Source organism: Vibrio chemaguriensis, from assembly GCF_012275705.1.
Lineage (GTDB): Bacteria > Pseudomonadota > Gammaproteobacteria > Enterobacterales > Vibrionaceae > Vibrio > Vibrio diabolicus.
The window spans coordinates 1-57,671 of record NZ_SHOE01000021.1 but is presented as its reverse complement, the minus strand read 5'-3'; the positions used below and the strand labels follow the sequence as shown (position 1 = coordinate 57,671).

Genomic DNA, 57,671 nt, shown 5'->3' with positions numbered 1-57,671 from the left:
GTGATACTTCCCACCTGGACCAAACTTAGGCGTCGCTTTCTCAAAGTAATGTTTAAGGCTCATAACGCTCCTCCTTTATCTAAAAGATGGTACGCACATGTGTAAAAAGCGATCGTTTTTTAATCTCTTCGTCTTCCTTCTTCGTATTTCACCTTGTTCGCCACTCTTCTGTCTCCTCTTTAAATCCGGCGAACAGTTTTATTCAACGAAAAAGGGACCGCTCATGGACACACTCGCCATTGACCTAGCTAGATTCCAATTTGCCTTTACTGTCTCTTTCCACATTATTTTTCCAGCTTTTACGATTGGTTTGGCAAGTTATCTCGCTGTATTAGAGGGCTTGTACTTAAAAACGGGCAACAAACAGTACATGCAAATCTATAAGTACTGGCTCAAAATCTTTGCCATCAGTTTTGGTATGGGTGTGGTGAGTGGCATCGTGTTGAGCTATCAATTCGGTACTAACTGGAGCGTGTTTGCCGACAAAACAGGCCCAATCCTAGGCCCGCTAATGGGTTATGAAGTTTTTACTGCGTTTTTCCTCGAAGCTGGTTTTTTAGGCGTGATGCTTTTCGGTATGGATAAGGTGGGTAAGAAGCTTCACTTCGCCGCGACTTGTATTGTTGCATTCGGGACGTTTTTGTCTGCGTTTTGGATACTTTCGGTTAATAGTTGGATGCAAACACCAGCAGGCTACAGCATCAACGAAGCCGGACAGTTTGTCCCAGAAGACTGGTGGGCGATTGTCTTCAACCCTTCCTTCCCTTACCGGCTCGTTCATATGTTGCTCGCCGCTTACCTTACTACTGCTTTTGTTGTAGCCGGCGTTGCCGCTTATCACTTGCTAAAAGCAAACCATAACCCTCTAGCCAGAATTATGTTCTCGATGGCAATGTGGATGGCTGCCATCGTGACACCTATTCAAATCGTTGCTGGAGACATGCATGGATTAAACACCCTTGAACATCAACCCGCCAAAGTCGCCGCGATGGAAGGGCACTATGAGTCTCACCAAGGCGCGCCATTGATCCTCTTCGGTATCCCTAACGATGAAGAAAAACGTATGGAATACGCACTGGAAATCCCCAAACTCGGTAGTTTGATCTTAACTCATGACCTCAACGGTGAAGTGAAGGGATTAGATGCTTTTCAAGAGGAGGAACACCCTCCTGTATCTATCGTTTTCTGGTCTTTCCGAGTAATGGTCGCGCTTGGTTTTGGCATGCTTGTTATTGGTTTGTGGAGCCTTTGGCTAAGAAAACGTCGCAAACTTTTTGATTCAAGGGCACTTCAACGTATTTGTGTCCTGTTTGCCCCAGCGGGGTTCATTGCAGTTTTAGCAGGCTGGATAACCACCGAAGTCGGTCGCCAGCCTTACACCGTATACGGTCTTTTAACCACAGCCAATTCGGCATCGCCTATTGATGCCGCCGCGGTGAGCGTATCCCTGACGGCGTTCATCGTGGTTTACTTTGTGGTTTTTGGAGCAGGCTTCTTCTATCTACTGCGTTTGATGCGCAAATCTCCAACTCGTTATGAAGAAGGCTTAGACAGCCGACTTCCTGATGGCACGAAAACCGATGCCATCACACATTCTAACCATCTAACCTAGGAGCTAACTCATGGATTACGCATTAATTTGGTACGCTTTGATTGGGCTCGCCGTTCTGATTTATGTCGTGTTAGATGGCTTTGATCTCGGTATTGGTATCCTCTTCCTCAGCGCGAATGACGATGAAGAGCGCGACATGATGATGAACAGCATCGCTCCTGTTTGGGATGGGAATGAAACTTGGCTAGTTCTTGGCGGTGGTGGGCTTTTTGCCGTGTTCCCCCTCGCCTACGCGGTCATTATGCCAGCACTCTATGCTCCCCTGATTTTAATGCTGCTCGGGCTAATTCTGCGCGGGGTTTCTTTTGAGTATCGCTTCCGAACACAACGCGGAAAGTTTTTATGGGATAGCGCTTTTTTCATTGGTTCACTCACCGCGGCATTGATGCAAGGCATTATGCTTGGAACCCTGCTCCAAGGTATAGAGGTTAGTGAACGAGCATACGCAGGTGGATGGTTTGATTGGCTTTCGCCGCTTAGCATATTTTGTGGCTTGGCGCTTGTTTGTGCTTATATTCTGCTCGGTTCATGCTGGTTATTAATCAAGCTTCCAGAAGAGCTGATGGGGCGCTATTACGTGGTCGCGCGACGATGGGGACTAGCGATGGTAGCCTGTATATTCATCGCCAGTTTGTGGCTGCCATTGAGCCAAAATATCGTATTTGAACGTTGGTTCTCATTACCAAACTCGCTGCTGTTTTTCATCTTACCAATTATTGCAGCGGCACTCATTTGGCAGCTATTCAAAGCCTTACTCGACCACAAAGCTGTTCGTGCCTATGTACTTGCCATCGGCCTGTTTCTTGTTTCCGCGATGGGTTTCGGTGTCAGTACATTTCCTTACTTGGTCCCATTCGCACTCACTTATCAAGACGTCGCCGCGCCAGATAAAAGTTTGGCATTTTTACTTGCCGGTGCGGTGGTATTACTTCCTCTGATCATAGCCTACACGGCTTATTCGTATTGGGTTTTCCGCGGTAAGATGAAACGTGGAGAGGGATATCACTAATGAAACTAAAACCCATTTTGTGGTTCATTGGCATTTGGCTGGCAAGCGTGGTCGCCTTGTTTATCGTCAGTTCGCTGATACGAGCTGCGATATTGTAGGCCAAGAGTCTACTGCACCACATCTGAAGCCATTGAGGTCTATACTCAAGCAAGGGTAAAGCAACGGAGTGTTTTTATGACCTTAAAGCAGATTCTGGCAACTTTGATTCCTTTGACAGGTCTACTGTTTTCACCAAATGCATTGTCCGTAGACAAGCAGATGTCATCCGCCATGAAAAGTAAAATGCGGTCTATTTGCTCCACAACAGACGATCAGGGCCATTGGCAAGTTGCTCAAGCTACTCCTGACGCTAGACGCTCACTCAACATGGTGCTTTATCAAATGAATGCCGATGATAAATTGAAAGCGATTCATGAAGTGAGAACGAAAATGGTCGGCGGAACCCATTATGCATTTGAGTTCGAGTTGCAAGATGGCCAAGTCTGGAACGCGATAGTCCTGCACAGTGCCCGAGGCGATTACATGATCGAAAGACACGCTAAGAAAGGCGAACTCTGCCCTAAAGAAGGCGAGTCATAAAACCTCGCTTCAAATATAGCAAAGGCGACAGTTACGTCGCCTTTGTTTTATACCGTTTTCGCCTCTATCTTCTCATTCACTTTATCGCAAATGTATTCCCCAATTGGCATCGCAGATGTCGCTGCGGGAGAGGGTGCGTTGCAAACGTGCAGGCTTCTTGCGCTCTCGGCAAACAAGAAGTCATGAACCAAAGTGCCATCAGATAACACCGCTTGCGCACGAATACCCACAGGATATGGTTTGAGATCTTCCACCTTGATGCTTGGGCAGTATTTGTTGACCAACTTAAGATAGCCCGGCTTCCACCACGAGTTCTTAAACTCATCCAATCCGGTTTTTAGATGCTTTTGTGTCACCTTCCAGAAACCGGAGAAGCTGAGCATTTGCATGGTATCTTGCAAGCTGAAGTTAACCTTGTCGTACCCTTCTCGCTTCCAGCCTTGAACCGCATTTGGACCAACAGTCACACTACCATCAATCATGCGAGTCAGGTGGACGCCCAAGAATGGCAAATCAGGGTCTGGAATTGGATAAATAAGATGATTCACCACTCGGTCGTGTTTGCTATCTAAGCGGTAGTATTCACCACGATAAGGGATGATTTGGAAATCGGTCGGAATAGACATCATCTTAGTCATGCGATCCGCCATCAAACCGCTACAAGTAACCAAGAACTTGGTATTAAGTTGCATGGTTTGCCCGTCTGAAATGCAGGTCAGTTGAACTTCTTCATCCTTCTCTTCGGCAGCCACCACTTTGGTTCTCAGACTGATTTGACCGCCGAGCTTTTTAAACTCTTCCGCCATCTGCTCTGTGACCAAACGATAATCGACAATACTGGTGGTTTTGACATAAATCGCACCCAAGCCTGTGATGTTTGGCTCAGCCAGCTTGAGTTGGACTTCATCGAGTAGCTTTACGTCGATGCCGTTGACATGGCAGCGCTCATAGAGGGCATTCATGCGTTCGACTTCTTGCTCGTTGGTCGCAACCAGTAACTTGCCACAGTTCTCCACCGGAATATCGTGCTCGGCGCAGAACGAAATGGTTCGCTCTACCCCGCGCTTACAAAAGTCCGCCTTTAAGCTGCCCGGCGCGTAGTACACCCCGGCATGAATCACGCCGCTATTGTGTCCGGTTTGATGCTTAGCAAAGCCGGACTCTTTCTCAACCAATAAAATGGATTTGTCTGGGTGACGTTGCTGCAGTTGCCATGCCGTCGACACACCAACGATACCGCCACCAACAATGATGTAGTCATAGACTGATTTCATACGACCTCTTATAAAACCGATAGTTGAGATTGTTGCAATTTGAACTTGCGACCACTGTAAATGAACACCGCGACAAATACCGCGCAGCTTGCCACACGAACCAACATTGGGATGTCGTACCAAACCAGCAATGTACCCACCACTACCAACAAGAGACGCGTCAGAATGTTTAGAGGACCTTCCAAGTAGCCTTCAATCGCACCAATCAATGCATAGGTACCGATGATGGCAAAGAAGCCCACGGTAATTACCGACGTCACATCCCAACTGACTAAGCCTGTGTAAGCAATCAACAGCGGGACAAGATACAAACCTTTGGCGATTTTCCACGCCATCAAACCGGTACGCATTGGCGGTGTTTTAGCAATGGTTGCCGCAGCGAATGCGGTCAAACACACTGGAGGCGTAACGTTACTGTCTTGCGATAACCAGAAGATGATGAGGTGAGCAGCCAGCAATGCCAAGCCTACCGCTTCCATACCCAAACTTTGCTCTAGTAGGGTTTCCATAAAGTCCGCAGGTACTAGCGCCACCATTTCTTTCGCGGTTTCCAACGCCATTGGCGCATTAAGCAGTTCCAGCTTTTCTGGCGCCGCCAACATAAAGATGGCTTTTGCTTGTTCAGGCAATTGACCTGACACCATCAATTCAAGCAATTGGTTTTCCGCAATCAACTTGTAAAGCGCAGGGGCAGACAGTGTGCCCAACACAATATACGCCGCTGTCACGGGTAAACCCATACCCAAAACAAGAGAAGCGAGTGCAATCAGAACGATCATGATGAACAAGTCACCATTCGCCCAACCATCGATCATCAATGAGAACGTGTTGCCGATGCCCGTTGTACTGATTACGTTGATCACCAATCCAATACCCACCAGCAATACAGCGGTTGTCGCCATGTTTTTCGCGCCTTGCGAAAGTGCTTCGATGATCGCTTTTGGTCCCATCTTATGATCTTTCGAAAACCAAGAAGCCACCACCACTGAAATGATCGATAGGCCAGCAGCGTAAGTTGGCGTAAAGCCTTGAACCAACAAAGTAACCAACACCGCTAGCGGGATAAGGTTGTGCCAACCGCTGATCAACACTTTCAATAGAGATTCATCGCTGGTCGTGATTTTTTGAACGCCGCTGCGTTTGGCTTCAATACGCACAAAGAACGCAACAGACAAGAAATAGATAAGAGCAGGAATGAAAGACACCGCGATGATATCGACATAAGGAATTTGCGTGTAAGACGCCATGATGAAAGCACCCGCCCCCATCACTGGTGGCATCAACTGACCACCTGTTGACGCCGCAGCTTCAACCCCCGCTGCAAAGCGCGAAGGGAAACCCGCTTTTTGCATTAAAGGAATACTGATAACACCGGTGGAAACCGTATTTGCCACACTAGAGCCCGATACTGAGCCCATCAAACCGGATCCAATCACCGCAATAAAACCCGGACCGCCGATGATTTTGCCAGCCGCAGCACGTGCCACATTGATGATGTAATCGCCGACACCAGAGCGCACAAGAAACGCACCAAACAGAATGAACATGAATACGAAAGTCCAACTGATGCGCGAAATAGAGCCAAACATGCCCTCAGAAGAATAGAAGCTACGGTAGAGCAAGGTTTCCATGCTCAAACCCGGAAAGTGGAAAATACCTGTTGCCCACTTACCCCAAAGCACAACGTAACTGAGACACACCACAATCAGCACTGGAATAAACCAGCCCATGGTGCGTCGAATCAGCTCAATAACAATCAGAATTGCCATGATGGCGAAGAACCAATCGCTGGTCACGAACTTCACGCCACGTTCATACAGCGCATCTTCGGCATAGGGAATGTAGAGTAAACATGCGACCGCGCCCATAGCAATTAACACATCAATGCCGAGCGCAACCTTACTCTGCTTGAGAGAGATATGAGCCGGATACCAAAGCGCACAAATCACCGCAAAACCAGCAAAGTGGGTCGCGGAAATCCATAACTCCGGTAACGTCGATAAGGTATTAAACCAAATGTGCAAAGCAGACAACACCACGCCAAACACTGTGATTGTGGTGGTTACCCACGGAAAATCTGTGCGCGTGGGCAGCTCAAATTTCTGCAATTCCTTTTCTATTGAGTCGCTCATCTCATACTCCAAGCTCTGGCGGCTTTTTCCATCTTAGATATCGGTAGGGATAAAATGCCCCGAGCCGAAACTCAGGGCGAAGTTGGCGTTATTTCGCCATTAGGTCTGATGGGATTTCGATGCCCATTTCTTTGTAGTAACGCGCCGCACCTGGGTGAAGAGGCACTGGCAAGCCAGCAATCGCTTTCTCAATCGCCATTGCTTTTGTTGCTTTGTGGATGCCTTGTAGGAAAGGCAGGTTTTCGTAGATCGCTTTGGTTAGCTGGTAAACGTCTTCTTCCGAGATATCTTCACGAACTGCCAAGAAGTTTGGCTGTGCAATGGTGGTGATCGGCTTATCTAGACCCGGATACGTGTTCGCTGGGATCTCGTACTTCGTCCATAGGTTGTAGTTGCCGTTCGCCTTTTTGATTTGCTCGTCAGTAAACGAAAGAATCGAAATGTCTTTACCCAACGCAGCAAATGCCTGAGTGACCGCACCAACAGGTACACCTGCAGGCGTGTTCATGCCGTCAATGGTGCCGTTTTGAAGTGCGCTCGCACTGCCGCCGTAGCCCATGTAAGCAAGATTGAATTTATCAGGGTCGACCTTCAGACCTTTCATGATTTGACGACCAGAGTTCTCAGTACCAGAGTTCTTCTTACCGATAGAGAACTTCTTGCCATCTAGGTTGTTCAGGTCAGTCACTGTGCCAGTTTTTGCTAGGTCAGAGCGAACAATAAAGTGCTCAACGTTTTGCCACAGCATAGAGACTGAGCGCAGTTGTTCTTGACGACCGCTCTTCTCATAAGGACCTTCACCAGACCAAGCCCATGCACCGTAAAGACCTTGTAGAATCGCGAACTGTGCTTCGTTTTCGTTCAGCAGTTTGACGTTTTCACCAGAGCCCGCAGAGCTGATTGCAGAAAGGGAGAAGTGGTGCTTTGGTGCCAATTTCACTTTGCTTAACGTCGCCAACGCTACGCCCACAGGGTAGTAAGTACCACCTGTCGATGCCGTTGCAAGAATGTAGCTACGGTCCTCTGCGGCAGCGTTAGCAGCAATACCAAAAGAAGTCACAGCGACAGCCAAAGCTTTTACCAGCTTATTCATTTTCATTATTACTCTCCGTGTAGTCGTTTCACGATTGGGGATTTACATCATGTTAAATCTTTATTAACAACAAATTCCCTAGAGCAATTGAAATGCCAACTTTTAAGTCATTGTATTTGTTGACCTAAGCACAGAAAGACATCAAAAATGAGCAAAATTCTGCTGATTTGATAGCAAAGCGATGAGCAAGATCTTGCTTATTCAAGAGAAGAAGGTTGCACGCCTAGATCGCAAAAGGTTAATAAAATGTGATCAAGACAAAATAAATGGACGATTCGCTGATAAGCAATATTTTGCCGACGTGATTTTAGGTTGAACCGCAACTAATGAGCGTCTTAACAATAAGAAGAAAAAGCGCATCATTCTAAACTGCTCACTTTATCAGCGGAGGTTTATAGCCTAAACGACTACAAATAGCACAAAAATACAGCAAAACAAGCCATGTTACAGAATTGATAAGTCATTTATTCTAACTTTGAATTAAAAAAGCAGTTCGATCCACCAGTTAAGAAACAAACATTGACCGTATCAACTTATTTTCTACTTCGGGGTTGTGCCAATAGTCTCATGTTCGTTAGGGTAACAACACGCCAAGGCAAACCTATTCCTTGGTATTTTTTCGTCATTAAGGATCACCCATGTCAGCAACTGCGCAATTACAATTCGCTTTAAAACGCCCATCTGGCGTTGCTGCTGCGATCCTCCTGCTCTCTCTGAAACTGATTCAGAGCTGACAGGCTATATCTAAACTTTCTGTCAGCTTGAGAAGAAGCTGACGGGAACACCACATACTCCTCCCATTCCTTTCAGTTTCTTCCAAGCGAAACATAAGAGGAATAACAATGTTAAGCGCACGCAATATCGCCGCTTTGGGCTTCATGACTTTCGCCATGTACTTAGGCGCGGGTAACCTGATCTTCCCTCCATTTTTGGGTTACCAAGCAGGTGAAAACTTTCTGAGCGGGATGTCTGGCTTCCTCTTAACGGGCGTAGGTCTGCCTGCAATGGCACTGGTGATGGTCGCTATCGTAAACGGTTCAGATAAATTAACCGCTGCCCTACCTAAACCTTTGGCGACCAGTTTTTGGGTAATGGTATTTATCGTGATTGGTCCTGCATTCGTAATACCACGCGCGATTACCGTGGCTTACCAATTTAGCTTTGCACCAATGTTTGGTGATGCCGCTTTGGTGCCTTTCACAATTGCTTTCTGTGTTATCACCATTTTGTTTGCGCTATACCCGGGCAAATTGGTCGACAACCTAGGCAAGATCTTAACCCCTGCATTGATGGCTATTTTAGTGATCATGTCTGTGACCGCTCTGATTTACCCAACCGGCGAGCTAACTGCCGCAACGGGACCATACGTATCTGGCGCATTTGCTGAAGGCTTGACGCAAGGCTACATGACCATGGATGCGTTAGGTTCTATCGGTTTTGGTTGGATCATCTTCCGAGCGATTCGCAGCATGGGGGTGGATTGTCCGAAAGCCACCGCAAAATACACGCTAATCGCAGCTTTGATGTACGCCGTTGCCATGGCATTTGTTTACATCTCATTGGCTTACATTGGCTCGACGAGCTCATACTTGGGTTCTGAGTTCAGTAATGGTGGCGACATCTTAACGGCGTTCACCTTCAGCCACTTCGGTGCATTTGGCTCACTATTATTAGGTGCCGTGATGGTATTGGCGTGTTTGACTACTGCTATCGGCGTAACCACAGCAGGCAGTGAGTTTTACGACAACACTTTCAGCAAAGTGAACTACAAAGGCTGTGTGATCACGACCATGGTATTGGCAGGTTTGATCGCTAACGTAGGTCTAGAACAACTATTGGCTATCACATTACCAGCGGTTGTGGCGCTTCACCCAGTAGCGATTGCATTGATGATCATGGCACCGGTGCGCAACAAGATGTCGCAAATCATGGTGGTTGTGACCGCATTCACTGCTCTAACGTTTGGTTGTGTTGATGCGCTGCACATCCTAGGTTACATGCCAGATTCCACCGATGAGTGGATGGGTAATTACATGCCTCTGTACAATGACTTTGCTAGCTGGATTATGCCTAGCGTATTTATGATGATTGTTGGTCTGCTGTTTACGACGAAAACCAACCAAACCGAACAATTCGAGCTGGTAAATGAATAGCCGTTTAACATAAGACATCACTCAATAAGTAAGTTAATATGTAGTTCGCTTATTGATATCAGGCAAAGGAGTTGCCTGAACTATGGATTGATGTGGAGCGCTTATGGACAATCAGTATTTAGACATCAGAACGCTCAACTTTATCGTTATTCTGTTCTCTTGCATTTACTCAATCAGTCTACTTTGTTACCAATACACACAGAAAAAAATCAAAGGCTTAAAGACTTTTTCTCTCTCGCTGTTATTTATTGGCTTTGGGCCTTTTTTACTGGGATTTAGAGGCTCCGCACCAGATTGGCTTACCATCGTCATAGCTAATACGCTCATATTAATCGGCTTCTTGCTTACGCTTTACAGCGTGAGCATTTTTCGTCAATTCCCTCTAAAACTGGCCCACTCACTCGCTTTTTTAACGCCCATTTTCAGCGGTTCGTTTTATTATTTCACCTTCCATGACCATTCAATTAAAAGCCGTATCATTTACTTAAGTGTTTATATCTGCATCGTTACGTTTTTTAGTGGGATCGCCATGCTGAAAGGCACCAAGCAAGACCAAAAACTCCCAATCATAGTGATGGCGTGCTCCTTCTTTTGCTTCAGTATTTTTATGGGCTTCAGAGCACTTTGGAGCGCTTTCGCCAATGAAGTGCCAAATTTTATGACCGCAGGTTTTATCCACCAGATGACGTTTTTACTTAGCATCTGTCTGATTGTCGCTATGAGCTTTAGCATGTTGTGGCTAATTAATGGCCGCTTGATACAGTCAATCAATGATCTCTCACATTTAGACGCCCTCACAGGGCTTCATAATCGTCGCGCGATGGAAGAAATTGTTCCAAACCTTGTTAATCAAGCGCACAAACGGAAGCAATCAATAAGCATCATCATGACCGACATGGACGAGTTCAAAGCGATTAATGATCACTACGGCCATACGGTAGGAGATTCCGTCATGGCTACGATTGCCGCTATCTTTAAGAAACACCTCCCAGAGTCAGCTTGCACAGTACGATTTGGTGGTGATGAGTTCATGATTGTTTTACTTGAAAAAGCACAACGCGCCAAAATTGTTGCCGAGCAAATTCGCCTGGCGGTGGAAACTGAAGCCTCATTGCAGTCATTCGAGAATGAGATCACCATGAGCTTTGGAATCAGTGAGTTATCTGAGGGACAATCGCTTCACGAGGTCGTTGCTGAAGCAGACGAAGCGCTGTATAGCTCTAAACATACGGGCAGAAACCAAGTCACCTTGTTTGGAGAAGGGAAAGGCCTAACTTATAAGTTTGTCCCAACTCCCTCAAAGAGCGCATAATCATATTTGTGACGCCCATAGCGGTAAGTCAGCTTAAAAATTGCGTTAAGTATAATCAGAGCGATTTAAACCAAACTTTTGCATCTTTTGATTCAAAGTTCGACGAGGTAAATCCAACTCCTGCATCACCTCGTTAATGCGTCCGTGATGCCTGACCAATGAATCATGCAGCACCTTACGCTCAAAATTATGTAATTGAATAACCAGAGGAACACCCACTTGCGTCTCCTCCGTGGTTGACGAAGGACGGCTAGAGAGAATTTCCATCACAGATACCGTTTCATCCAAAGCAAAACGCATAGCCACGTTTCGCAGCTCTCGAACATTCCCAGGCCAAGCATAGGAAAGCACTGCGTTTCTGTCGGCATCACTCAATGGTCGGGTTTCAGGGTTAGTTTGCAAGGTGAAGTGCTCAAACAAAATCAGTGAATCTTCTTCTCGCTCACGTAATGGTGGCAAATAGATCTGCGCCACATTGAGTCGATAATACAAATCTTGACGAAACTCATCATGATCATTGAGATCTTCTTTCGCCGCCGCGATCACTCGTAAATCAACGCCGATCTGCAGATTCCCCCCCACTCTTTCAACGGTATGCTCTTGAAGCGCCCGCAGCACTTTCACCTGCATCGACAACGGCATGCTTTCTATCTCGTCAAAAAACAACGTGCCTTTATCGGCGTATTCCAACTTGCCGATGCGTCGTTTGTTTGCACCAGTGAACGCTCCAGCTTCGTGACCAAACAACTCACTCTCGAAAAGGTGTTCTGGAATCGCACCACAGTTTATCGGCACAAAGTGATGAGGTTTTCTTTGGCTTTCATTATGTAAACTGGTCGCCACCAGCTCTTTACCACAACCCGTTTCACCGTAGATGATCACGTTAGTATCGATTTTCGCCAATTTCGCAACTTGCTCGCGTAATTGCTGCATCACTCGACTTTGACCAATGAGCACCTCTTCTAAACCACTCACGCTAGCTAGATACTCTTGGCGGTGAAGCGTCGATGTTTGCGCGCGATGGCTCTCGACCGCATCTGTGACGCGTTGAGACAAACGCTCCGGCTGGAAAGGTTTTTCAATAAAATCAAACGCGCCGTTTTGTAGCGCATTCACCGCCATATCCACATCACCATGACCAGTAATTAGTATCATTGGTGTTGGAATGTGATTCGCAATAAGGCTCTCTAAAATCGAAATTCCATCAGTATCTGGCAAACGAACATCACTAACTATCGCATCAAACTCTTGGTTCAGAATGGCGGTTTTGCCTTCCTCCCCCGAGCTAAAAGCTATGACGTCAAACCCCGCCAATTGCAGCCATTGGCTTGTTGCTTGACGAACGATGTCATCATCTTCAATTAGGGCGATACGCGGAATGTCGTCAAAAGTCATGAGTTACTGCCTGATCGGTGATAGAAGTCTTTGCTAAAGTTAGCAAAAACCATGCTATAGAAAAGGAGCTAGATCCCACTTCTTAATCACAATTCTTTAACATCCAATCAGTTAAGCGCACTCTTTCACTACCAACTACGATAACTATGTTCAGCCAAACGGAGCTCGTATGCAGCGCACTAAGAATGGGAAAATGTGGCTAACCGCCGTATTGATCAGTGCGCTGGTGATCTTTTTCTACGGTGCTAGCCGAGAGGTGGCCCATCAATGGCTGAGCGTCCAAACTCAACAAGAAGCACAACAGAAACTCCTCGACTACATTGGTGAAGTCCGCCGAGCATTAAAGCGTTTCTATCACCTTCCCTATCTCGTCACGAATAACCCAGAAACAATTGCGTTTGTGAAAGGCAATTTAAACTACTATGAGCCACTTCAAGCACAACTGACACAGCTCGATAAAGCCGCGAATACAGAGGGTTGGTTGATTCTTTCAACCTCGGGAGAAGTGTTGGTATCGAGTCTTATCGATGAACGGTTCAGCCGCTCTGACCGCCGTGCGATTGTCGAACAAATACAACGTCAGGGAGAAGGCGTCTCACTGGTGAATAAAACAAAAGGTTCTAGTCCGCTTTACTACCTCTCGGCACCAATTTTTGATGGTTTGGAGATAGCGGGCATCGTTGTTGTTCAAATCAACCTGAGTTTGCTAACGGAGCAGACCATCACCAGCCAAGACATCATCACGCTACAAAATCGCCATCAACGCTTCTTCCTCTCCAGCAGCACAAACTATAACGCCGACTGGTTTAATGAACCGAATAACCAAGTCAAAGTCGAAACTCAAACGCTGTATGACAATACGGTGATTCATTTCTGGACTCTCAATCAGCAGCGCTACTTTGCACACACAGTAAAGCTGGACGACTTAAACTGGTTTGTCAGTTACCTTATTCCGACCAAACCTGTTCAGCAAACGATTAGTGTCATTGGATGGAGCATCGCAGCGCTCCTCCTGCTCCTTATCCTGTTGGTCATCATTGGTTTACAGCGTCGACAAAAACATCTCAATCAGCAGCGTATTCAAGCCTTACTAGAAGAATCGCAACGCCGACTTAAACAGATGATCAATAAAACACATGTTGGTTTGTTGTTGATTGACGAACAAGGTCTATTGTTCGACCTCAACCCAATGGCAAAACGCCTTTTTTGTCTTCCTGAAAGTGTGAATCGTCATACCTTCGCTTGGGAGTTATTTGATGCAGGTAATTCAAATTCGACCACACTCACTTTGCTTAGAGATCTGCCAAAGCATAAGGAACTAGCAGAGATTAGCGCTGTAGAAACCATGGCGAGACGCAGTGATGGCAGCGTATTTCCTGTACTCTTTTCACTCACTAGCTTCCCATGGCACGGTGAGCAGTATTTCCTTGCTACCATAATCGACATTAGCAAACGTAAAAAAGCGGAACAATCGCTGCAGCTGATTAACCAAGAGCTCGCTCAAAGGGTGGAAGAGCGAACTCAAGCTTTAAAACAAGCCCAAGAGCAATTGATTGAATCAAGCAAAATGGCAGCATTGGGCAGAATGTCGAGCGCGATTACCCACGAGTTAAACCAACCATTGACTGGCCTGCGTACCCTTTTAACCACCAACGAGTTGCTAGCAGAACGTGGACAAACAGACATGATGAAAGCCAATAACAAGTTGATTCAAAAGTTGATTGACCGCATGGCAAGCATGACCAGTCAGCTAAAAACGTTTGCCTACAATAAACCAGAAACACTGCACGAAATATCGCTGACAAACGCTTTAGAAGAGACGCTACGCGTCTATCAATCTCAACTCGCGAAGGTAGACGTTCGGGTACGCATTCCCAACGACTTACCCAATATCATTGGCGAAGAGCAACGCCTACAACAAGTGCTCGGCAACCTAATTTCTAACGCATTAGATGCGATGAAAGAGACCCAAGATCCACAGTTAATGATTGCCGTTACACCCACTACCGATAATGTTGAGGTCGTGGTAAGTGATAATGGGTGTGGGGTACCTTCGGACCAACTCGATACCATGTTCGAACCTTTCCAAACCAGTAAAAAAATTGGTGATGGACTGGGGTTAGGACTTTCCATCACCGCCAACAATATGCGAGATATGCAAGGGAAAGTCAGTGCGCAGCTCAACGCTGATAAAGGCATGTCCTTCACCTTAATGTTTGAGCTCGCTCCTCATCGTAGCTAACCCAATACCATCCACCTCTTCAGCTTTTCTCCACACAATTAAAGAGCAATAAATCTTGATCAACTTTATAAAGCGAGTTGCCTAACCTACGCTTAACTTGATGAATCGCCACATGCTATTCATCAGCGCAATTTTTGGTGGTTGACACCAAGTTTTAGCTCCCACCATCTAATTTATTGATAAGTAATTATTTAAAGTAAGAATGGATGCGTTATGAGAAAACTAACTTTAGCAGCAACAGGGGCGCTTTTTATTTTATCACCTCACGCTTTTGCAGCACCTTACGCAGCAGACGCTCGAAGTCACGGAATGGGAAATACAGGCGTCGTTTCCGCTGACTATTTAACCGCTCCTCTACACAACCCAGCCCTAGGCGCTCTCTATCGAGAAAATGACGATATCGGCCTACTCATTCCTGCTCTCGGCGTCAATATTCACGATGAGGATGAAGCTTTATCAGCCGTTGATGATGTTCAAGACCTTTACGATAGTATTCAGGGCATTCCCACACCTGCGAACGAAGCCGAACTTAATCGACTACTCGATCAATTAGATAAGAGTGCTCCAGTCGTCATTAACGGAGGTCTGAGCCTCGCGATTGCGATTCCGACACGCTACATGTCGGTAAACCTTTTTAGCGCTGGTTATGTGGAGATACTTGCGGCACCCGATATCTCAGATTCAACAAACACCGCAGATCGATACCTCAATTCTGCCGTCGACCTAGCGGCTTTCGGTAGTGCGGAATATGGCGTTGCCTTGGCTCGCGCTTACACGATAGGTGGGCAGCAATTCGCATTTGGTATTACGCCCAAATACCAACAGCTTAAAACCTATACGCAGCGTACAACACTAGATGACTTTGATATCGAGGATTACGACAAAAGTGAAGTATCAAAGAACACGTTCAATATGGATCTTGGGGTCGCTTGGTATCACAACGCATTTAGAGCTGGTCTCTCGTTAAAAGACGTCTTCGAACAAGATATAGAAACAAAACTAGGCAACTATACCTACGAACTCACGCCACAAGCGACCCTTGGTATCGGCTATGTCGGGGACTATGTCGCTCTGAGCCTAGACGCCGATCTCACCAAACAAAAGCGCTTTAAAGAGCTCGACGATGACACCCAGTTTATTCGAGTTGGTATCGAGGGGAATGCTTGGGGATGGGCGCAACTCCGCGCTGGTTATGAAGTTGACCTAGAAAATAACCTCGATAACTCGGTGACAGGTGGCATTGGCATCAGTCCTTTTGATGTAATCAGTGTAGACCTAGCAGGGTCTTACGCTGGCGATAACCAGTTTGGCGCGGCGGCGAATTTAGCATTTACGTTTTGAATACGAATGCCAACCTAAATTCACTTAGGTTGGCATTGTTAACAACCATCCTATATCTCAATGTTTATCATTACTGACGTTTGGTGATGAACTGATAAAAACACGATCTCGCTACAAGTATCGAGATGTCTCCTACACTATTCTCAAGCAATAAATCCACAAACATTTCCTAGATATAAAGAGTGAGAAACATGATTAAGTTTCCAGATAATTTCCTTTGGGGTGGTGCCATTGCGGCAAACCAGGTAGAGGGGGCATACAACCTTGGGGGGAAAGGTTTATCAACATCAGATATGTTGCCAAACGGCATTCTAAGCCCGCATCAAACGTGTGAAGAACGAACGCCTGGCATCAAAGATCTTGCGATCGATTTCTACAATCGCTATCCAGAAGATATTGCCCTGTTTAAAGAGATGGGATTCACCTGCCTGCGCTTGTCCATCGCTTGGAGTCGTATTTTTCCTAATGGCGATGAGCTTGAGCCAAACGAAGAAGGACTGGCGTTTTACGACAAAATTTTTGATGAGCTGGCCAAACACGATATGCAACCATTTGTAACGCTTTCTCATTACGAGATGCCTTACGCCTTGGTTGAGAATTATGGTGGTTGGGGCGATCGTCGAGTGATCGAGCTTTTCGAGCGTTACGCTAAAACCGTGTTAGAACGCTACAAAGATAAGGTCAAACTGTGGCTTACCTTTAACGAAATCAACATGTCACTGCATGCGCCTTTTACGGGAGTGGGCTTGCAAGAAGACGCCAGTGAACAAGACATTTATCAAGCGATTCACCACCAGCTTGTAGCAAACGCGAAAGCGGTAAAACTGTGTCAGCAAATCGTACCAAACGGCAAGATTGGTAACATGCTGCTTGGCGCAATCAACTACCCATATACTTGTAACCCTGATGATGTGTTAGCCGCCATGCATGAAAACAACAAGTGGTTGTTCTTCGGTGATGTACAAACACGTGGTCAGTACCCTGGCTACATGAAGCGTTACTTCCGTGAAAATGGCATTGAAATTCAGATGGAAGAAGGCGACTTAGAAGAGATCGCATCGGCAAGTGTCGATTTCATCTCATTCAGCTACTACGCAAGTGGCTGTGCAAGTGCGGACCCGAAACAGAAGGAAGTGGGTAACATCGTCGATAGCGTACCAAACCCATATCTTGAGAAGAGCCAATGGGGCTGGTTGATCGATCCAAAAGGCCTGCGCGTTTTGCTTAACTTCCTTCACGATCGTTACCAAAAACCGCTATTTATCGTCGAGAATGGCTTAGGCGCTCGTGATGAATTCGATGAAAACGGGGAAATCCAAGACGATTATCGAATTTCATACCTTAATGATCATTTGGTTCAAGCACACGAAGCGATTCTTGATGGCGTTGAGTTGATGGGCTTCACCAGCTGGGGGCCTATCGACTTGGTGGCTAACTCAACAGCCGAAATGAGCAAGCGTTACGGTTATATTTATGTCGATCGTCATGATGATGGGCAAGGAACGCTAGAGCGTAAACGCAAGAAGAGCTTCTACTGGTATCAAGACGTGATTCGTACTTCAGGCGGTTCATTGAAAAGCTAAGTCTGTTGTCTGGATATAAAGTGCGACTAGGCATTCGCCTAAACCATCAAGCCCTGCATTTGCAGGGCTTGAATTTTAAGGTGTTAATGCATTTAGAGATTAAACTGCAATCTCTCCACCGTCTTCACGTCGAATGACAACCGTCGCCGCTCGTGGGCGCACAGAAACACCAGCAGGCGTTTCTTCGGCGGCATCTTCACTGTATGGCCAGTTGCCTGGGTGCTGAATATTCACAAACAATGATTTGTAATCAGGGCTGATAGTAAAGCCCGTCACTTCACAACCATTTGGTCCGACAAAGAAACGTTTAAGCTCTGCTTGGTTATCCGCACCAATCACTGCTTGGTCACCATTCTCATCTGTTAGCTTAGATGGCACAACGGCCAACATTTGATCATTAGTGTAAGACGTAACTTCATCTGCGCCGTTATCGGTCTGAATCCACAAAATACCACGGCCATCAAACGCTAATCCGTCAGGGCTAGCAAACTGGTTTAGCTCATTCAGGCCAGAACGGTTGGTATCTGCATCACCATTTGCTGGCGAACCAAAGACAAAAATATCCCAAGTAAAGTCTGTAGCTGAAGCCCCTTCATCCCAACGAATAACGTGACCAAACTTATTATTCAAACGTGGGTTCGCAGGATTGGTTTCATCTGTACGGCGCGTATTGTTCGTCAATGTTAAGTAAACCGAACCTGTGAATGGATCAACCGTACACCACTCTGGGCGATCCATTGGGGTTGCCCCAACGAGGTCAGCCGCGCCTGCCGTATTAATGATAATTTCAGCCAATGAGTTAAAGTGCTCCGCTAACGTACCACCAGATTTTGTTACGCTATCAAGCGTCAACGGCAACCAAGTACCTGTACTGTCTTCATTGAAACGCGCAACATACAGTGTGCCTTCGTCCATGTACTTATCGCCTGCCGCTAGGCGGTTTTCCGAGTTTGCATCTGCTGGATCCCACGCTGCCGCAGATTCAAATTTGTATAGGTACTCAAAGCGAGAGTCGTGACCAGAGTAGAATACCACTGGTTTGCCTTCTTCAAGCTTACCAAAAGTACAGCCTTCGTGACGGAAACGACCTAGTGCAGTACGCTTCTTCGCACGCGAGTTTTGCGTGTAAGGGTCAATTTCGACGATGTAACCGTGACCATTGGCTTCATTACGGTAATCATCCATTGCACTTGCTCCTGTTGGAGCCACATTAAAGCGAGAGAACTCATCAAGACGCTCTTCTGCATTTCCTGCAAGTGTTTCCCACAAGTAGCGTGTGCTTTGGTCATCAACACCAATGCGATCTTGTTCTTCTGTACGAGTCCCGGCGTTAACAAAGTAACCTGGCCAGTTCTCTTCACAAGTTAAGTAAGTGCCCCATGGCGTGTAGCCGTTGCCACAGTTGTTTAACGTACCACGTGCTTGGCTGCCATCTGGCGAGAAACGAGTGACGGTTAGTGACGTGTGCGCGACTGGGCCAGATAAGTCCATTGCTGTCGCACCAGTGTAACGGCGGTTTAGTGGATCGGTATCAACCAACTTCCACATGTTGTCTTCCAGTTGAATGCGAACCACTGACACACCGTGCGCATTAATCTCTTTACGCACTTCATCTACAATGGTACGTACGCCATTTTCAACCGTCGGACCGTTTGGATGCAGTGCTGATGTATCAATGTACTCGTGGTTAATACATAGCAAGCCATCTGTGGTGCTATCGTTCAATGGGAAAAAATGCATGCCGTCATGGTGCATGCCTAGCGCATTTAACTGATCGGTACTGGTGTTGGTACCATCATTTTGCCATGCGCTGCCTTGTGCATTAAGTGGTGTTCCCCAAGGTACCAATACTTGTGCGGTGTAGCCTTGTGGAATTGAAACGGCGTCAGTGAGTGAGCCAGGGATAGATTCAAAGTTAAGAACGGCTTTAGATACGCCCGAGCCACTGCTTACTGTACTCCCTGAGTCCGATGAATTACAACCAGCCAACCCGAAAGCACCAAACGCTGTCATCGCACTGATGCCTAAACCACCTTTCAGAATGCTGCGTCGAGATAGGCTCGCTTCTAATACTTCTTCAAATGGTTTGTTTTCACTTTGGTTATAACGCGTCGCGTCAAAGGTTTCCTTGCTCATTTTTACTTTCCCGATCTTATAGTTTAATTAATAAATAAGTGATTAGTTGAACGGCAAGAAGTTTGGAGAAGAAAAATGACAAAAGTGCTTAAAACATATGAAACTTGTGTTTCAGCAGTTCAGCAAACTCAGCAGCGTTACCAATTGAGCAATTAAGTTTTGGTCACATAATCACCAACTGTATCGCTTCATTCTGATTTTACTTGGGCTAAAGTGTGATAGAAGGTATAAGGTGTACGAATTCAAATCATCTACGAGAGATAATCATGAAATTAGACAAGATCGATAACAAGAGCCGTCGTATCCGTAAAAAGCTGTTCTTAGGTGAGTTCGCAATCCTAGGTTTCGAGATCAGCTGTGAAACAGACATCAACGACTTCGACCGTTACGATGCATTCGTTGATGACTTTATCGACTATATTGATGGGCTTGGCCTTTGCTTCGGCGGCGGTGGTCTAGAACTGTTTGAAGGCTTCCTATGCTCTACAGACCGTTACGGCAGTGCTACTGAAGAGCAAAAAGCACAAGTCATTGCATGGTTAGAAGCGCGTCCAGAAGTGAAAAGCGCAAAAGCTGGCGACTTGGTTGACGCAAACTACCTGTAAGTTACAGAGTCATACTGACAATAATAAAAAGCTGGTCTCCGGACTGGCTTTTTTACTTTTGGAAGTGTGTGATAGTAAAAGTAGAGTGCTGGGAGGTTGTGCGGAGTGAATGTAATTGTGGCGTTTTTGAGCTGGCAATCAGCGGGAAACGGCGTTCCACTGCCAGCTCGTGCCTTTAGGTATCATTAACTATGATTTTTTAGCTGGTGCGTCTTTCGTGTCTTTCCAGTATTGAATACGCACACGATGTAGCTGAGCTCTTCTAGTCTTTTTCATAGTAAAATCCCTCATCTTATATAAGTAACGCTCCTTATGGAGCTTATTGTCTAAGGTCGAATCCCCTTCAATCTATAAGGGAACCAATTATTTAACCGTGACCAATTTCACAACATAATGATAATTACCGATTTCTTGCAGTCATCTTTGGCTAGTAAACGGCGTATTATCTCTCTGACACGGTTAACTTACTCACCAGATATGACAGAAAAATGGCAATCAAGTTCCCTATATTATCTGTCTCTGAATCTTAATAATGATTCCTGAAAAATTTTGCAAGTAAGATATCAATTGCCCTTCACTTTCAGCCGAGTAACTCTTTTCGCGTTCGTGATCGCAGTTGTGTGCAACCCAATTACGGCTGGATTCGCTGCTGATATTGCTGGCGGTACTCGCGTGGCGTAAGCCCTTTATACGTTTTGAAGTGACGATTAAACAGGGCTTGGTTTCGATACCCTACTCTCTCAAACACAATTCCAATCGGCAAAGGCGTTGATTGCAGCAAATCTGCGGCATGATTGATCCGCAATTTCATTAGGCGTTGGCTAAACGGCTCTTTAAAGTGCTTTTGAAACAATCTTGTGACCGCACTGTCACTCAGTGATAAATGGTTCGCCAAGTTCGCGAGCGTCACTTTGCTAGCAAAGTGCTGTTCGAGATACGCGTTAATACTTGCCACTCGCTCTCTTTCCTGTAATTCGTGTTCACTCATCGATAAATAAGAGTGAGTCATCAGTGTTTTCGCCCCTTCATCGTGAGCAATCAGAGACAAAACATGGAGGAATCTAGAGAGTTGCTCCATTGCAGGAAACGTCATGAGCTCATGCAGAAGATCCACAACGTACTGAGCTGTCCGCTCAGAAAACAGCACACCTTTGTTGGCCGCCTTTAAAAGCGGATCAAGCTTTCTAAGCTCTGCGCAATAGAACATCAAATTGGCAATCCACTCACGCTTAAACCAAATCACATGAGTCTCACACTTGCTTTCGACCAATGTGGAGTGAATTGAATGAGGCACACCAGGCGCGATCAATAGCATTTGGTTGTGAGTCACTTCTAATTCGTGATGACCAATATGCAAACTGCCAGTGAAGTGGCGATGGATGACTAATTCAAACACATCATCGTGAAAATGGAGATCGTACTCTTTTTCTGGCTCATCAATGCGACGATAGCGCCAAGAAAAACCTGGTCTTTGCGGTACTTTTTCGATGTGTGCCATTGGCTACTCCACAAAATAGTATTGTTTCACGCTCAAATAATATCAGTATTGCCAGCTTAATCTTCATCACGCCGAAATAGTATTGATATTAAGCGGCATACTATCAACTTTGTGTCGTCACGCTCCTTATTGTTGCCTTGAAAGACAAGATAACTAAGGAGACTTTCATGAGTCACTTCACTGTCAAGCTACGCCAAGTCCTGCACAAAACACGTAATGAATGGGCAACATTCGCCATCAAAGAAATGGAAATTCCACCTAACACTATCGCCAAATTTTATGGCTACAAATCGAGTTGTGATCTTGAGCAAACTCTTAAACAGGATGTAAACGACGCCAATTCGGACATTTGCTCGACACCTTGTGCGAGATCTCTTACAAGCAATGTAAGCAAAACGACCATCATTGACTAAGACAAAATCGAAAAATCAATATAAAGCATTGAAAATTATAACTTATACTATTTCAAACAATATTCGCTGCCAAAGTTTTTTTACCTAGCTAATTGAGAGTAATCAGCAAAACATCAATACTGATTGTGTCGACAGGATGTTGGCGGGAACAGGAAAAAAGCCTAATGGACTAGGTATCTTCAGGATGAAGATTTGGTAGCTTAGGATGAGTTATCAGCAAGGATGTAGTTAAGCTCTAGGATAGAGTTCGCCCGTCAGGATGATAGGCAAGAATGGACACCGCTAGGAAGGCGATGAACAAGGAACTCGGTTAAAGGACTTAGCCACAATCAAGGATAGATGCAGGGAGCACCTATAGTAGCCGGATTGCTGCGAAAGAGAATAAGCCCCGTCTGGGAAACCAGGCGGGGTTTTATTTTGTCTGCTATTTATTATTCACAAGGCACCCGATTCTCTTGCGTCGATTTATTTCGTGCCGTGCTATCATTTTCTCTACGTCTTTCAGCAAGCTCACAGCAAATCTCACATTATGCTTAATCCTGTTTGGTTACATACATTTAAGACATTGATTGAAGTCGGTCATTTCACACAAACGGCAGAAAAACTTTTTATGACCCAACCTGGTGTCAGCCAACACATCAAAAAGTTAGAGCAAAGTTGTCAGCATGCGCTGATCAAACGTGAAAACAAAAGCTTCGAATTAACAGAGCAAGGTCGGATTGTTTACGCCTACGCGCTGGAGTTAGAAGAAAGAGAGAAAGCGTTGCTCGAAGAACTCTGTTTTGATGATGCATTTTCAGGTCACTGTAAACTGGCCTGTTCTGGCGCAATGGCATTGATGCTGTATGGCCCTCTTTTAGAAAAGCAAAAACAGCACCCAGGCTTATCGCTGCATTTAGAAGCCGCACCCAATCACTCGATTCTCAATGCAATAACGGAAGGAAGCATTGATATTGGTATCGTAACTGATGTTCCTCACAAAGGTTTATTTCACAGTGAAAGAATTGGTAAGGAGCAGTTGTGCTTAGTCCTACCTAATCAATACCGCGAAAAGCAGATAACACCACAACTCTTGCACGACTGTGGTGTCATTGCCCATCCTGATGCCAAGCACTACATGACGCTGTTTTTTGACCAATGCGCGGAACAAGAGCTCCAAGAAATTAAGATGAGCGATTTACCATTATCCGGCTACGTGAATCAATTAAGCCAAATTTTACTACCTGTGAGTAAAGGACTCGGCTTCACCGTGCTGCCTCAAAGTGCTGTCGACAACTTCCCACAAAAAGATACCTTGCACATCGCACAACTGAAAAACACCGTGTGTGAAGAGTTATTTTTAGTTCGCAAACGCAGTCGTGTTCTGCCACTGCGCTATCAAACAATTAAAGATGTGTTATTGGACGTCATCACAAACTCAAAACAAACTACAGAATAGCCTAGCGTTTTAATCGTCGTAATCCGTTTGCTTAAAAAAGTCCACAGACAACTTCCGGCTTACGACGCTGAGAATGCCCGATGATTCAACAAATTATTTTTGTTGTAACGACGAGTTTTTTTCGTTTTCTTCTCGCGAGAAAAAAACCTAAGGTGCGCACCTCTAACGAAGTGGTTGTCCAACCACACATCTAAATCGTTGAAGTCAGTAGGTAATATCACCTAAATATCACATACCTGCTGCATTCTATACTCTATACTTATATTTTTAATTTGGTACTGACTTACTAAGGAATTGCCATGCGTATTGCTATTCTCTCTCGTAATGAGAATTTATATTCAACCATGCGCCTAAAACAGGCAGGTGAAGAGCGTGGACATCAAGTAGACGTCATCGATACTCTGCACTGTTATATGGACATTACGAGCAACAACCCTAAGATCCGCTATAAGGGTGAAGAATTGCCACAATACGACGCTGTGATTCCTCGCATCGGTGCATCCATCACATTCTACGGTACCGCGGTTGTACGTCAGTTTGAAATGATGGGCACATTTTGTGTCAACGAATCGGTCGCGATCAGCCGCTCTCGTGACAAATTACGCTCGTTGCAACTGTTATCGCGTAAAGGCATCGGCTTGCCGCGCACTGGCTTTGCTCACCACCCTGATAACATTCAGGACGTGATCAAAAATGTTGGTGGCGCACCTCTAGTGATTAAATTACTAGAAGGCACTCAAGGCATCGGTGTTGTGCTTGCTGAAACCAACAAAGCAGCAGAAAGCGTGATCGAAGCATTCATGGGGTTGAAAGCAAACATCATGGTGCAAGAGTTCATCGAAGAAGCTAAAGGCGCAGACATACGTTGCTTTGTTGTCGGTAATAAAGTGATTGCAGCGATGAAGCGCCAAGCGAAAGAAGGCGAGTTCCGCTCTAACTTACATCGCGGCGGCTCTGCACAGTTAGTGCGACTAAGCAAAGAAGAACGCGCTACTGCGATTAACGCGGCAAAAGTCATGGGATTAAACCTATGCGGTGTAGATATCCTTCAATCTAAAAACGGCCCAGTGGTAATGGAAGTGAATTCTTCACCAGGTCTTGAAGGTATCGAGCTCGCTACAGAAAAAGACGTTGCTGGTATGATTTTCGACTTTATCGAGAAAAACGCAAAACCACACGCAAACCGTACTCGTGGTAAAGGTTGATAATTGTTTGAGTGAGAGCCTGCTCAGTAGGCTCTCGTATTACTCATCGCTAGGATGACACTATGAATCAGAAAATGATCATTGGGAACGCCGAAGCTATTTGCTTACCTGAGTTAGGGATTACTCACCTTGAAGCGCGCATTGATACGGGCGCACAAACCTCTTCATTGCATGTAGATAACATTGATTGCTTTGAAAAAGATGGTCAGTCTTACGTTGCATTCGATCTACACCCGGATGTTTATCATTTAGAACAAGTGGTTCGCTGCACAGCGAAGCTAAAGGCAAACCGTAAAGTGAAATCTTCAAACGGTACCTTTGAGCATCGCTGCGTTATCACCACCATGCTGCGCATGGGTGACAAACAATGGCCAATCGACATTACGTTGACCAACCGTGAAAAAATGACTTACATGATGTTGTTAGGTCGTCAGGGTATGGCAGACAAAGTGCTGGTCGACCCTAGCCAATCTCACTTATTGGCATCTTAACCCCGTAGCTTCAGATGAGTGATCGAACGTTTTTGTTGAGCATCACTCGTCTGGCTTTATCTTCGCCTACTTCCTACGAAATAGCGCAAACAACAATCCCTTCGCTTTAACCTTTGTGACGCGCCAATGGGTCATCGGCTTAGTCGGCGCAGTATGCAGAATGTGCTGATACGCTTTCTCATCAAAAGTCACCTCTCCCCCATGCGCCAAAAGCAAACATTGCGGATCCATCTCAAACACACGCTTTAATGATTGGCGATATTGGTTTGGATGAAATATGGGAAACGGCGCAATAAGATGTTTCTTAACCTGCACCATCAAATCCGCCACATACAATACATCTTGTTCAGAATGATAAACCGACAAATCTCTATCGGTATGTCCCTGCGTTTCTAGCACCTGCCAATCATCAAACCCCGGAATACACTCACCATCGATGAGTTCTATATCGGGCTTTAACTTGCGCGAATACCACAGGTTTTGCTTTGGTTTACGCATCCGGTTCGCCATCCAGCGCGCTAACATCAAATCGGTCAAATGCATTAGCCAACCATCTACACCGCTATACCATTGGCTCTCTCGCTTTGCGGCCAATAGCTTACATCCAGTTAAATCACGCAGTTTGTGTGCGCCACCAGCGTGGTCTGGATGCATGTGAGTTACAACGACCAACTTTAGGTCAGAAAAAGGACGGTGGAGTTGATGTTCAATAAAATCTTTAAGGTGAGAAATGTCTGCTCGACTTGCACCATCAAGCAACATTAATTTATCGGGATATTCGGCGAGATACATGGTCTGAATGTATCCCTGAATTCTGTGCAGCTGCAAAATATGTCCTTATTTGAGTGAGATTTTTCATGACCGCTTCCTTGCTGGTCAGACCAACTATAACAGCTGAATGGACGCTCTGGTAAACAAATGTTCACACCAGCGCACGACAAGAAATCATAATCGAGATGATAGATTTTAATCATTAGACTCAGCGGCACTTTTATCCGTTAATGCGCGCACACGGAGTTCGTGTCAGGGTATGAGGTTAATGCCTCATGATTTGCTTTTTTGTACTTTTCCTTCTAATTAATTAAGGACTTAAGTACATTTTTGTGAGAATCGAGTTGGAAAAAGCAACTAAATTAGACCGCATCCGCGCGGACTACAACGTTCACTACTGGAGCCAAGGTTTCTATGGTATTGATGACCAAGGCGAGGTTTACGTATCACCTCGTAGTGATCGTGCACATCAAATCCCTTTCAGTGCCATTGTAAATGAGCTAGAAGCGAAGCAGTTAAATCTGCCTGTATTAGTGCGCTTCCCGCAAATCGTGCACCAACGTGTGCATGGAATTTGCCACGCTTTCAACCAAGCAATTGAAGAATACCAATATCCAAACAAATACCTGTTGGTGTACCCAATTAAAGTCAACCAACAACGTGAAGTGGTGGATGAAATTCTAGCGAGCCAAGCTCAACTAGAAACCAAACAGCTTGGTCTTGAAGCGGGTAGCAAGCCAGAATTGTTGGCAGTACTTGCATTGGCTCAACAAGGCAGCTCCGTGATCGTGTGTAACGGCTACAAAGACCGTGAGTATGTGCGTCTTGCACTGATCGGTGAAAAGCTGGGCCACAAGGTATTCATCGTACTAGAGAAGCTTTCTGAGCTGGATCTGGTGCTAGAAGAAGCGAAAAGCTTGGGCGTAAAACCGCGCCTTGGTTTGCGTATTCGCCTCGCCTCTCAAGGTGCGGGGAAATGGCAAGCAAGTGGCGGTGAAAAATCGAAATTTGGTTTGTCTGCATCGCAAGTGCTTAGCGTTATTGAACGTCTGAAACGCGAAGGCAGCCTAGATGCGATGCAATTGGTTCACTTCCACCTTGGCTCACAGATGGCAAACATCCGTGACGTACGTAATGGTGTGAATGAGTCCGCACGTTTCTACTGCGAACTGCGCGCGCTGGGTGCAAACATCGAATACTTCGATGTGGGCGGCGGTTTGGCAGTCGACTACGACGGCACACGCAGCCAATCATCGAATTCGATGAACTACGGCCTTGCAGAGTACGCACGTAATATCGTCAACACAGTGGGCGACGTGTGTCAGCAATACGAACAACCGATGCCAGTGATCATTTCAGAATCCGGTCGTTCACTGACAGCGCACCACGCTGTATTGATTTCTAACGTAATTGGTACAGAAACGTACCAACCGGAAGAAGTGTATGAACTTGGCGCAGATGCTCCACTTTTGCTACAAAACATGTGGCGAAACTGGGAAAACTTACAAGATGGTACAGACGCTCGTGCGTTAATTGAGATCTACAACGATACCCAAAGTGATTTGGCAGAGGTACACTCTCAATTCGCAACTGGTGTGCTTAACTTGGAGCAACGTGCGTGGGCAGAGCAACTGTCACTGCGCATTTACTTCGAACTAAGCCGCAAGATGAGCACTAAAAATCGCTTCCACCGTCCGATTCTGGACGAGTTGAGTGAACGTCTTGCAGATAAGTTCTTCGTGAACTTTTCTCTCTTCCAATCTCTACCAGATGCTTGGGGTATTGATCAGGTGTTCCCTGTTCTGCCACTTTCTGGTCTTGGCGATGCGGAAGAGCGTCGTGCTGTGATGTTGGACATCACCTGTGACTCTGATGGCGCGATCGATCACTACGTTGATGGTCAAGGCATCGAGAGCACGCTACCTGTACCAGCTTGGAGCAAAGACAAACCGTACCTAATGGGCTTTTTCCTAGTAGGCGCATACCAAGAAATCCTTGGTGACATGCACAACCTATTTGGTGACACCCACAGTGCAGTAGTCAATGTTGATGAACACGGTCAATTTGAGATCAGTTATATCAATGAAGGTGATAGTGTAGAAGACATGATGCGCTACGTTCATATCGACGTGGATGCGATTCGTGACAATTACAAACAATTGGTTTCCCAACGAGTTGAAGCCAATGAACAAGCACAAATCCTAGCAGAACTAGAACAAGGTCTAGCGGGATACACCTATTTAGAGGACTTCTGATATGAATGATTTGTTTACTAAAAACGATTATTCGCTTTACTCCAACTCTATGTCGTTTTTACGTCTACCGTACATTCGTAATCCGGTATCAGCAGACGCAGACGTTGTGGTGCTAGGGGTTCCTCTGGACATGGCTACATCTGGTCGTCCAGGCGCGCGCATGGGTCCAGATGCGATTCGCCGTGCCTCAGTCAACTTGGCATGGGAAGGTAAGAAGTTCCCTTGGGACTTCAACGTATTGGATAAGCTGAAAGTGATCGACGCGGGCGATCTCGTGTTTGACTGTGGTGATGCGGAAGATTTCACTTACCGTCTAGAGGCGGCAACCAGTGAAATTCTAAAAAGCGGTAAAACCATGTTGGGATTGGGCGGTGACCACTTCATCACACTGCCTATCCTGCGTGCCTACGCGAAGCATCATGGTCAAATGGCTCTGATTCACTTTGACGCTCATACGGATACCTACGCAAATGGCAGTTCATACGACCACGGTACAATGTTCTACCATGCGCCGAAAGAAGGTTTGATCTCTGCGAAGAACTCAGTACAAATCGGTATTCGTACTGAATACAAACAGCAGGATCACGGCTTTAATGTGATTAATGCGATGCAAGCGAATGACATGTCGGTGAACGAGATCTTAGAAGAGATTCGTCGCACCGTCGCAGACAAGCCAGTGTATGTTACTTTTGACATCGACTGCTTGGATCCAGCCTTCGCACCAGGAACAGGTACACCCGTTTGTGGTGGCTTGAACTCAGACAAAGCACTGAAGATCATTCGTGGCTTAGCCGGTATGAATATTGTGGGTATGGATGTTGTAGAAGTATCGCCTCCGTACGACCACAGTGATGTTACCGCATTAGCGGGAGCAACCATCGCGCTAGAAATGCTTTACGCATACGCATCTGGCCGCGAATAAACATAATCATTTCTAAGGGAGCTTCGGCTCCCTTTTTGTTCATGGTGCCTTCTCCAGTCTTTTCTTCGTTCGAACCATGTCTTGCTCTGGCTAACCAAAACAATTCTTCTCCCCTCGATTTTAACCATAAAAAACAATGACCTATAAGTAGGTTTACATTCACAACAAATAAGAGATTTAACGTAATTCAACAAAGAAAAGCAGCCTATTTCCGAATGCAAATTAAGATTAGTTTTTCTAATGCATATTATAGATTTTTATCTTGCTCAACTTCACACTTTTCGATTGCTAATTGTACACGCAAAGACTAATATCTCGCGCAAATAGCCCCGTAACACCAAAAGTCTGTTGGCACTCTGCATTAGAGCGCTAAGGGTTTTTACGTCTTAAATTTTTTGGAGAGATACGCAAATGTCTGCTTCGTTTCCATTAGCGAAACTTACCTTTTTAATCGCAATATTGACTGCCGTGGGTCAAATGACCCAAACAATGTACGTGCCTTCAATCGGTCATATGGCGGGTGAGTTTTTGGTGTCTGCGTCATCACTTCAAGCTGTGATGGCTTGTTACCTGATTCCATATGGCTTATCGCAATTCGTGTACGGTACGTTATCGGACCGCTTAGGTCGCAAGCCAATCATCATAGCAGGCCTACTTATCTACATCGTAGGTACATTGGTGGCGCTCTTTGCACACCAATTTGAATGGTTCTTGATTGGTAGTTTCATCCAAGGTTTAGGTATTGGCTGCGGTGGTGCGATGTCACGTACTCTGACTCGCGACTGCTTTGAAGGTTCTGAGCTACACAGAGCAAATAGCTTAATCAGCATGTGTGTGATTTTCTCACCATTGTTGGCTCCCGTACTTGGCGGCTACTTAACCGAAGCGTTTGGCTGGCGCTCTAGCTACCTATTCTTAGCGCTGTTTGGCATTGCAGTGGTGATTACCATGATGACCAGCATGATGGAGACGCTACCAAAAGAGAAACGCAAGTTCGAACCAGTAGCCAAAAGCTACAAACACGTTTTGTCTGACCGCCGCTTCCAAGGCTTTTTGATCTGCCTAGTTGCGACGTTTGCTGGCGTAGGTGTGTTCGAGGCAGCAGCTGGGGTATTGCTAGGTGGTGTATTGGCATTACCAGCAACAACGGTAAGTTTACTGTTTATCTTACCGATCCCGGGTTACTTGGTGGGTGCCGGCTTATCTAGCTACATCGCGCAGCGTCGCTCTGAGCGTCGTGCTTTAAATGTGGGCTTGGTATCGATTTTTGTTGGCTCTGCTATTGTGCTCATCCCTGGCTTGTTTGGTTTAACCACGGCGTTAACGCTGGTTGGTGGCGCAACCGTGTACTTTTTGGGTGCGGGTATCCTATTCCCAGCAGCAACAACCGGAGCAATTGCGCCATTCCCATATCATGCAGGAACAGCTGGCGCGACATTGGGTGGCATGCAAAACTTGGGAGCAGGTATTGCGACCTTGCTTGCATCACTATTTCCAGCGCATAACCAGATGCCACTAGGTGTTTTGATGATGGCAATGTCGGTAATTGCAATGCTTGGGCTCATGTGGGTAAATCGAGCGCACAACCACTCAAACGAAGTGCCGCAAGTCATCTGATCATTATCGACTAACGTTCAAAATCCAAAAGGGACACACTAAACTAGTGTGTCCCTTTTTTCATATCACACTATATCGATTTACCGATGAGAATGATTTAACTTTCGAATTGATATTTGTTAAAAATAACAGCTGCTTACACAATGTGTTTTCAGCTCCCTTCAAATTAAGTAGCCAACTCGGAAATATTGAGAATTCTCACTTTTTCGGCACACCCCATAACAAAGAATGGACAACTGAAAACCACTAACGAAATTAAAGCCCAGCCCTCAGGATGAGGCCACTTGGGTGTACAATAAGGATAAAAACAGATGCGTTTCACTTTAACTACGTTGGCCGTCTCGGTCGCGCTTGTCGCCGGATGCAGCAATCAAGGAACTCCCAGCATGACTCAATACTCCCAATCACAGATCGTTGCTCAACAAACTCAAGCTCCGGTTGCGAAAAAAGTCCCTCACGCGATGACTATTCATGGTGATACTCGCGTTGATAACTACTACTGGATGCGTGACGACGAGCGTAAAGATCCGGAAATTTTGCAGCACCTAGAGCAAGAAAATCAGTATGCGGAAACCGTTCTCAAGCACACTGAAGCTCTTCAAAATGAGCTATTTGAAGAAATTAAAGGTCGTATAGCAAAAGACGACAACTCCGTTCCTGTGCGTAAAGGCAACTACTTCTACTCAAGTGAAGTGACCGGAGATAACGAATACGAAGTTCACCTTCGAGCTAAAGACTTTGCAGGCAAAGACAAGCAAGTCATTTTAGATGTCAATGAACTTGCAAAAGAACATGAGTTCTTCAGTATTGGCGGCTTGTACGTTAGTCCGAATGAAAACTTACTAGCGTATGGCGAAGATACATTAAGCCGCCGCGTTTACACTCTTAAGATCAAAGACCTGAAAACAGGCAATTACCTACAAGATGAAATCGAAGGCGCCTCAAGCGCGATTGCATGGCAGAACGATAACAACGCCTTTTACTACATCAAAAAAGATCCACAGACCTTGCTGGGCTACCAAGTGTATCGTCATGTTTTAGGCACGCCACAAAGCAGTGATGAGTTGATTTTTGAAGAAACCGACAGCGCCTATTACACCTCACTAAGCAAAAGCAAAGATGGCGAAGATATTTATATCTGGCATTCCAGTACAGAAACCAGCGGCGTCTCCATCATCGATGCGAACAACCCTAAAGCAAAGGCGAAGCCTTTTTATCCTCGTGAAAATGGCATTGAATACAGCATTTCTAAGCTAGGCGATTGGTATTACATTTATACCAACTATCAAGCCGTGAACTTCCGTTTGATGAAAGTTAAGCAAGAAGAGATGCACGATCGCTCTAAGTGGCAAGATGTGATTGCCGCAGACGACAACACTCAACTTGTCGACTTCGAGCTATTCGATGATCACCTCGTCTATGAGCAGCGCTCTAACGGCCTAGCAAGCGTCACTGTACGTCAACTCTCTACAGGAAAAGAATTCCCCCTCACATTTAATGACGATGCGTTTGCTGCCTATTTGACAGGTAATCTAGAGCTGGATAACGAGAAAGTTCGTATTTATTACAGCAGCTTAACCACCCCAGGAACCTACTACGATTTCGATCTAAAAACGGGCGAGTCAGAAATCATGAAGCAAACACCTGTACTTGGTGATTTTAATCCTGACAATTACCAATCAGAACGCATTATGATCACAGCCCGTGACGGTAAAGAAGTACCCGTTTCTTTGGTGTATCGTAAAGACTTATTTAAGAAGGATGGTACGAATCCACTCTACCAATATGGTTATGGCTCTTATGGAGCAACCATTGAGCCAACTTTCCGCTCGACACGTTTGAGTCTATTAGACCGCGGCTTTGTTTACGCCATCGCTCATATTCGTGGATCTGAAATGCTTGGCCGTCCTTGGTATGAAGATGGTAAAAAACTGACCAAGCAAAACACATTCAACGACTTTATTGATGTGACTAAAGGTTTGGTTGAACAAGGCTATAGCGCGAAAGATAAAGTCTTCGCTGTTGGTGGCTCTGCAGGTGGTCTCTTAATGGGGGCTGTCATCAACCAAGCACCAGGACTGTATCGCGGTATCGGCGCTCATGTTCCGTTTGTGGACGTGGTAACCACTATGCTCGATGAATCAATTCCATTGACCACCAATGAATATGATGAATGGGGTAACCCAAATAACAAAACATACTATGACTATATGTTGAGTTACTCGCCTTACGACAACATCAAGGCACAAAACTACCCGAACATGTTGGTAACGACTGGCTTGCACGACTCTCAAGTGCAGTACTTTGAACCAATGAAGTGGGTCGCCAAACTTCGTGAAATGAAGACAGACGATAACGTCTTGTTGTTCAAAACCGATATGGAAGCCGGACACGGCGGCGCATCTGGTCGATTTAAACGCTTAAAAGAAGATGCGCTAGAGTATGCGTTCTTCCTCGATTTACTCGATAAAAAATAATCGTTTCAATTGAACTGCATCTCTAACAACAAAAATGCCCGCAACTTGCGGGCATTTTTTATAGACGCGCTCTCTAAACAGAGAGTTGGGGTACCTAAGCACATCATTACCAGTGTCTCTTATAGCCAACGGAAAGCAGAAAGAAAAACGCCTACTCACAACGAGTAGGCGTTAACACAATAAATGTGTTTAGGCAGTAGAAACTGGCCTATTTATTAGAAGTAGTAACGAGCACCTAGAGTCCAGTAGTCGTTCTCTTCGCTAGTGTAATCGTTACCTAGGTCAAACTGGTAAGCAGCAAACGTTACGAAAGCAGGAGTTACAGCGTACTCTGCTTGTAGCGCAGTTTCGCTTGAAACTGTCTTGTTGTCTTCTTCGTCTTCTACGCCTTCGTAGTTAACGCTGAATGTCCAATCGTTCACGCCGTATGCCAAAAGAGCTTCAATTTGAGAAGTCTCTTTACGCATCTCGTAGAAGTAATCGTTCATACCGTATACTACTGCTGCGTATAGACCTGAACCGTACTGACCGTAGTTTACAGAGAATAGGTGTGATTCAGCGTTCTTAGTACCTAGAGTCGCGTTTTTAACATCACCGCCGCTGTATACGTAGCCTAGGCCAAAGCCAGCTACAGAACCGCTCAGTGCAACTTGACCACGTTGCTCGTATGTTGTTGCATCTGAAGTTTGCTCACCTTGCCAACCTAGACCTAGGTTGAAAGCAAAGCCTTCACCAAATTCAAAACCTTTACGGTAGCTAAGCATTTTATCAGCACGAGCTGAGCCTAGGTTGCCGTGGTTGTCGTACAAAAAGTCGTTCGCAAACGCGATTGGTAGATCCGCAACACCAGCGACATCGTAGTAAGGTGACCATTGAGTACCTGCAACAAGGCGACCGTACTGCTCGTGAGTTGCACCGATGTAACCTAGACGAGTTTTGAATGACTGTTCACCACCATTTAGGTAGTTAAGCGCCCATTCACCTTTAGCGTCGATAGTGATACCGTTGCCAATGTCTTTCTTACCCGCGACGTTAATACGTGGAGACACTTGATGAACTTTCACATCTTCCTCGTAGTACTCACCCACGCCAACTGAAACGTGACCGCCGATCGATAAAGATGTACCATCGCTGTTATAAACTTCTGCTGCGAAGGCCTGTGAACCACATGCTAGTGCCGCCACTGCAACGGCTAGAGTTTTCATTTTCATTGTTAACATCCGTATAGTTGTTTGTACCGGTTCGCTTAGAGACAGATTAAATCCGAATCAATCGCAACGAACACATAACAAAGTAGTAATGAAATAGAAATGAAACAAACACTTTCTTATGCAACCAGTGGTATTAATGCTCACGTTTTGAATTAAGTCACAAAAAAATAGGGAACTTTTCATTCCCCATCATAAAATCTGTGGCTTTTTACGTGTCACATCTCCCAACGTGCGAGTGGCTTCTCAGTTTTGATACCCTTACTGCCCCAGCGGTCAATAACATCAATTTGCAGTATACGACTCGGTTTAATAAGCGATGTCAAGGTTTTCGACGGTCGTTTATCCGTCACTAACCATAGCGTTTTATCTTGTTCAAACTGAGCTTTTAAAGATAATTTGTCTTCTTCTGTCCACTCGAGTTCCGGCTTAAATTCGCGCCCAACCACAAACAATTGGTTGCCAGAGGCAAAGTCCTCTAGTGACTCACTCATCAGTACCACTGAATCGATGCCTTTATCGAAGATCTCTGCCTGTTGTTGGTTGATCAGTTCACGCACATTGAGCATAAAAGCCTGTTGATTCGTTTGAATCGCCTTTTGGTGTTCAGGATATACACGTTGTAGATCCTCTCCAACAATGCCCGCCATTCGGATTAAGTTTGTAGGGTTCAGCCATGCGTACTTCGATGTTGACCCATTTCCCAATGTCAGTACTGCAACTCCTTGAGCTCTAGGAGAAATGGCCTGCGATGCATCGATTTCAATCAAGTGAATGTTGCCCTGTCGAGCGTAAACATAAGTCGGGTCTTGTTTCCAAATCGCACCAAGGGTAATAGCAACCGTCGCGGCTTGACCCGCTTGCTTAACTTGCTCTGTACCTTTATTTGCGAACCAGTTCTCAAGACGCTCAACGCCGTAACGCTTTGGAGGCAGATACTGAGTCTCTATCCCTGTACCTTTCATGAGTTGCTCAGACAACATGTACGTGACGGGAGTGCTGGTTAAAATGTCTTTGGCGCTTGCCAACGATGGAAGTGTCGTCGCTATAACCAAACCAAAAGTTATCGCTAATTTTTTTATCTTCATGTTCATTACTTTATAAAAAGGGTTACGCTTTTTGGATAATTCGGTAAACCGTTGCTGTTAGGAAAAAGGCCGCAGAAACAATGATGATGGATGTGCCTGATGGCACTGGTAGCTCAAGCTCCATCGGCAGTATGGTTCCGACTAAACACGCAATGGTTGCCAATAAAGAAGAAAGGAGAACGAAACTGCCCATGCGTTTAGTCAATAACCTAGCCGTTGCACCAGGAATCAGTAGCAATGCACCAACCAATACCGCGCCAATAATCTTTACCGCGGCGATGGTGACCAAGGTGATCATCATGACAAATAAGTAATCATAAAAGCTGGTATTAAAGCCGCGTACACGTGCAATATCCGGGCTAATACAAGTCAGCAAAATGCGGTTAAACGTTGGAATAAGAAGCAGTAATATGATCAAACAACTGATCGCTAAAATAAGGATATCGTTGTCCGTCACCGTCAAGATCGATCCAAACAACACGTTCTCCAACATGTGAATGTTGATCTTACGAGCAACGTACATTAACAGCGCAGCACCAACCGCTAACGCTAGTGCAAGAAAAACCCCAACCAGTGTGTCGTAAGGTACATTCGTACGATTACGAACAAAGTGAAGCAACAGCGCAAAAATCATACAAAAGCTAAACAATCCGATGATCGGATTCTCTGGCGGCTCACCGAGTAACACACCAATCGCGATTCCGGTAAGCGCAGCGTGCCCAACCGCTTCGGAGAAAAAAGCCAGTCGCTTGGCGATGACTAATGTACCAAGGCCACCAAGTAATGGTCCTAATATCAGCGCTGCCACAATTGCGTTCACCATGAAGGCATAAGAAAAGCTATCGCTTAACCATCCAGCTTCAACGCCGCTAACCGCTAACTCTCGTAACCAATTCATTATGCAGCCTCCACTTTTGCTGTGTAGTGCTTGAATAATGTTTCTATACGATCGGGACTTAATACATCTGAATGGTGCCCTGACGCCACAATTTGACGATTTACGACATGGACCTGCGCGTCTAAACGGCGCACTGCGGTCACGTCATGGTGTACTGCCAGTACCGTTTTGCCTTCTCCAACGACTTCATGAATCAAACCTTCAAGGTACCGAACACCTTGCTCGTCCATCCCAGTTGTAGGTTCATCTAAAACCAATAAATTGGGCTCATCCAGTAAAGCTTGCGCAAACAAAACACGCTGTTGCTCTCCGCCAGAGAGTTGCCCCATACGACGATCGCAACGCGTTGCCATGCCCACACGATCAAGCTGGGCCAGAGCATGTTGAGTTTGCTTTGTTTTACGTCGCCAAAATAGAGGGATACGGGTTTGATTAAGCAGCACAAAATCCATCACGGTTAACGGGAGGCTTGCCTCGAACATCGCCTTTTGTGGTACATATCCTATCTTACCCGATGCAGCTGATTGCTCTGGCCAATTGAGTGCAATGTTTCCCGAAAATGGTGTTAGCCCAAGTATCGAACGAAGCAAAGAGGTTTTCCCACCACCATTCGGCCCCATGATAACGTGGCATTTCGCGCTCTCGAATTCAGCGTTGATGTTCTGCAAAATAATATTGTCGGCGTATTTCAGGCCCACGTTATTTAAGGAAACGGAAGGACCTGTCATTACGCCTTTTCCCCTGCTCGCTTGCTCGCAACAAACTTCATTGCTTCAATGAGCGTTTCCACGTTATCTCGCATCTCAACCTCGACTTTATCAGCCTCATACTCACCGTGAGTCATGTGAGAAAAGCGATAAAGCTGCACCCCTGTCGCCTCTTCGATGGTATCAACAAAACGGTTCGGCATATTGAGCTCATAAAACAGCACATCAATGCCGGATTCACGAATTTTCTCAATCGTTTCCTGCAACTGACTGGCACTTGGTTCAACACCATGAGCAGGCTCAATGACAGCTGCGACGTCAACACCAAATTCCTGAAGGATATAACCGTAAGCATTATGGGTTGTCGCCACCTTCATACCAGCCGTGTCCAACTCTCCAAGAGACAACATTGCATCACGCTTCATCAGGCGGAAAGTTTTCGCGTATTTACGAGCATTTTGGCGATAAAAAGTAGCGTTGTCTGGGTCCAGTTTACTTAGCTCACTCGAGATGGTGTAAACCTTTTGAATAGTGGTCGATAGACCAACAAAGGTGTGAGGGTTCACTGCACCTTGACCAACTGACTGCCCCATCGCCGGTAACAGAGGCACTTCTTTGTTTGCTTCGATAACCACGAGATCATCACGCTGAGAGGCCTTGATCACTTTCAGTGCAAAATCGTCATGACCAATACCATTGATCACTATCGCATCCATTTCATTCAAACGCTTAAGATCATTGGGTTGCGGTAAATAGTTATGAGGGTTAAAACCAGCATCGACCAGAGGAATGATGTTCGCCTTGTCATCAACAACAGCTTTGACATAGCTGTAATAAGGTTGAAGCGTAATACCAATACTGAGTTTATCGGCAGCAAAGCCAGTAGAAGACACCGTCAATAACACGGTGGCTGTAAGAATACGACGTAAAAGAGAGCGTTTGATCATAGTAGTTATCAATTATGTTGTCTTAATGGGCGTGAGAATGGGAAGAAGAGGAATCTGACAGAACGATTTGTTGCCAGCCATGCTGGCGGCGTTTTGCTAGATCGCTTAGTACCTCCGCATTTAACGATCGGCTAGAATCACTAAACCAAATATCAGCTTGAGAGCCACGGCTATCCAGAAGCATAGAGGCAGAACCTTGGGCATTTTTCTTCATGCCAATGTAGACTCCGTCATCGATTCGTTTCCACTGATGAGACCCTTTGCGCTTCCAATTTTGGTCTTTTACGAATGGAGCAATCCAAAGCGCCTCCATGTCAGAGACCTCAGGCCAAGTTCCAGTTTCTAGCTGCAAATCACGAATCTCTTCATGAGCAAGCTTAAGTTCAGCGATCAAACCCAACTCGTTTTGATGTAAGTCCGTGATTAAAACTTGATGAGCCTGTATGTCTGACTTTTCAGTCGCAACCTGATGGTAGGGCATAAGTATGGCTGCAAAACCGAGAATCGCTGCGATAGTCAGTGCGACCCACTTTCCTTCTCGGTTACCATCATCGGGACGAACTTTCTGTACACTCATTTCTCTTTCAGCTCAACGATATCCACTTCCACCGGGCTTTCATGTCCGGCATCAAATACCAAATAGAAATCTGTTTCAGGGTGAGTAAATTCTGCGATGGAACGCTTATCTGTTTTTTCTTTGGCGATCAGATTGTCGTCGTAATCGTACATTTCGACATCGTAGTCGACCGCTGTCGATCCATCCGAGTAGCCCGCTTCACAAATCACTTTATCTTGCGCCAAGTGACAACTCATCAGAGGGAAGTGTGCAGCAGCGTGAAAAGAAGCAAATCCAGAAAAAAGCAAAGCAGCTTTTAGAAGAGAAGTGTTATTCATGATGATTCCAAAATGGCCCAGCGATTGCTGAGCCTAATTCGATTAGTTAAGTTGAGTTTCAAACGTAAGGTGAACATTGGCACTCGCTTTATCCGCCAATGGATTATCTTTTAATTCACCTTTGTAGTTCGCTTTCATTAAGTAGCGCCCTGCGACCTCTGGCGTGAAGATCACTTTGCCATCTTTATCACTCACCACATCGATTTGTTCTTGATGATTTCGGTACATGGTGCCTTCTCGTGTAATCTCCGCTGTGACGCCCTCTTGTGGCTCACCATTGAAGAAAAACTGGAAAGTGACTGGTTCACCTTCAATGATGTCCGATGGATGCGTGACCGGCTTCATCTCCAGCATTTTGCCTTCAATCTCCAACGCTTTGTCCGTTGGCATACCAACCGTAATGTAGCTTTCTGCTCGGGTGTAGCTTAGTTGAGTAACCACATCACGCGCCTGTTCTGGAAGAACATCATGACGCTCAGCTTTGTTTGCTCGCGCCCATTTCACCGTATCACGACGACCCGCTTTGTATTGGGTGTAGTAGCTCGGCTGATTATTGATCGCGACTTTGTGCGTGCCTTCTTCCGTAAAAAAGAAATCAAACATAGAACGACGTTTGCCACGAACAACAAAGTTAGGACGCTCAGAACGGCCATCCGGCATCACCACGAACGCTTGGTCACTACCCGCAGGCTTATCAAAAACAAACGTTCCGTGAGAAGCAGTAACATCAAATGTCAGCCAGTCACCGCCTTCTTTTGAAACCGTAAAGTGAGAAGGCAGAACCCAACGTGGATGCGCTTGTGCGGTGGTTGTTGCAGCCAATCCCATTGCCATTACACTCGCCAATGCCACTGCTTTGATTTTGGTTTTCATTGTTGTGTCCTTTAATCACTTAACTTGATAATTGACGGTGATGACACCCGTCTCTTGTGTTGGTTTAAGCTCATAGCGCACTTCACTGTCCGCTAGCGTTATTTTTTGACGTAAGTAGTTTCGCCCACCATGTTCACGAACAACTTCGACGTACAATGTGTAATTTCCCTGCTCCAAACGCTTTCCTGCATCATTGGTTCCGTCCCAAACAAAACGGTACTGTCCAGCAGGGCGCGTTGCAGACGTCACCGCATCAACAAGTTCACGATCATAACGACCCGCTTTTCTCCACCAGCTGCGCAGGTCTTTTAGCCATTCGTCTTTTCCTACCCATAGCTGAATGGTTTTAACCGGTTTACGCTGGTCGTTTTCAACCCAAACCGCCACATAAGGGCGTGCGTACATTGAAGTGTCTATCTTTGGAAGTTCGAATTCGAAATCGATCTTCGCGTTATCTGGTAGAGGAGCCGCAGAAAGAGAGAAAGGAGCAAAAGCCGCGATCAAAGCGGCTTTACAAAAGTGATTACGGCGGAAAAATCTTCCTGTGTTCAACATAAGTGTTCTCTAAAAAAGCTGTTATGGAACAGCAACAAAATAAATCACGAGCGACAGTAACGTACCAAAGCTCATCCATTGCATTGACGTTCTAAGCGTCTTCTTCTTAGGCAGTAATAAGCACACACCTGTTAGAACAAAAAACACCATCAAAAGCGCAGTGACGTCGATAAACCACTTCCAAATCCCACCACTGTTGCGACCTTTATGTAGATCGTTCAACAACGCAACAATACCGTAGTGCGTCGTTTCAACCTCTGCCGCACCAGTAGTCATATCAATAAAGACCGTAGCGTTATAACCCGGGCCTTTAAAATCCATAGACAACTCTCCGAGTAACAACTCACCTTGCTCAACTTCGGTATACACATCTAACGCAGAGGGAGTGCCGCGAAGCTCGGTTTCTTTAGTCAGGAAAGCAAGCAGTTCTTCACGGCTAGGTTGAAAAGTATCTGAATGTGAGAATAGGACTGAGTGTGGAACCGTAAGAGTATGTTGTTGAATGATAGGTTCACGGCGTTCAAATAATTCGGGGCGATTGAGGGTAATACCAGTTATTGCAAAAAACAGCGTAACTAAGAGAAGAGCCATCGAAATATAGATATGTAGGCGGCGAGCCCAAGTTTGAACACCTTTGCTTTTAAGCAACATAGAAACAATCATCACCAATAAATGTGGGGCATAATTTAGGTGATAATCATTCGTATTGGCATTTAATTTACATTGTTTACTTTAGACAAAAAAATACCCGAGACTGAGCTCGGGTATTTAATAAAAATGTTCGCTATGAGTTCTGCGTCGATTCTACTTTGCGTAGCTGTGATAGATACTTAACCCAACTTTTTGCCTGATTCGATGGCTTAATCTCATTCGCTCTTTTGGCATTAGCAAGTGCATCGTCAAACCGCTTAAGCTTGTAGTAAGCTCGAGTTTTGATAAGTGCGACATCCGCTTTACGACCGCTGACCTTATCGAGCGCGGCAAGGGCATCTTTATAGTGGCCTTCTTGCACCAATAATTGAGAGTAGTTCCAGTAATACTGTCGGTCTAACTGAGCAGCAACACGCCAACTATCGATAGACTCTTCCCACTCTTTTGCCATTTGCCAATACGTCGCTTGCTGAGCTTTCAGTTTACTATTCGAGTTTACATCCTCTAGCTCGTTCATTACCAACGCAGCTCTCTCTGGAATACCTCGTTTCGCGTACAATTGTGCGAGCAGCTTTAAGTCATCTTGGCTAAGTTGTAACCCTTTCAGTTTTGCCAACGCCAAAGAGTCCAGAGCACGTTTGTTGTCATCAACACGCAGGTAAAGAGCAACAAGCTGACGCCACCATTCAATTCGCTCAGGTTCAATCGCGATCAATCGTTTGATGGTCGAGATTGCCGGCTTCCACTTTTTCAGTTCTAGCTCAGCAGAAAGCTTTATCGACAATGCGCCAAGCTTGTCTGGCTGACCAAACTTCTCATAACGAGCCATTGCTGAAAGCACTTTCTGCCACTGACTCAGTTGATAATGAGATTGGGAAATACGCAGCCATAGCTCATGCGCTTTTTGACCTTTAGGAATGTTTTTGCTCAAGGCATAGTAATGAGGTAACGCCTTAGAAAAGCGTTGCTCGTTCAGCAGTATATCTGCCAACATTTTTCGGGTTTGCCATGCTTGCTCATCTTGTAGCAAACCACTATTGACTGCCAACTCAAGTTGCTTAATCGCCGCTTGAGTTTGCTCGTTCTGCCAGTAAAAAATACCCAACATTCGAGCGACATAAGCTTGGTCATATCCACGAGAAAGCTCCATAGCTTCAAGAGATGAAATCGCTTCTTTTAGTTTCTCCTCTTGAGCCAAGTTGTGTGCTCGTTGAACTCTCGCGGCAGTGTATTGGCTTAACTCACTGGCAATGGTTGAAAGTGCACTCAGGCTTAATACCGTACCGATTAAGAATTTTTTCATCATTTGGCTAACTTGAACTCCACTTTAGCGGTTTGTCCATACTGCTCAATTGACACACCATCCTCAACTTTTGGCTGATACTTCCATTTTTTAAGCGCACGGATTGCTTCCCTTTCGAACATACGCTGTGGCTCAGCCTCGATCACTTCAATATCTTTTGGTCGTCCTGTTGCATCGATCGTGAAACGCATAATGACATAGCCTTCAACTCTACGTTTCAGCGCCTTACTTGGATAACGAGGATCAACACGATACAACGGCAGTGCTTGTTGGTTGCCCATTGTTCCCTTCAAGTTTGGCGCGCTGATCGCGATACCTTCAAGAGCAGTGTTCAAACCTAAAGCACTGACTGGCGTCATCTGGCTCATTGGCTCCATTTGAGTGTCAGCTTGAGACAGATCCATTGGCTCCGGCGCTTGGGGTGGTTCTGGTTGCTCCGGCACTGAACGTTGACGACGCTGCACGTCTGCTTCATTCTCTACCATCACCATATCAAAACGAACCGCTTCCGAAGCTTCTGGCGCACGCTGGTTGCCTTTATCAACCATCCACGCCATAAAGCTAAACAGGCTCACAGAAATTAACAATGATGCTGGTAGTGCAAGTAACAGCCTGCCCATTAAGGTTTCTCCGCCGCCAATGCGATGTTTTTCACGCCCGCCGCTTTTGCAGCGTCCATCACTTTCACGACAGTGCCATTGTAAGCATGCTCGTCAGCTTGGATAACTAACGAAGCATCAGGCTGATCAAGTAACAAGTGCTCAATAGAGGCCTCAACACGCTCAATATCAACCACTCGTTTGTCGATGTACACGTCATTTGCTGCCGTTACCGCGATAAAAATGCCCGCATCTTTTTGGCTTACCACATTAGAAGCCTGAGGGCGGTTCACTTCTACACCGGATTCACGTACAAACGAACTAGTCACAATGAAGAAGATCAACATGATGAAGACGATATCAAGCATCGACGTTAAATCGACTTGAGCTTCATCTTGTTGGTTAGGTCTGCGTCCGAGTCTCACTTTTGACTCCTTAAAGATTGTTCTAACTGGATAGCTTTTCGTTCACACACTTTGCTAAGGCGAGCATGAATAAACATGCCCGCCAGCGCTGCTACCATACCCGCCATGGTTGGCAGCGTAGCAAGTGAGATACCAGAAGCCATCAATTTCGGATTGCTGCTGCCTTGCGATGCCATTACGTCAAACACCGTAATCATGCCCGTCACCGTCCCTAACAACCCTAACATTGGGCAAACCGCCACAAGTAGTTTAATAGTCGATAGGTTTTGGCGCAGTTCGATTTGCGCTTTTGCAATCCATCCTTCACGGATTTGATGCGCGTACCAAGAGTGGTGCTCTGATCTTGCTTGCCACTGCTCACAAAGCTGTTTCTTTACCCCAGGGAAAACCGTTGTGAGATAAATAACTCGCTCCATAACCAACAGCCAGCACACCGCCACGACGGCAGCCAGCCACCATAGGATTTGACCACCTTGCTGCATAAAGCTCATCAAGGTTGTGGCCCAATCCTCACTGATCAAACCCAATGTGTTGAGTAGGATCTGCTCCATTACGCTGCGTTCTCCGCTAAGGTGTTAGAGTGACTTTTGTTGCTCGGCATATCACGCTCAGCTTGTTCTGCAACTAAACCGATACCTTGCTTTTCTAAGATACTGCGAATATTTTCTGCTTGAGAGCTCAATACGTTGTGCGCCAATAACAATGGCATGGCTGAAACAAGGCCAAGTACAGTAGTTACAAGCGCCATCGAAATACCACCCGCCATTACTTTCGGATCACCATTACCAAATTGAGTGATGACTTGGAAGGTTTCGATCATACCCGTTACCGTGCCCAGTAGACCAAGCATAGGGGCCAGCGCAGCAAGAAGCTTCAGCATCGACAACCCTTTTTCTAGGTGGGTTTGCTCATCAACAACGGCTTCCAAAAGACGTAGCTCTAACGCTTCTACGCTGCGATGCTTATCTTTCTGATACACCGCAAGCACACGACCCAAAGGGTTGTCTCCTGGCTGTGCTGGAGTTTTCAGTTGCTTCATAATTTTCTGGCGCGAAATCATCAGAGATGCACCACGTACGAGAGCAATCAATAGGCCGATAGCTAATAAACCAAGGATGATTTTACCGACAACGCCGCCTGCATTTAAGCGATCAGCCAAAGTCGGTGAGTTTGCGAGCTGCTCAAGAAGAATGCCGCGTGACGGGTCAATGACAAGCGCATCAATGTCACCAGAGGAAATAGTATTCGCTGTTGGACCGCTTTCAGGCTGACGAAGATAGTTTACCGCATCTCCGCGTTGACCATTCCACTTAACGTAGCCAGTGTCATGCAGCAGCGCCATAGAACCAAGACGAACACCATTAACCGTTTGTTCACGACCTTCGCCATTTAGCAGTGTGAAAGAGACGTTTGCCATCTCACCACTTGCTTTGATTTGTTCTTCCATGCTGTGCCACATCGCCTGAAGTTGGGTCAACGTTGGCAGTGATTTAGCCGCAACAATAGCATCGATATCTTTCTGATATGAGTTTGCATCTACACCCGTTACTGAGCTCTTGAGCTCTGACTCTAGCTCTTTTGCGTTCTGGCGAACGACGCCAAATAGCTCACCTAAGCTCCCGGTTTCTAGACGTAGCTTTTCTTCTAGCTGCGCCAGTTCCGCTTCGTTTTCACCGAAAGTAACACTTAATGAATCCGCTTCTGCTTGAAGAGCAGCTCGCTCTGCGGCCAATTTATTCTTTATAGCCTGTAGCTCTTGCTCTGTTTTCTTAAAACCTGATTCACGCGTGACATTGTGCGATTGCTGCTGACGATTTTCTTGCTGCGCCTTTTGTAACAACGCATCACTAGCAACAGTTGTATGAGGCATTAATGCGGCTGTCGAGATTAGTGCAACCGATAACCATTTTTTCATCATTTATTTGCCCTCCGCAGCGGTTAACGACACTGGCAGAGTTAACATACTCGGCGCGATCTGTTTATTCGCCATAGCGAACGCTTTATCTAGCTCTGATTTTTGCTCAGAACCCACTTGTTGCCATGCTTGTTGTTGCTGTGACCAGCTCCAGAATGTCTCACCAGATAAGCTACGTGCTACCAAAGACAAACGCCCTAAATAGAGAATGTCCGCCTCCACAGCTTCATTGTCACCCAGGTTAATCTTGCCTTGGTAAACACCAAGCTTGGTGCCGTAATCCATTTCAATTTGGTACGCTTCTAAAATACGACGAAACTTCTCTGCATCCGCAACGTCTGCACGCGTCATCATGGAATCCAGCTTTGCAATTCGCTCCTCACGTTGCGCTTTGCGTATAGGTTTGTCGTTAGCGACGAGCACTTTTAAGCCCTCAAGCATGTGATACATCAAAGGCACGACACCTTGACGAGTTTGAGCAATCTGCTCAATTTGCTCGTTCAAGCTATCAACTTCTTGATTTTGGCTCTCAACAAGGCTTGCAAGATGATCGCGATAAATCTTCAAGTTACCGACTTCCTCTTGCAGCTGCTCAATTTCAGCTTCTAGAGTAAGTGATTTTTCTGCGCTTGCATCAATACGTTTTTGGCTTACCGCCGACGACTGGTTTGTTTTACTCTGCACAGCTTGTGCATCGTTTAAGTTCGCCGCGTGAGCGGGAATCAAAACCGATGATATCAACAGAGCGATACTTGATTTCATTAGATTCATACGAGTTATATTTCTGTGTTCCAAAAACGACCAAAGGGGAAGACTACCCTTCCCCTTTAATAATCAAATTGTTATCAGTACTTGAACTGGATTGTTGCCATGTAGTTGCGGTCTTCTCCAACCACAACCCCACTCGCACCTTTTTGCTCGCTATTCGTGCTACCGCCACCTGCGAAGTAGTCGGTATCGAATAAGTTCTCGACATTGAATCGAGCAATGATATCCAAGTTTTCATCGTACTTATGTTTGTATGACACGCCCATATCAACGCGAGCGTAGCCATCTTTCTTGAAGGTGTTCTTTGCATCACCGTAGCGATCACCTTCATAAATCAAACCGAGGTTTAAGTTAGTGTTGTCTTGAACCTTGTAGCTAGACCATAGACTTGCCGAGAACTCTGGCACGTCTACAGGGCGGTTACCCTCGAATTTTTTATCCGCTTTCGTCAACTCTGCATCCAAATACATTGCAGAAGCCGTTAGCGACAACTCGGGGGTCACAAAACCTTGAGCCATTAACTCAGCACCTTTGTGAACTTGCTCACCACCTTGCGTTTTCTTATGTAGAACCTTATTACTAGCATCTTTACCACTTTCAACATCTAGCGACATGTTCTCTAATGTGATATCAAACACAGCACCTGATACAAATAAGCGCTGATCAAACAGTTCCCACTTCGTACCGATTTCATAAGAAATTCCGCGCTCTGCATCTAGCTTCTCTCCATCGTTCACGTAAGTTTTGCCACGACCACTGCTGACTTCACCTTGCGGCATAAAGCTTTCAGAGTACTGAACGTAAACCGAGCCATTCGTCGCTGGGTGGAAAATTACACCAAATTTTGGAGAAACCTGGTTTTCAGTCAGGTCATCATCACGCTTTTCGTCATAACGAACACCTGCAAGCACTTGCCAGTAATCATTAATCGTCATCATGTTTTGTGCGTAGATACCCCAAGTGTCGTGCTCGCTTGTGGACTGCTTAACTTTCCCAGAGTAGCCAGGACGAGGCACTGACTGACCGGCTTCTATACTTATAGGGTTGTAATACTTTTGGAAACGGTCATAGGTATACTCTAGATAGTTCGCACCTACCAAAAACGTGTTATCTGTACCAAACAGAGAAAAGTCCGTCGTCACATCTATATATGCAGTATCAAACACCCAATTATCTTTGCGTTCGTTACCAGAATGGTCGATCTTAGTATCTTGGTCATAAGTATCGAAACCTGGGTAAGACTCTACATCAAAACGCTTAAAGTCTTGACGGTTGTAACCCGCTTTTACGTTTACATTGTCAGTCACTTGAGCATTAATATCGATACCGTAGTTTTCTACTTCGTTGTCAATCTTTGACCACTGGGCATCCCAGATGTGCTTGTCACCGCGAACCGCTTTACCATCCACAATGTAAGCACCAGAATCCACGCTACCATCGTCTTTCGTGCGATCGTAATGCGCTGACACCATAAAGTTGTCGGTGATGTCGTACTCAACCACTAGGCCCGCAACCGTACGATCCGTTTCTGGCTCGGTACCATCGCCGTAGCTGCGCCAAGAGCCGTAGCTTTCTTTGGCAAAAATTGCGCGCGCGCGCAGTGTCTCTGCATCATTTAGCGCGCCACTCACATCAAGCACAGTACGTGAGTGATCATTCGAACCTAGATCTTGACTCAAACTAGCTTGTGTTTGAGTTGTTGGTTTTTTCGAAACCATGTTTACCAAGCCACCCGGCTCAGATTTACCGTATAGCAAGCCTGATGGACCTTTAAGCACTTCAACACGCTCTAAAAGCTCAATTGGCTGACGGTAGTGTGACCAGTGTTGACGGCCATCACGAAGAAAACCGTCTGAACTGCTAAGTTCAAAACCACGTAGAGAGAAACGTTCGCGGTTACGGCTTGTACCACCCGCGCTAACACTTGCATCGTTACGTAACACTTCACCAAGTGTACTTGCACGCTGCTCATCAATTACCGTTTCATCGATAACCGCTACTTGTCCTGGCGTTTCCAGCTGCGTCATTTCCATGCGCATTGCTGTACTGTTTGTATCCGCCTTGTAGCCGAACTCTCGACCTTCTACAACTACATGTTCGTCTGTTTGAACGTCCGCCACTGCAGGTGTTGCTAACACCGCACCGATCACTAGCGCCAAATGGCTCTTAGTAAACATATCCTTTCACTCCGATTATTATTTTTCGGGTCACATACTTATTGAATGCGATTCCCTCTTAATTATTTCGCGGGTGAATATAAGTGATAAGTATTACCATTTGCATTAAATTTACATTCTTTGCATTTGCAAACTTTTGTAAAGTACTCTCTGATGACGCACCACAATAACGCGATCAACATCACACTTAATAAGACTTAACTATACTTACTGCTTGAACACCAAAGTAACACTCAGACCTCCTTGTTCACGATTTTTCGCCGTAACGGATCCACCCATAATGCGCATGGATTCTTTGACAATCGCGAGACCTAAGCCATAACCGCCAAGCTTCTTATCTCTTGATGCATCTAAGCGAGTAAACGGGTCAAAAATATCGACCAACTTGTTCTCTGGAATACCTGACCCATTGTCGGATACAGACATGGTAATCAATTGCTGCCCATCTTTGACATGATTAGCCAGATAAACTTCTATATGAGATGCTTGCCCTGAATATTTGATGGCATTTCCAACAAGGTTATTCAAACAACGAATGACGAGCGTTTCTTCGCAAAAAGCTTTGGCGCATGTTGCTTCTGAACGGAATGACAATGTTTGTTCTGGTTTTAAATCGATTTTGCACCGCTCTACTTGCGGTGCGAGCAACACCTCTAAATCACGGCGTTTCGCACCTTTGTCGAAACGCGCATTTTCCAAGCGACTGAACTCCAAGATATCGCTAATCAAATGGTTTAGCTCTTTAGCTTCGTCTTCTAGCCTGGTCACCAAGCTTTGCTCGTTCTCCCCAACTCGCTTCCGCAAAAGGTGTAGAACTAAATTCTGTCTTGCTAACGGCGTTCGGAGCTCGTGGGAGACATCTCTTATAAGCAATCGCTGCTTTTCGGCAAGAGAATGAATTTGCTGTGTCATGTGGTCGAAGTCTTGCGCCAGCTCGTTAAACTCGCGCGTATTCGATTTTAACTCTTTCACCACACTGACATTAAAGTCGCCGTTAGATAGCTTTTTGCTTGCTTCTCTTAAGCGATCAAGCGGCTGTTGTAAGTTGCGTGCCATTAGCAATGAGAACAACGCCAAAATAACTACCGCAATCACCACTTTGAGAATAGAGAAATATAAAATGAAGTCATGTGCGGGATGCAGTCGATGTGGCAGTTGAATCACCAAGCTATTATCTTTAATCAAAGGGATATTGATAATCGGGCGATTTACCTTTCCCTCAAGTTGATCATCAATACTTCTTTTAAATTGAAGTTTGAACTCGAAGTGTGGATGCATTAAACGGTGAGTGACCGGTTGCTGGTGCTCATTCAGCACAAACAGATAAAAGTTTTGCGCGTTCGCCCAATCCGCAAGTTCGTCCATATCTCCGTGCTCAATCAGCACATTGGCTTGATATGCAAGATCGAGCATTTCTTCTCGCACACTGTCCGGCACTTTTAGCATGGCTTTCACGAGAGCTTGCTCCGCCATTGCTTGTACGACCAAAATACTTATCACAATTGCAGTCATATAACTAAACAACTTAAACGCTAAGCTGTCTTTACGTTTCGCGATAAAAGGTGGGCACGTGAGCTTCATTAATTGTTTACAGCCTCTAGGTAGCTGTAACCTTTGCCACGGAAGGTTTTGATATGTTGCTTAGAGAGCCCTGCTTCTACTAGCTTGCGACGTATATTACTGATGTGCATATCAAGGTTGCGGTCAAAAGGGCTTAGCTCTTTCTTTAATACTTCGGTTTGGAGTTCCGCTTTTGAAATCACCACACCTTGGTTTTTGACTAAATAGCTCAGTAATTCAGCTTCCGTGCTTGTGAGTGGTAAGCTATTGAGCTGAGCACTGATCGTTTGAACGGTACTGCACATCGCCTGACGTTGGCGCTCTAAACCAACACGACGAAGAATCGCTTTGATGCGCATCAGAAGCTCAGCAACATTAAAAGGCTTTCCTATGTACTGATCGGCTCCCGCTTGGTAGCCATCAAGCATCGAGTTTTCATCATTAAGAGCAGTAAGCATTAGAATAGGTGTCGCGAAGCGTTGACAGATTCTACGGGCAACTTGCATGCCGTTAAGGTTTGGTAACATGACATCAAGCAGTACAAGATCTACCGGCGTTTTTTCCATATATTGCAAAGCACTTTCACCGCAATGTACAGAAGAGACAATATAGCCCTCCTCTTGCAAAACTGCTTCTAATAGCTCACACAAAGGAACGTCATCATCCACTATCAAAACTCGAGACATTACCACTCACCATTTAAATAAAAATGGTTCGCATTCTATTACTCATTTACAAATTAAACAACTACACATCCTAGGGCTTTAGTACAAATAGCTCTATGGCAGTAGACCGGAGTGCTAAGCTAACTAGAGCCTGATAATGAGGGTAGATCAGGGCGTTAGATTCGTCTGCTTAGCGACATTTTCCACGATGTGTTTTAAATGGGTGCTGATCGTTTTTAATGTGGCAAGCTCCTCTTCAGTGAAGGGATGCATCAGAACTGAGTTTGCTCCGCTTTTTCCAATAACCGTAGGTAGGCTGAGAACAACATCATGCAAACCATATTGCCCCGACATCATCTTACCGACGGGCAACACCGATCGTTCGTTAATCGTCACGGCTTGAATGATTCGAAAGACACTGGCGGCAATGCCATGAACGGTGTTCTGCTTACGCCGAAAGATTTCGTATCCCGCCTGTTTCACCGCCTCAAGAAGTGCGTGCGGATCAATTCTCTCAATGTTATGGGTATCGCAGTAATAGTCGGCCGGTTGCCCAGCGATAGAAATTAAGCTCTTAGGAGTAAAGCAATGGCTACCATGCTCTCCTAATACATAACCAAACACGTTCTTCGGGTCTAGGTCTACACGGCCAGCAACAATACTCATTAAACGAGCGGTATCAACTACACAGCCACTGCTAATAACTTTACTCGGCTCAAAACCGGTGTTGGTGACAATAAAGTGCGCCACGATATCGCATGGGTTTGACACAACAATCAACACCGCATTTGGCGCTACGCGTTCTATTTGACGCGCAATATCAACTCCAATTTGAGCATTAACCTCAGCAATATCTAAACGAGTTTGTCCTTGTTTAATCTGCGTACCAGCGGTGATAACAACAAGAGAGGCTTCGAGTAAATCTAAGTAATCATCCGACGGCATAATGCGTGTGTTTTTTGAAAAAGTCAGTGCCATCGTGTGACGAAAATCAAACACTTCACCCTTGGCACGTTCTAAATTTTTATCAAGTAGAACAAGCTCACTAAAACCACCCAGAGTGAGTAAGTAATTACATACTCCCACACCAACAGCTCCTGCACCAATAACACCGATCTTCATATTTCTCTCTCCCGATAACCATGATGCACTCGCAACTACCTTGCTCTTTAAAAATGAGCGGCAGGAGAATAAAAGTCCAACTTTGGTTCATGATTCGACAGGAGTTCTTCCAACGACCTACCTTGACGAATGGGCGATTTGGCTTTTATTAAGACGATCTGACAACATGCACCTTGAGGTATATCTTCAAAGCAAAAAACGAGTACAATCTGCTCATCACAAAGCAGAAGATGAAGAACATGGAAACATTAGTAATTGGTCATCGTGGTGTTGCTGGCTCATACCCAGAAAATACAAAAGTGAGCGTTCAGGCCGCCATTGACCTCGGATTAAATTGGGTTGAAGTTGATGTACAACCGACCAAAGATAATGTTTTAGTGGTTTGCCATGATCACACCATAAATCGATGCAGTAATGGACAAGGGCGTGTCGATGAACTGACGCTGGAAGAGTTAAAGGCGTTAGATTTTGGTAGCTGGTTCAGCGCAGATTTTTCAGGTGAGAAAATCATGACATTAGATGATCTGCTCACTTTAGCTACTGAGCACAAGCTTAACTTGAATATTGAAGTTAAGGTAGATCGCCACCCAGCAGAAGAAGTGGCACAAGCTCTCGCCAACGTACTAGCAAAAAGTCCCATGCCGCAAGAGAAGGTACTACTCTCCAGTTTTAGTCATGATGTCATTAGAGCGCTGCATAAAAACTGCAATGAGTATCGATTAGGTGTATTGAGTGAATTCTTAACGAGAAAAGATAAACGCCTTTTGGAAGAAGTTAACGCCTATAGCTGCAACCTAAACATTAACTGGGTTCGCTCGCGCCAAATAAACAAACTCCAGCAGGCGGGTTACAAAGTGATGTGTTATACAGTGAACAATCCAAACAAACTGAAGTACCTACCTCAGTTAGACGGTATATTCAGTGATCATCCACAACGCTTTATGCCATAGCACATACCACCTTGAGCTTCAGAGGCACCATTTCGTTACCACTCAATCTGAATTGGTGTCCCCATCTCGACAAGCTGGATAAACTCATCCATCTCTTCATTGGTAATCGCAATACACCCATTGGTCCAATCAAAGCTTTGAATATAAATCGGCAACTGACTCTCACCGTTTTTTAAACCATGAATTTTGATGTTCCCTCCTGGGGACACACCTCGGCGCTTCGCTTCCAACGTATCAATCGCATCAGGGTAGCTAATATGCACAGAACGATAAAAAGCCGAGTCTTCTATGACGTAATCTAAGGTGTATTCGCCCTCAGGTGTACGATTGTCTCCCTCTTCTTGTTTATGCCCTTTAGGGTTCGCTCCTAAAGCAATGCGGTATTCTTTTAGTATTGTGCCTTGTTCCATTAAATACATTCGACGCTTTGACTTGTCGACTTTAACAAAATCTACAGCTGCATGGACGCCAGAAGCCAACACACAACACAAGAACATAGAGCACCATTTCACTGACATTGCCGGAACGCCTAACCTAACTAAAGTGAACAAGAAAAGAGCGATTATGCTAGTCAGTTAGCGCCCGTAAAGCAAACAGTATCTAGGGTAGACCCTGTATTACCCCAGGAGCTAATGGAATGAGCGCACAAGTGCAGAATCGTAAGATAATACTCATTGAAAGGCGTGATCGTTATCGTTGTTTGATATGGCAAAAGTTAAAGAGAAGATTTCTCTATTCATTCCGCCTAAGTTGCATTACTTTATAAGTATATTTATTTATAAAATCCGCACTTTTTGAGAGGGAACCATGATTAATATTGCTTTTTTTAGTGCAAAATCCTACGACGAGGCCTCTTTTAATAAAATTAAAAATAACCGAGATTTTGAATTCCACTATCACGACTTCCGGCTAACCGAAAAAACCGCCAAAATGGCACATGGTTGCGATGTCGTGTGTGCTTTCGTCAATGATGACCTTTCAGCTCCCGTTCTTAAACAGCTTTCTCTGGGCGGAACTAAGCTTATTGCCATGCGCTGCGCGGGTTTTGATAAAGTTGATCTACAAGCCGCTAAAGAACTTGGCTTACAAGTAGTTCGAGTTCCAGCTTACTCACCAGAGGCGGTGGCGGAGCACACAGTCGGTTTGATGATGTGCCTAAATCGTCGCCTTCACAAAGCCTACCAACGCACACGTGACGCCAACTTCTCGCTAGAGGGCCTAGTTGGCTTTAACTTTTACGGGAAAACCGTTGGTGTCATTGGTACAGGTAAGATTGGTATCGCGACGATGCGTATCTTCAAAGGGCTTGGCATGGAGCTGCTTTGCTATGACCCTTACGAAAATCCATTAGCACTAGAAATGGGAGCGCGTTACTGTTCGCTTGAAGAAATCTACGCTAATGCGGATATTATCTCTCTCCATTGTCCAATGAGTGAAGAAAACTATCACCTATTGAACGAAAAAGCCTTCGCGCAAATGAAAGATGGTGTGATGATCATTAACACTAGTCGAGGCGAGTTGCTGGATTCACTAGCGGCGATAGAAGCCTTGAAACAAGGTAAGATTGGCGCGCTTGGTCTAGACGTGTATGACAATGAAAAAGACTTGTTCTTCCAAGATAAATCTAACGATGTCATCGTAGACGATGTTTTCCGTCGCTTATCGGCTTGTCATAACGTGCTGTTTACTGGCCACCAAGCATTCTTGACTCACGAAGCACTTAATAATATTGCCTCAGTTACGCTCGATAACGTCGAAGCCTTTTTCTCTGGTAACGTATCGGGCAATGAACTGATTAACTAAAGCCAGACAATCGAGAAGTATAGTAGAGCGTGTGATCTCAGCTATGCTATACTTCTCGACTATTTAAAATTTGAGCCAAATTACCATGAGCATAAAAACTGATATTCAAAAGCTGCACAACCGTTTAGATACATGCCAACGTAAACTTGATGCGGCACGTTCTCGTGGTGATCACGAAATGATTACAAAGTTCACGGATGAAGTAGAACAGCTAACCAAAAAGCTTAATCAGTTAAAGCATAAGCAAAACTATGAGCTGAACAAAGAACGTAAAAGCTTACTTGATATGCCATTCTCTCGTGAAATCACCAAAGCAGAACAAGCGGACATCGGCAAACTGAAAAAACGCGTACGCGGCTTAGTAATCGTTCACCCACTAACAAAAGTTGGTAAAGAGCTTCGCCTCGATGTCATGACAGGCTTTGCGCCAAAAGAGTTTTAAACTCATATTAATACTCGTTGAGCCTAAGCATTTGCTTGGGCTTTTTATTTTGTACTGCTTCATTAAATTTCATCGAAATATCAACCCATAAACTATTAAAAAGGTCAGAGACAAAAGCCACTGACCTATTTTCAACCAATACCGTCTGCATTACATCTCAACGCTACGACAGTTGCTGCAACTTGTGCTCCACAACGGGGTCATTCGGAACTAACTGCTGAGCCACTTCCAAAAGTTGTACTGCATCTTGCGGATTGTCATGCTCATGCTTCATCGCAATATCAACAAGTGGCTGAATATCGATTTGCGCTTGATGCTCCTTCACATGTTCTTTCTTTTCTTCAATTAACACATTATGAGCGGTACTCAGTAAGTTCAAACGATGCTGTGAACTCGCATTCGCCTTGTTAAGGCACTGATAGTAATCTTCTTTTAATCGCAGCGTTTTGGTCTGATGGCGAAACTGCGCTATATCTATCTTCTGATAACGTATAAAATCTACGGCCACTTGCTTATAAAAACCGAATTTATTCAAATACGTCGCGTGTGTACCATGCCCCATACCGAAGACTCTCAAGTGAGTGAGCTCTGGGTAGCGTTTGGCGTGAAGGCGGTCGATTTCATTGGTTGGATCATAAATGATGTAACCTTTTGCATCTCCAAGGTTGAGGTCGTGGTACTTTCCTTCCCAATCAAATTGTTGGGCAAGTTCAGTACTTGGCCTGTCATCCCATGGCACTAGCACTTTGTTTTTTGTACTGACCGGGTGAAACATCAATACTTGATCCAACTTTAATAGATTGGAAAAAGCGCCAATAGCAAAACCACCGCGGCTAAGGCCATAACCTAAACGGCATTCAAAAGGCTCAAGTAATGTCGATAACTGCTCTAGAAAGAAAATCAAATTACGGCTGCGAAACCAGTTACTTTTCCCAAGGTGCTGAAAAGAAATAATATTTACTTTTTGTTTCTGGGCTAAGCGATAGCCCCAAGGCGCAAAGTCTGAGTGTAAGTCCTGTACTTGTAGATTCGTACCAGCAGGGGAAAAGGTGAACAACAGCGGTTTATTGCGGTCGACAAACTCATACTTAACAAACACATCATCAAGTAAGTCCTCCCCGGACATCGGTAGCCTGGTTTGCTGTTCTTCACGAGAAAGAGCCAGCCATTCATCCAACCAGTACAGTAACTTCATTAATCCTCCATCTAAATTGCGCCTAGCAATTGTGTTAAAAATCTAGTTTTTAGTGTGTGATCATCTCCCCCTAATTACAGGGGACTCTGATATCAGTCCTCTTTTAAAACAAAGCGTGAATTTGCTTATTAAATTGGTCAATATCTATGGTTTGATGACGAACAAATTCCTTCGCCACCAGATTAAAAAATTCTAATTTATCTAATTGTGTGGATTGAGTGCCGTGCCCCATACCGACGACTTTTAAATGAGTAAGCTCTGGATAACGTTCAGCATGAAGACGATCAATACGATTGGTGGGGTCATAAATAATGTAACCTTTGGCATTGCCCAAATTTCGATCATGGTAGCCGCTTTCCCAATCGAACTGTTGAGCAAGCTCAGTGCTCGACCGATCATCCCATGGCACTAACGCTTTATTTTTTGTGCTAACAGGATAAAACAACAAAAGACGCTCCAACTTCAGTAAGTCAGCGAATGCGCCAATAGCAAAACCACCTCGGCTCTGCCCATAACCCAAACGACATTTGAAGGGCTTAAGCAACTCAGACAACTGCTCCAGAAAGAAAATCAAATTCCGGCTACGGAACCAATTGCTTTTACCTAAATGTTGAAAGGCAATAATATTTACTTGTTGTTGTATTCCGAGGTCGTAGCCCCAAGGAGAAAAATCCGGAGTTAAGTCTTGTACCTGAGCATCAGTACCGGAAGGAGAAAATGTGAACAACAATGGCTTGTTAAGATCGACGAATTCATACTTCACAAAAACATCATCAAGTAAATCGTAGCCAGAAATTGGTAAAGCAGCATTTTGCTCTTTTTGAGTAAGCGCTTGCCATTCATCTAACCAGTAAAGTAGCTTCATTTTTTCTCCAAGTGCATCCGCAGTATTTAGACTGAAACTCTATCAAAATGCTTTTAAGCATCCCACGTTGAGACTTAACAAAGCTCTACTTAAAGCCCAAATGACCTATGGAAATGTCTTCGATTGAAGATATTACTGCGTAAACTACACCCAAAGTGAGTACGCTAAAGAACTTAGAGAAAGGGCCGGAGAAAAGCCAATTAGAAGTTTTCGATAACAGCTGTTAAAAAACAGCAGATACAAAAAAACCGCTGTAAGAACAGCGGTTTTTTAAAGGTGGCGGAGAGATAGGGATTTGAACCCTAGATACGCTATTAACGTATGCCGGTTTTCAAGACCGGTGCTTTCAACCACTCAGCCATCTCTCCACAAATTGTCACTAAAACTTAGTCTTATACTATCGATGCTAATTTTTAGTTTTGCCTTCAGTTATCTTAATTAAAAAGAAAACTTGAAAGCGATGTTTAAAGCCTGGCGATGTCCTACTCTCACATGGGGAAGCCCCACA

Annotated in this window: 52 protein-coding genes and 1 tRNA gene (1 of these 53 running past the window's edge); 21 read left to right on the top strand and 32 right to left on the bottom strand. The window is 45.2% G+C overall.

Annotated elements, in window-relative coordinates:
* A protein-coding gene (locus tag EX191_RS17845) for an NADH:ubiquinone reductase (Na(+)-transporting) subunit B (RefSeq protein WP_193448182.1) crosses the window boundary here: on the bottom strand, window positions 1-63 show its beginning. The gene continues 1,182 nt to the left of window position 1, outside the view; the window shows 63 of its 1,245 coding nt (coding positions 1-63); the start codon lies at window positions 61-63; its stop codon lies off the left edge, out of view.
* A gap of 160 nt (window positions 64-223) precedes the next feature.
* Between EX191_RS17845 and EX191_RS17840 the strand changes: the two genes are divergently transcribed.
* The 4 genes from EX191_RS17840 (at window position 224) to EX191_RS17825 (ending at window position 3,200) form a co-directional block, all read left to right on the top strand.
* On the top strand, window positions 224-1,612 hold the full coding sequence (locus EX191_RS17840) for a cytochrome ubiquinol oxidase subunit I (protein WP_193448181.1): 1,389 nt from the start codon (window positions 224-226) through the stop codon (window positions 1,610-1,612).
* Between the two features lie 10 nt (window positions 1,613-1,622).
* Window positions 1,623-2,621, top strand: coding sequence for a cytochrome d ubiquinol oxidase subunit II (gene cydB, locus EX191_RS17835; RefSeq protein ID WP_193448180.1), 999 nt, complete (start codon window positions 1,623-1,625; stop codon window positions 2,619-2,621).
* Window positions 2,621-2,719 carry a DUF2474 family protein gene (locus EX191_RS23165; RefSeq protein ID WP_080955913.1) on the top strand — a complete coding sequence of 33 codons (99 nt, stop codon included), beginning with the start codon at window positions 2,621-2,623 and terminating at the stop codon, window positions 2,717-2,719. The genes cydB and EX191_RS23165 overlap by 1 nt, the downstream gene beginning before the upstream one ends.
* Window positions 2,720-2,795: 76 nt before the next feature.
* Window positions 2,796-3,200: a cystatin gene (locus EX191_RS17825; protein ID WP_193448179.1), complete on the top strand. Its 405-nt coding sequence runs from the start codon at window positions 2,796-2,798 to the stop codon at window positions 3,198-3,200.
* A 47-nt stretch (window positions 3,201-3,247) separates the two neighbouring features.
* Here EX191_RS17825 and lhgO read toward each other — a convergent pair whose 3' ends face one another.
* The 3 genes from lhgO to EX191_RS17810 form a co-directional block, all read right to left on the bottom strand.
* The gene (gene lhgO / locus EX191_RS17820; RefSeq protein ID WP_193448178.1) at window positions 3,248-4,474 is read right to left on the bottom strand and encodes an L-2-hydroxyglutarate oxidase; all 1,227 of its coding nucleotides are present in this window, start codon (window positions 4,472-4,474) and stop codon (window positions 3,248-3,250) included.
* Between the two features lie 8 nt (window positions 4,475-4,482).
* Window positions 4,483-6,606, bottom strand: a complete 2,124-nt coding sequence (locus EX191_RS17815; protein ID WP_193448177.1) for a TRAP transporter permease — start codon at window positions 6,604-6,606, stop codon at window positions 4,483-4,485.
* An 88-nt stretch (window positions 6,607-6,694) separates the two neighbouring features.
* Window positions 6,695-7,705, bottom strand: a complete 1,011-nt coding sequence (locus tag EX191_RS17810) for a TAXI family TRAP transporter solute-binding subunit (protein WP_134645369.1) — start codon at window positions 7,703-7,705, stop codon at window positions 6,695-6,697.
* A gap of 836 nt (window positions 7,706-8,541) precedes the next feature.
* Here EX191_RS17810 and brnQ point away from each other — a divergent pair.
* Window positions 8,542-9,852 (top strand): branched-chain amino acid transport system II carrier protein, encoded by a 1,311-nt coding sequence (brnQ, locus tag EX191_RS17805; protein ID WP_193448176.1) that lies wholly within the window; start codon window positions 8,542-8,544, stop codon window positions 9,850-9,852.
* A gap of 103 nt (window positions 9,853-9,955) precedes the next feature.
* Entirely contained in the window at window positions 9,956-11,164 is a 1,209-nt protein-coding gene (locus EX191_RS17800; protein ID WP_193448175.1) for a diguanylate cyclase, read from the top strand.
* Window positions 11,165-11,209: 45 nt separating this feature from the next.
* On the opposite strand, the gene EX191_RS17795 is transcribed toward EX191_RS17800, so the two are convergent.
* Window positions 11,210-12,559, bottom strand: a complete 1,350-nt coding sequence (locus tag EX191_RS17795; protein WP_193448174.1) for a sigma-54-dependent transcriptional regulator — start codon at window positions 12,557-12,559, stop codon at window positions 11,210-11,212.
* Between the two features lie 169 nt (window positions 12,560-12,728).
* Here EX191_RS17795 and EX191_RS17790 point away from each other — a divergent pair, with 169 nt between their 5' ends.
* From EX191_RS17790 to EX191_RS17780, 3 genes are all read left to right on the top strand, one after another.
* Window positions 12,729-14,801 (top strand): sensor histidine kinase, encoded by a 2,073-nt coding sequence (locus EX191_RS17790; RefSeq protein ID WP_193448173.1) that lies wholly within the window; start codon window positions 12,729-12,731, stop codon window positions 14,799-14,801.
* A 213-nt stretch (window positions 14,802-15,014) separates the two neighbouring features.
* Window positions 15,015-16,142 carry a conjugal transfer protein TraF gene (locus EX191_RS17785; RefSeq protein WP_006741246.1) on the top strand — a complete coding sequence of 376 codons (1,128 nt, stop codon included), beginning with the start codon at window positions 15,015-15,017 and terminating at the stop codon, window positions 16,140-16,142.
* A 191-nt stretch (window positions 16,143-16,333) separates the two neighbouring features.
* A complete protein-coding gene (locus tag EX191_RS17780) occupies window positions 16,334-17,725 on the top strand; it encodes a glycoside hydrolase family 1 protein (RefSeq protein ID WP_193448172.1) in 1,392 nt (463 codons plus the stop codon).
* Between the two features lie 99 nt (window positions 17,726-17,824).
* Here the strand turns inward: EX191_RS17780 and EX191_RS17775 are convergent, their stop codons facing one another.
* Complete coding sequence (locus tag EX191_RS17775) at window positions 17,825-19,861, bottom strand: PhoX family protein (protein ID WP_193448171.1); 2,037 nt, start codon at window positions 19,859-19,861, stop codon at window positions 17,825-17,827.
* Between the two features lie 266 nt (window positions 19,862-20,127).
* Here EX191_RS17775 and EX191_RS17770 point away from each other — a divergent pair, with 266 nt between their 5' ends.
* Window positions 20,128-20,466 carry a YggL 50S ribosome-binding family protein gene (locus tag EX191_RS17770; RefSeq protein WP_005393599.1) on the top strand — a complete coding sequence of 113 codons (339 nt, stop codon included), beginning with the start codon at window positions 20,128-20,130 and terminating at the stop codon, window positions 20,464-20,466.
* A 631-nt stretch (window positions 20,467-21,097) separates the two neighbouring features.
* On the opposite strand, the gene EX191_RS17765 is transcribed toward EX191_RS17770, so the two are convergent.
* A complete protein-coding gene (locus EX191_RS17765) occupies window positions 21,098-21,964 on the bottom strand; it encodes a helix-turn-helix transcriptional regulator (RefSeq protein ID WP_053807967.1) in 867 nt (288 codons plus the stop codon).
* Window positions 21,965-22,131: 167 nt separating this feature from the next.
* Here EX191_RS17765 and EX191_RS17760 point away from each other — a divergent pair, with 167 nt between their 5' ends.
* The 4 genes from EX191_RS17760 (at window position 22,132) to EX191_RS17745 (ending at window position 25,511) form a co-directional block, all read left to right on the top strand.
* Window positions 22,132-22,377, top strand: coding sequence for a hypothetical protein (locus EX191_RS17760; protein ID WP_193448170.1), 246 nt, complete (start codon window positions 22,132-22,134; stop codon window positions 22,375-22,377).
* 529 nt (window positions 22,378-22,906) lie between these two features.
* The gene (locus EX191_RS17755) at window positions 22,907-23,815 is read left to right on the top strand and encodes a LysR family transcriptional regulator (protein ID WP_193448169.1); all 909 of its coding nucleotides are present in this window, start codon (window positions 22,907-22,909) and stop codon (window positions 23,813-23,815) included.
* Window positions 23,816-24,114: 299 nt separating this feature from the next.
* Complete coding sequence (gene rimK, locus EX191_RS17750) at window positions 24,115-25,020, top strand: 30S ribosomal protein S6--L-glutamate ligase (protein WP_005393586.1); 906 nt, start codon at window positions 24,115-24,117, stop codon at window positions 25,018-25,020.
* A gap of 62 nt (window positions 25,021-25,082) precedes the next feature.
* Window positions 25,083-25,511, top strand: coding sequence for an ATP-dependent zinc protease family protein (locus EX191_RS17745; RefSeq protein WP_005393584.1), 429 nt, complete (start codon window positions 25,083-25,085; stop codon window positions 25,509-25,511).
* 66 nt (window positions 25,512-25,577) lie between these two features.
* Here the strand turns inward: EX191_RS17745 and EX191_RS17740 are convergent, their stop codons facing one another.
* Complete coding sequence (locus EX191_RS17740) at window positions 25,578-26,303, bottom strand: MBL fold metallo-hydrolase (RefSeq protein WP_193448190.1); 726 nt, start codon at window positions 26,301-26,303, stop codon at window positions 25,578-25,580.
* 323 nt (window positions 26,304-26,626) lie between these two features.
* Here EX191_RS17740 and speA point away from each other — a divergent pair, with 323 nt between their 5' ends.
* The 4 genes from speA to EX191_RS17720 all read left to right on the top strand — a co-directional run bounded on the left by speA (window position 26,627) and on the right by EX191_RS17720 (window position 33,553).
* A complete protein-coding gene (gene speA / locus EX191_RS17735; RefSeq protein WP_041853149.1) occupies window positions 26,627-28,537 on the top strand; it encodes an arginine decarboxylase in 1,911 nt (636 codons plus the stop codon).
* 1 nt (window position 28,538) lies between these two features.
* Window positions 28,539-29,459, top strand: coding sequence for an agmatinase (gene speB, locus EX191_RS17730; protein ID WP_006741236.1), 921 nt, complete (start codon window positions 28,539-28,541; stop codon window positions 29,457-29,459).
* A 411-nt stretch (window positions 29,460-29,870) separates the two neighbouring features.
* Window positions 29,871-31,076 carry a multidrug efflux MFS transporter EmrD gene (gene emrD / locus EX191_RS17725; RefSeq protein ID WP_005393574.1) on the top strand — a complete coding sequence of 402 codons (1,206 nt, stop codon included), beginning with the start codon at window positions 29,871-29,873 and terminating at the stop codon, window positions 31,074-31,076.
* 311 nt (window positions 31,077-31,387) lie between these two features.
* Window positions 31,388-33,553, top strand: a complete 2,166-nt coding sequence (locus EX191_RS17720) for a S9 family peptidase (RefSeq protein ID WP_193448168.1) — start codon at window positions 31,388-31,390, stop codon at window positions 33,551-33,553.
* A 215-nt stretch (window positions 33,554-33,768) separates the two neighbouring features.
* On the opposite strand, the gene EX191_RS17715 is transcribed toward EX191_RS17720, so the two are convergent.
* The 20 genes from EX191_RS17715 to EX191_RS17620 form a co-directional block, all read right to left on the bottom strand.
* Window positions 33,769-34,764 carry a porin gene (locus tag EX191_RS17715; RefSeq protein ID WP_006741232.1) on the bottom strand — a complete coding sequence of 332 codons (996 nt, stop codon included), beginning with the start codon at window positions 34,762-34,764 and terminating at the stop codon, window positions 33,769-33,771.
* Between the two features lie 215 nt (window positions 34,765-34,979).
* Window positions 34,980-35,849: a metal ABC transporter substrate-binding protein gene (locus EX191_RS17710; protein ID WP_193448167.1), complete on the bottom strand. Its 870-nt coding sequence runs from the start codon at window positions 35,847-35,849 to the stop codon at window positions 34,980-34,982.
* A gap of 22 nt (window positions 35,850-35,871) precedes the next feature.
* Window positions 35,872-36,747 carry a metal ABC transporter permease gene (locus EX191_RS17705; RefSeq protein ID WP_193448166.1) on the bottom strand — a complete coding sequence of 292 codons (876 nt, stop codon included), beginning with the start codon at window positions 36,745-36,747 and terminating at the stop codon, window positions 35,872-35,874.
* Window positions 36,747-37,475 (bottom strand): metal ABC transporter ATP-binding protein, encoded by a 729-nt coding sequence (locus tag EX191_RS17700; protein ID WP_104972215.1) that lies wholly within the window; start codon window positions 37,473-37,475, stop codon window positions 36,747-36,749. Before EX191_RS17700 ends, EX191_RS17705 begins: the two co-directional genes overlap by 1 nt.
* The gene (locus EX191_RS17695; protein ID WP_193448165.1) at window positions 37,475-38,401 is read right to left on the bottom strand and encodes a metal ABC transporter solute-binding protein, Zn/Mn family; all 927 of its coding nucleotides are present in this window, start codon (window positions 38,399-38,401) and stop codon (window positions 37,475-37,477) included. The genes EX191_RS17700 and EX191_RS17695 overlap by 1 nt, the downstream gene beginning before the upstream one ends.
* 22 nt (window positions 38,402-38,423) lie before the next feature.
* On the bottom strand, window positions 38,424-38,978 hold the full coding sequence (locus EX191_RS17690; protein WP_006741227.1) for a DUF6162 family protein: 555 nt from the start codon (window positions 38,976-38,978) through the stop codon (window positions 38,424-38,426).
* Window positions 38,975-39,295, bottom strand: coding sequence for a hypothetical protein (locus EX191_RS17685; protein ID WP_046873904.1), 321 nt, complete (start codon window positions 39,293-39,295; stop codon window positions 38,975-38,977). Before EX191_RS17685 ends, EX191_RS17690 begins: the two co-directional genes overlap by 4 nt.
* A gap of 42 nt (window positions 39,296-39,337) precedes the next feature.
* The gene (locus EX191_RS17680) at window positions 39,338-40,168 is read right to left on the bottom strand and encodes a DUF4198 domain-containing protein (RefSeq protein WP_104973341.1); all 831 of its coding nucleotides are present in this window, start codon (window positions 40,166-40,168) and stop codon (window positions 39,338-39,340) included.
* A gap of 15 nt (window positions 40,169-40,183) precedes the next feature.
* On the bottom strand, window positions 40,184-40,723 hold the full coding sequence (locus EX191_RS17675; protein ID WP_006741224.1) for a DUF2271 domain-containing protein: 540 nt from the start codon (window positions 40,721-40,723) through the stop codon (window positions 40,184-40,186).
* Window positions 40,724-40,744: 21 nt separating this feature from the next.
* On the bottom strand, window positions 40,745-41,374 hold the full coding sequence (locus EX191_RS17670; RefSeq protein WP_048625143.1) for a PepSY-associated TM helix domain-containing protein: 630 nt from the start codon (window positions 41,372-41,374) through the stop codon (window positions 40,745-40,747).
* 133 nt (window positions 41,375-41,507) lie between these two features.
* Window positions 41,508-42,680, bottom strand: a complete 1,173-nt coding sequence (locus EX191_RS17665; RefSeq protein ID WP_054866885.1) for a tetratricopeptide repeat protein — start codon at window positions 42,678-42,680, stop codon at window positions 41,508-41,510.
* On the bottom strand, window positions 42,677-43,297 hold the full coding sequence (locus EX191_RS17660) for an energy transducer TonB (RefSeq protein WP_006741220.1): 621 nt from the start codon (window positions 43,295-43,297) through the stop codon (window positions 42,677-42,679). Before EX191_RS17660 ends, EX191_RS17665 begins: the two co-directional genes overlap by 4 nt.
* The gene (locus EX191_RS17655) at window positions 43,297-43,701 is read right to left on the bottom strand and encodes an ExbD/TolR family protein (RefSeq protein ID WP_005374257.1); all 405 of its coding nucleotides are present in this window, start codon (window positions 43,699-43,701) and stop codon (window positions 43,297-43,299) included. Before EX191_RS17655 ends, EX191_RS17660 begins: the two co-directional genes overlap by 1 nt.
* The gene (locus EX191_RS17650; protein ID WP_006741219.1) at window positions 43,698-44,252 is read right to left on the bottom strand and encodes a MotA/TolQ/ExbB proton channel family protein; all 555 of its coding nucleotides are present in this window, start codon (window positions 44,250-44,252) and stop codon (window positions 43,698-43,700) included. The genes EX191_RS17655 and EX191_RS17650 overlap by 4 nt, the downstream gene beginning before the upstream one ends.
* Window positions 44,252-45,619 carry a MotA/TolQ/ExbB proton channel family protein gene (locus EX191_RS17645; RefSeq protein WP_193448164.1) on the bottom strand — a complete coding sequence of 456 codons (1,368 nt, stop codon included), beginning with the start codon at window positions 45,617-45,619 and terminating at the stop codon, window positions 44,252-44,254. The genes EX191_RS17650 and EX191_RS17645 overlap by 1 nt, the downstream gene beginning before the upstream one ends.
* Window positions 45,620-46,387 carry a DUF3450 domain-containing protein gene (locus EX191_RS17640; protein ID WP_053807981.1) on the bottom strand — a complete coding sequence of 256 codons (768 nt, stop codon included), beginning with the start codon at window positions 46,385-46,387 and terminating at the stop codon, window positions 45,620-45,622. It abuts the gene before it with no gap.
* A 74-nt stretch (window positions 46,388-46,461) separates the two neighbouring features.
* The gene (locus tag EX191_RS17635) at window positions 46,462-48,561 is read right to left on the bottom strand and encodes a TonB-dependent siderophore receptor (protein ID WP_193448163.1); all 2,100 of its coding nucleotides are present in this window, start codon (window positions 48,559-48,561) and stop codon (window positions 46,462-46,464) included.
* A gap of 207 nt (window positions 48,562-48,768) precedes the next feature.
* Window positions 48,769-50,142 carry a sensor histidine kinase gene (locus EX191_RS17630; RefSeq protein ID WP_193448162.1) on the bottom strand — a complete coding sequence of 458 codons (1,374 nt, stop codon included), beginning with the start codon at window positions 50,140-50,142 and terminating at the stop codon, window positions 48,769-48,771.
* Window positions 50,142-50,807 (bottom strand): response regulator transcription factor, encoded by a 666-nt coding sequence (locus EX191_RS17625; protein WP_005393531.1) that lies wholly within the window; start codon window positions 50,805-50,807, stop codon window positions 50,142-50,144. The genes EX191_RS17630 and EX191_RS17625 overlap by 1 nt, the downstream gene beginning before the upstream one ends.
* A gap of 147 nt (window positions 50,808-50,954) precedes the next feature.
* Window positions 50,955-51,908: a lactate/malate family dehydrogenase gene (locus tag EX191_RS17620; protein ID WP_193448161.1), complete on the bottom strand. Its 954-nt coding sequence runs from the start codon at window positions 51,906-51,908 to the stop codon at window positions 50,955-50,957.
* 239 nt (window positions 51,909-52,147) lie between these two features.
* On the opposite strand from EX191_RS17620, the gene EX191_RS17615 reads away from it, so the two are divergent.
* Complete coding sequence (locus EX191_RS17615) at window positions 52,148-52,858, top strand: glycerophosphodiester phosphodiesterase family protein (RefSeq protein WP_193448160.1); 711 nt, start codon at window positions 52,148-52,150, stop codon at window positions 52,856-52,858.
* Between the two features lie 35 nt (window positions 52,859-52,893).
* Here EX191_RS17615 and EX191_RS17610 read toward each other — a convergent pair whose 3' ends face one another.
* Window positions 52,894-53,376, bottom strand: coding sequence for a L,D-transpeptidase family protein (locus EX191_RS17610; protein WP_048624649.1), 483 nt, complete (start codon window positions 53,374-53,376; stop codon window positions 52,894-52,896).
* Between the two features lie 289 nt (window positions 53,377-53,665).
* On the opposite strand from EX191_RS17610, the gene EX191_RS17605 reads away from it, so the two are divergent.
* Window positions 53,666-54,661, top strand: a complete 996-nt coding sequence (locus EX191_RS17605; RefSeq protein ID WP_065645572.1) for a 2-hydroxyacid dehydrogenase — start codon at window positions 53,666-53,668, stop codon at window positions 54,659-54,661.
* Window positions 54,662-54,746: 85 nt separating this feature from the next.
* Window positions 54,747-55,103: a YibL family ribosome-associated protein gene (locus EX191_RS17600; RefSeq protein ID WP_005374274.1), complete on the top strand. Its 357-nt coding sequence runs from the start codon at window positions 54,747-54,749 to the stop codon at window positions 55,101-55,103.
* A 163-nt stretch (window positions 55,104-55,266) separates the two neighbouring features.
* Here the strand turns inward: EX191_RS17600 and EX191_RS17595 are convergent, their stop codons facing one another.
* The 3 genes from EX191_RS17595 to EX191_RS17585 all read right to left on the bottom strand — a co-directional run bounded on the left by EX191_RS17595 (window position 55,267) and on the right by EX191_RS17585 (window position 57,531).
* Entirely contained in the window at window positions 55,267-56,298 is a 1,032-nt protein-coding gene (locus tag EX191_RS17595; RefSeq protein WP_193448159.1) for a cytosolic protein, read from the bottom strand.
* A gap of 103 nt (window positions 56,299-56,401) precedes the next feature.
* On the bottom strand, window positions 56,402-57,163 hold the full coding sequence (locus EX191_RS17590) for a cytosolic protein (protein ID WP_193448158.1): 762 nt from the start codon (window positions 57,161-57,163) through the stop codon (window positions 56,402-56,404).
* Between the two features lie 277 nt (window positions 57,164-57,440).
* A tRNA-Ser gene (locus EX191_RS17585) sits at window positions 57,441-57,531 on the bottom strand.
* Window positions 57,532-57,671: the final 140 nt, after the last annotated feature.

Bases quoted from the DNA above. Each gene is read 5' to 3' on its own strand.
- EX191_RS17765 (WP_053807967.1), bottom strand. From the start codon at position 21,964: ATGGCACACATCGAAAAAGTACCGCAAAGACCAGGTTTTTCTTGGCGC.
- EX191_RS17670 (WP_048625143.1), bottom strand. From the start codon at position 41,374: ATGTTGCTTAAAAGCAAAGGTGTTCAAACTTGGGCTCGCCGCCTACAT.
- EX191_RS17665 (WP_054866885.1), bottom strand. From the start codon at position 42,680: ATGATGAAAAAATTCTTAATCGGTACGGTATTAAGCCTGAGTGCACTT.
- EX191_RS17645 (WP_193448164.1), bottom strand. From the start codon at position 45,619: ATGATGAAAAAATGGTTATCGGTTGCACTAATCTCGACAGCCGCATTA.
- EX191_RS17755 (WP_193448169.1), top strand. From the start codon at position 22,907: ATGCTTAATCCTGTTTGGTTACATACATTTAAGACATTGATTGAAGTC.
- EX191_RS17815 (WP_193448177.1), bottom strand. From the start codon at position 6,606: ATGAGCGACTCAATAGAAAAGGAATTGCAGAAATTTGAGCTGCCCACG.
- EX191_RS17785 (WP_006741246.1), top strand. From the start codon at position 15,015: ATGAGAAAACTAACTTTAGCAGCAACAGGGGCGCTTTTTATTTTATCA.
- EX191_RS17605 (WP_065645572.1), top strand. From the start codon at position 53,666: ATGATTAATATTGCTTTTTTTAGTGCAAAATCCTACGACGAGGCCTCT.
- EX191_RS17825 (WP_193448179.1), top strand. From the start codon at position 2,796: ATGACCTTAAAGCAGATTCTGGCAACTTTGATTCCTTTGACAGGTCTA.
- EX191_RS17700 (WP_104972215.1), bottom strand. From the start codon at position 37,475: ATGACAGGTCCTTCCGTTTCCTTAAATAACGTGGGCCTGAAATACGCC.
- EX191_RS17720 (WP_193448168.1), top strand. From the start codon at position 31,388: ATGCGTTTCACTTTAACTACGTTGGCCGTCTCGGTCGCGCTTGTCGCC.
- EX191_RS17840 (WP_193448181.1), top strand. From the start codon at position 224: ATGGACACACTCGCCATTGACCTAGCTAGATTCCAATTTGCCTTTACT.
- EX191_RS17685 (WP_046873904.1), bottom strand. From the start codon at position 39,295: ATGAATAACACTTCTCTTCTAAAAGCTGCTTTGCTTTTTTCTGGATTT.
- EX191_RS17810 (WP_134645369.1), bottom strand. From the start codon at position 7,705: ATGAAAATGAATAAGCTGGTAAAAGCTTTGGCTGTCGCTGTGACTTCT.
- EX191_RS17790 (WP_193448173.1), top strand. From the start codon at position 12,729: ATGCAGCGCACTAAGAATGGGAAAATGTGGCTAACCGCCGTATTGATC.
- EX191_RS17775 (WP_193448171.1), bottom strand. From the start codon at position 19,861: ATGAGCAAGGAAACCTTTGACGCGACGCGTTATAACCAAAGTGAAAAC.
- EX191_RS17610 (WP_048624649.1), bottom strand. From the start codon at position 53,376: ATGTCAGTGAAATGGTGCTCTATGTTCTTGTGTTGTGTGTTGGCTTCT.
- speB (WP_006741236.1), top strand. From the start codon at position 28,539: ATGAATGATTTGTTTACTAAAAACGATTATTCGCTTTACTCCAACTCT.
- cydB (WP_193448180.1), top strand. From the start codon at position 1,623: ATGGATTACGCATTAATTTGGTACGCTTTGATTGGGCTCGCCGTTCTG.
- EX191_RS17695 (WP_193448165.1), bottom strand. From the start codon at position 38,401: ATGATCAAACGCTCTCTTTTACGTCGTATTCTTACAGCCACCGTGTTA.
- EX191_RS17615 (WP_193448160.1), top strand. From the start codon at position 52,148: ATGGAAACATTAGTAATTGGTCATCGTGGTGTTGCTGGCTCATACCCA.
- EX191_RS17635 (WP_193448163.1), bottom strand. From the start codon at position 48,561: ATGTTTACTAAGAGCCATTTGGCGCTAGTGATCGGTGCGGTGTTAGCA.
- EX191_RS23165 (WP_080955913.1), top strand. From the start codon at position 2,621: ATGAAACTAAAACCCATTTTGTGGTTCATTGGCATTTGGCTGGCAAGC.
- EX191_RS17795 (WP_193448174.1), bottom strand. From the start codon at position 12,559: ATGACTTTTGACGACATTCCGCGTATCGCCCTAATTGAAGATGATGAC.
- rimK (WP_005393586.1), top strand. From the start codon at position 24,115: ATGCGTATTGCTATTCTCTCTCGTAATGAGAATTTATATTCAACCATG.
- EX191_RS17600 (WP_005374274.1), top strand. From the start codon at position 54,747: ATGAGCATAAAAACTGATATTCAAAAGCTGCACAACCGTTTAGATACA.
- EX191_RS17640 (WP_053807981.1), bottom strand. From the start codon at position 46,387: ATGAATCTAATGAAATCAAGTATCGCTCTGTTGATATCATCGGTTTTG.
- EX191_RS17660 (WP_006741220.1), bottom strand. From the start codon at position 43,297: ATGGGCAGGCTGTTACTTGCACTACCAGCATCATTGTTAATTTCTGTG.
- EX191_RS17620 (WP_193448161.1), bottom strand. From the start codon at position 51,908: ATGAAGATCGGTGTTATTGGTGCAGGAGCTGTTGGTGTGGGAGTATGT.
- EX191_RS17680 (WP_104973341.1), bottom strand. From the start codon at position 40,168: ATGAAAACCAAAATCAAAGCAGTGGCATTGGCGAGTGTAATGGCAATG.
- EX191_RS17650 (WP_006741219.1), bottom strand. From the start codon at position 44,252: ATGGAGCAGATCCTACTCAACACATTGGGTTTGATCAGTGAGGATTGG.
- EX191_RS17705 (WP_193448166.1), bottom strand. From the start codon at position 36,747: ATGAATTGGTTACGAGAGTTAGCGGTTAGCGGCGTTGAAGCTGGATGG.
- EX191_RS17760 (WP_193448170.1), top strand. From the start codon at position 22,132: ATGAGTCACTTCACTGTCAAGCTACGCCAAGTCCTGCACAAAACACGT.
- lhgO (WP_193448178.1), bottom strand. From the start codon at position 4,474: ATGAAATCAGTCTATGACTACATCATTGTTGGTGGCGGTATCGTTGGT.
- EX191_RS17800 (WP_193448175.1), top strand. From the start codon at position 9,956: ATGGACAATCAGTATTTAGACATCAGAACGCTCAACTTTATCGTTATT.
- EX191_RS17740 (WP_193448190.1), bottom strand. From the start codon at position 26,303: ATGTATCTCGCCGAATATCCCGATAAATTAATGTTGCTTGATGGTGCA.
- EX191_RS17675 (WP_006741224.1), bottom strand. From the start codon at position 40,723: ATGTTGAACACAGGAAGATTTTTCCGCCGTAATCACTTTTGTAAAGCC.
- EX191_RS17595 (WP_193448159.1), bottom strand. From the start codon at position 56,298: ATGAAGTTACTGTACTGGTTGGATGAATGGCTGGCTCTTTCTCGTGAA.
- emrD (WP_005393574.1), top strand. From the start codon at position 29,871: ATGTCTGCTTCGTTTCCATTAGCGAAACTTACCTTTTTAATCGCAATA.
- EX191_RS17780 (WP_193448172.1), top strand. From the start codon at position 16,334: ATGATTAAGTTTCCAGATAATTTCCTTTGGGGTGGTGCCATTGCGGCA.
- brnQ (WP_193448176.1), top strand. From the start codon at position 8,542: ATGTTAAGCGCACGCAATATCGCCGCTTTGGGCTTCATGACTTTCGCC.
- EX191_RS17715 (WP_006741232.1), bottom strand. From the start codon at position 34,764: ATGAAAATGAAAACTCTAGCCGTTGCAGTGGCGGCACTAGCATGTGGT.
- EX191_RS17690 (WP_006741227.1), bottom strand. From the start codon at position 38,978: ATGAGTGTACAGAAAGTTCGTCCCGATGATGGTAACCGAGAAGGAAAG.
- EX191_RS17630 (WP_193448162.1), bottom strand. From the start codon at position 50,142: ATGAAGCTCACGTGCCCACCTTTTATCGCGAAACGTAAAGACAGCTTA.
- EX191_RS17710 (WP_193448167.1), bottom strand. From the start codon at position 35,849: ATGAAGATAAAAAAATTAGCGATAACTTTTGGTTTGGTTATAGCGACG.
- EX191_RS17770 (WP_005393599.1), top strand. From the start codon at position 20,128: ATGAAATTAGACAAGATCGATAACAAGAGCCGTCGTATCCGTAAAAAG.
- EX191_RS17625 (WP_005393531.1), bottom strand. From the start codon at position 50,807: ATGTCTCGAGTTTTGATAGTGGATGATGACGTTCCTTTGTGTGAGCTA.
- EX191_RS17590 (WP_193448158.1), bottom strand. From the start codon at position 57,163: ATGAAGCTACTTTACTGGTTAGATGAATGGCAAGCGCTTACTCAAAAA.
- EX191_RS17745 (WP_005393584.1), top strand. From the start codon at position 25,083: ATGAATCAGAAAATGATCATTGGGAACGCCGAAGCTATTTGCTTACCT.